General features: G+C 74.5%; 53 protein-coding genes, 1 tRNA gene and 1 pseudogene (1 of these 55 running past the window's edge). 36 read left to right on the forward strand and 19 right to left on the reverse strand.

The genetic code is table 11. The features are described 5' to 3' along the window. Window positions 1-224: 224 nt before the first annotated feature. A complete protein-coding gene (locus tag WCD74_RS06480; RefSeq protein WP_507237333.1) occupies window positions 225-1,736 on the reverse strand; it encodes a heparin lyase I family protein in 1,512 nt (503 codons plus the stop codon). After that, a complete protein-coding gene (locus WCD74_RS06485; RefSeq protein WP_337694012.1) occupies window positions 1,720-2,979 on the reverse strand; it encodes a DUF8814 domain-containing protein in 1,260 nt (419 codons plus the stop codon). The genes WCD74_RS06480 and WCD74_RS06485 overlap by 17 nt, the downstream gene beginning before the upstream one ends. Before the next feature lie 170 nt (window positions 2,980-3,149). Between WCD74_RS06485 and WCD74_RS06490 the strand changes: the two genes are divergently transcribed. Beyond that, on the forward strand, window positions 3,150-3,782 hold the full coding sequence (locus WCD74_RS06490; protein ID WP_337694013.1) for a LuxR family transcriptional regulator: 633 nt from the start codon (window positions 3,150-3,152) through the stop codon (window positions 3,780-3,782). Here the strand turns inward: WCD74_RS06490 and WCD74_RS06495 are convergent. Then, window positions 3,766-4,983: an acyl-CoA dehydrogenase family protein gene (locus WCD74_RS06495; RefSeq protein ID WP_337694014.1), complete on the reverse strand. Its 1,218-nt coding sequence runs from the start codon at window positions 4,981-4,983 to the stop codon at window positions 3,766-3,768. The two genes, WCD74_RS06490 and WCD74_RS06495, sit on opposite strands and share 17 nt — an antisense overlap. Window positions 4,984-5,120: 137 nt before the next feature. On the opposite strand from WCD74_RS06495, the gene WCD74_RS06500 reads away from it, so the two are divergent. Genes WCD74_RS06500 through WCD74_RS06515 form a run of 4 tightly spaced genes read left to right on the forward strand, consistent with a single transcriptional unit; the run spans window position 5,121 to window position 8,203 of the window. Then, window positions 5,121-5,525: a TOBE domain-containing protein gene (locus tag WCD74_RS06500; RefSeq protein WP_337694015.1), complete on the forward strand. Its 405-nt coding sequence runs from the start codon at window positions 5,121-5,123 to the stop codon at window positions 5,523-5,525. 23 nt (window positions 5,526-5,548) lie between these two features. Continuing rightward, complete coding sequence (modA, locus tag WCD74_RS06505; RefSeq protein WP_373696045.1) at window positions 5,549-6,328, forward strand: molybdate ABC transporter substrate-binding protein; 780 nt, start codon at window positions 5,549-5,551, stop codon at window positions 6,326-6,328. Window positions 6,329-6,356: 28 nt separating this feature from the next. Beyond that, window positions 6,357-7,130, forward strand: a complete 774-nt coding sequence (locus WCD74_RS06510) for an ABC transporter permease (protein ID WP_337694017.1) — start codon at window positions 6,357-6,359, stop codon at window positions 7,128-7,130. Beyond that, window positions 7,127-8,203 (forward strand): sulfate/molybdate ABC transporter ATP-binding protein, encoded by a 1,077-nt coding sequence (locus tag WCD74_RS06515; protein WP_337694018.1) that lies wholly within the window; start codon window positions 7,127-7,129, stop codon window positions 8,201-8,203. Before WCD74_RS06510 ends, WCD74_RS06515 begins: the two co-directional genes overlap by 4 nt. A gap of 91 nt (window positions 8,204-8,294) precedes the next feature. On the opposite strand, the gene WCD74_RS06520 is transcribed toward WCD74_RS06515, so the two are convergent. Together WCD74_RS06520 and WCD74_RS06525 are read right to left on the reverse strand one after the other, a co-directional pair. Further along, window positions 8,295-8,699, reverse strand: a complete 405-nt coding sequence (locus WCD74_RS06520; protein WP_337694019.1) for a hypothetical protein — start codon at window positions 8,697-8,699, stop codon at window positions 8,295-8,297. Between the two features lie 75 nt (window positions 8,700-8,774). Then, on the reverse strand, window positions 8,775-9,965 hold the full coding sequence (locus WCD74_RS06525) for a phosphorylase family protein (protein ID WP_337694020.1): 1,191 nt from the start codon (window positions 9,963-9,965) through the stop codon (window positions 8,775-8,777). A gap of 116 nt (window positions 9,966-10,081) precedes the next feature. Here WCD74_RS06525 and WCD74_RS06530 point away from each other — a divergent pair, with 116 nt between their 5' ends. After that, window positions 10,082-11,731 (forward strand): AMP-binding protein, encoded by a 1,650-nt coding sequence (locus WCD74_RS06530; protein ID WP_337694021.1) that lies wholly within the window; start codon window positions 10,082-10,084, stop codon window positions 11,729-11,731. A gap of 133 nt (window positions 11,732-11,864) precedes the next feature. Here the strand turns inward: WCD74_RS06530 and WCD74_RS06535 are convergent, their stop codons facing one another. Next, window positions 11,865-12,281 (reverse strand): cupin domain-containing protein, encoded by a 417-nt coding sequence (locus WCD74_RS06535; protein WP_337694022.1) that lies wholly within the window; start codon window positions 12,279-12,281, stop codon window positions 11,865-11,867. A 96-nt stretch (window positions 12,282-12,377) separates the two neighbouring features. Here WCD74_RS06535 and WCD74_RS06540 point away from each other — a divergent pair, with 96 nt between their 5' ends. Both WCD74_RS06540 and WCD74_RS06545 read left to right on the forward strand, forming a co-directional pair. Then, window positions 12,378-13,382, forward strand: coding sequence for a helix-turn-helix transcriptional regulator (locus WCD74_RS06540; RefSeq protein ID WP_337694023.1), 1,005 nt, complete (start codon window positions 12,378-12,380; stop codon window positions 13,380-13,382). 339 nt (window positions 13,383-13,721) lie between these two features. Then, entirely contained in the window at window positions 13,722-14,108 is a 387-nt protein-coding gene (locus WCD74_RS06545) for a cold-shock protein (protein ID WP_169182663.1), read from the forward strand. A gap of 16 nt (window positions 14,109-14,124) precedes the next feature. Here the strand turns inward: WCD74_RS06545 and WCD74_RS06550 are convergent, their stop codons facing one another. Continuing rightward, window positions 14,125-14,634 (reverse strand): CGNR zinc finger domain-containing protein, encoded by a 510-nt coding sequence (locus tag WCD74_RS06550; RefSeq protein ID WP_337694024.1) that lies wholly within the window; start codon window positions 14,632-14,634, stop codon window positions 14,125-14,127. Window positions 14,635-14,726: 92 nt separating this feature from the next. On the opposite strand from WCD74_RS06550, the gene WCD74_RS06555 reads away from it, so the two are divergent. Beyond that, window positions 14,727-15,611, forward strand: coding sequence for an alpha/beta fold hydrolase (locus WCD74_RS06555; protein ID WP_337694025.1), 885 nt, complete (start codon window positions 14,727-14,729; stop codon window positions 15,609-15,611). A gap of 3 nt (window positions 15,612-15,614) precedes the next feature. Here the strand turns inward: WCD74_RS06555 and WCD74_RS06560 are convergent, their stop codons facing one another. Both WCD74_RS06560 and WCD74_RS06565 read right to left on the reverse strand, forming a co-directional pair. After that, window positions 15,615-16,127 (reverse strand): DUF2771 family protein, encoded by a 513-nt coding sequence (locus tag WCD74_RS06560; protein ID WP_337694026.1) that lies wholly within the window; start codon window positions 16,125-16,127, stop codon window positions 15,615-15,617. After that, entirely contained in the window at window positions 16,127-17,653 is a 1,527-nt protein-coding gene (locus WCD74_RS06565) for an MFS transporter (protein ID WP_337694027.1), read from the reverse strand. The genes WCD74_RS06560 and WCD74_RS06565 overlap by 1 nt, the downstream gene beginning before the upstream one ends. 103 nt (window positions 17,654-17,756) lie before the next feature. Between WCD74_RS06565 and mfd the strand changes: the two genes are divergently transcribed. Further along, window positions 17,757-21,440: a transcription-repair coupling factor gene (mfd, locus tag WCD74_RS06570; protein WP_337694028.1), complete on the forward strand. Its 3,684-nt coding sequence runs from the start codon at window positions 17,757-17,759 to the stop codon at window positions 21,438-21,440. 95 nt (window positions 21,441-21,535) lie between these two features. Here the strand turns inward: mfd and WCD74_RS06575 are convergent, their stop codons facing one another. Beyond that, window positions 21,536-21,772 (reverse strand): hypothetical protein, encoded by a 237-nt coding sequence (locus tag WCD74_RS06575; protein ID WP_337694029.1) that lies wholly within the window; start codon window positions 21,770-21,772, stop codon window positions 21,536-21,538. Between the two features lie 61 nt (window positions 21,773-21,833). On the opposite strand from WCD74_RS06575, the gene WCD74_RS06580 reads away from it, so the two are divergent. From WCD74_RS06580 to WCD74_RS06610, 7 genes are all read left to right on the forward strand, one after another. Beyond that, on the forward strand, window positions 21,834-22,790 hold the full coding sequence (locus WCD74_RS06580) for an asparaginase (RefSeq protein WP_337694030.1): 957 nt from the start codon (window positions 21,834-21,836) through the stop codon (window positions 22,788-22,790). Between the two features lie 19 nt (window positions 22,791-22,809). Further along, window positions 22,810-23,820 (forward strand): hypothetical protein, encoded by a 1,011-nt coding sequence (locus WCD74_RS06585; RefSeq protein ID WP_337694031.1) that lies wholly within the window; start codon window positions 22,810-22,812, stop codon window positions 23,818-23,820. After that, entirely contained in the window at window positions 23,817-24,749 is a 933-nt protein-coding gene (locus WCD74_RS06590) for a nucleoside triphosphate pyrophosphohydrolase (protein WP_337694032.1), read from the forward strand. The genes WCD74_RS06585 and WCD74_RS06590 overlap by 4 nt, the downstream gene beginning before the upstream one ends. 72 nt (window positions 24,750-24,821) lie before the next feature. Then, window positions 24,822-25,670 carry an iron uptake transporter permease EfeU gene (efeU, locus tag WCD74_RS06595; protein WP_337694033.1) on the forward strand — a complete coding sequence of 283 codons (849 nt, stop codon included), beginning with the start codon at window positions 24,822-24,824 and terminating at the stop codon, window positions 25,668-25,670. A gap of 41 nt (window positions 25,671-25,711) precedes the next feature. After that, window positions 25,712-26,854, forward strand: a complete 1,143-nt coding sequence (gene efeO / locus WCD74_RS06600) for an iron uptake system protein EfeO (protein ID WP_337694034.1) — start codon at window positions 25,712-25,714, stop codon at window positions 26,852-26,854. Continuing rightward, window positions 26,851-28,086, forward strand: a complete 1,236-nt coding sequence (gene efeB, locus WCD74_RS06605) for an iron uptake transporter deferrochelatase/peroxidase subunit (protein WP_337694035.1) — start codon at window positions 26,851-26,853, stop codon at window positions 28,084-28,086. Before efeO ends, efeB begins: the two co-directional genes overlap by 4 nt. Before the next feature lie 774 nt (window positions 28,087-28,860). Then, the gene (locus WCD74_RS06610; protein WP_337694036.1) at window positions 28,861-29,637 is read left to right on the forward strand and encodes a lytic transglycosylase domain-containing protein; all 777 of its coding nucleotides are present in this window, start codon (window positions 28,861-28,863) and stop codon (window positions 29,635-29,637) included. Here the strand turns inward: WCD74_RS06610 and WCD74_RS06615 are convergent, their stop codons facing one another. Further along, on the reverse strand, window positions 29,638-30,033 hold the full coding sequence (locus WCD74_RS06615) for a tetratricopeptide repeat protein (protein ID WP_337694037.1): 396 nt from the start codon (window positions 30,031-30,033) through the stop codon (window positions 29,638-29,640). It lies immediately after the preceding gene. Between the two features lie 156 nt (window positions 30,034-30,189). Here WCD74_RS06615 and eno point away from each other — a divergent pair, with 156 nt between their 5' ends. The 8 genes from eno (at window position 30,190) to WCD74_RS06655 (ending at window position 38,251) form a co-directional block, all read left to right on the forward strand. Then, window positions 30,190-31,476, forward strand: coding sequence for a phosphopyruvate hydratase (gene eno, locus WCD74_RS06620; RefSeq protein ID WP_337694038.1), 1,287 nt, complete (start codon window positions 30,190-30,192; stop codon window positions 31,474-31,476). A gap of 7 nt (window positions 31,477-31,483) precedes the next feature. Continuing rightward, entirely contained in the window at window positions 31,484-32,095 is a 612-nt protein-coding gene (locus tag WCD74_RS06625) for an FtsB family cell division protein (protein ID WP_337694039.1), read from the forward strand. Then, window positions 32,095-32,592, forward strand: coding sequence for a DUF501 domain-containing protein (locus WCD74_RS06630; RefSeq protein WP_337694040.1), 498 nt, complete (start codon window positions 32,095-32,097; stop codon window positions 32,590-32,592). The genes WCD74_RS06625 and WCD74_RS06630 overlap by 1 nt, the downstream gene beginning before the upstream one ends. Window positions 32,593-32,947: 355 nt before the next feature. Continuing rightward, on the forward strand, window positions 32,948-33,919 hold the full coding sequence (locus WCD74_RS06635) for a Ppx/GppA phosphatase family protein (RefSeq protein ID WP_337694041.1): 972 nt from the start codon (window positions 32,948-32,950) through the stop codon (window positions 33,917-33,919). Continuing rightward, entirely contained in the window at window positions 33,916-34,626 is a 711-nt protein-coding gene (locus tag WCD74_RS06640) for a uracil-DNA glycosylase (RefSeq protein ID WP_337694042.1), read from the forward strand. Before WCD74_RS06635 ends, WCD74_RS06640 begins: the two co-directional genes overlap by 4 nt. Before the next feature lie 12 nt (window positions 34,627-34,638). After that, window positions 34,639-34,712: transfer RNA gene (locus tag WCD74_RS06645), tRNA-Leu, on the forward strand. Between the two features lie 271 nt (window positions 34,713-34,983). Continuing rightward, complete coding sequence (locus WCD74_RS06650) at window positions 34,984-35,841, forward strand: PIG-L deacetylase family protein (protein WP_337694043.1); 858 nt, start codon at window positions 34,984-34,986, stop codon at window positions 35,839-35,841. A 94-nt stretch (window positions 35,842-35,935) separates the two neighbouring features. Continuing rightward, complete coding sequence (locus tag WCD74_RS06655) at window positions 35,936-38,251, forward strand: SpoIIE family protein phosphatase (RefSeq protein ID WP_337694044.1); 2,316 nt, start codon at window positions 35,936-35,938, stop codon at window positions 38,249-38,251. 67 nt (window positions 38,252-38,318) lie between these two features. Here WCD74_RS06655 and WCD74_RS06660 read toward each other — a convergent pair whose 3' ends face one another. After that, window positions 38,319-38,558, reverse strand: coding sequence for an antitoxin (locus WCD74_RS06660; RefSeq protein ID WP_337694045.1), 240 nt, complete (start codon window positions 38,556-38,558; stop codon window positions 38,319-38,321). A 263-nt stretch (window positions 38,559-38,821) separates the two neighbouring features. On the opposite strand from WCD74_RS06660, the gene WCD74_RS06665 reads away from it, so the two are divergent. Further along, window positions 38,822-39,625: a Bax inhibitor-1/YccA family protein gene (locus WCD74_RS06665; RefSeq protein WP_337694046.1), complete on the forward strand. Its 804-nt coding sequence runs from the start codon at window positions 38,822-38,824 to the stop codon at window positions 39,623-39,625. Window positions 39,626-39,853: 228 nt separating this feature from the next. On the opposite strand, the gene WCD74_RS06670 is transcribed toward WCD74_RS06665, so the two are convergent. After that, window positions 39,854-41,092: an acetyl-CoA C-acetyltransferase gene (locus WCD74_RS06670; protein ID WP_337694047.1), complete on the reverse strand. Its 1,239-nt coding sequence runs from the start codon at window positions 41,090-41,092 to the stop codon at window positions 39,854-39,856. A 92-nt stretch (window positions 41,093-41,184) separates the two neighbouring features. On the opposite strand from WCD74_RS06670, the gene WCD74_RS06675 reads away from it, so the two are divergent. Next, window positions 41,185-42,561, forward strand: coding sequence for a cystathionine beta-synthase (locus WCD74_RS06675; protein WP_337694048.1), 1,377 nt, complete (start codon window positions 41,185-41,187; stop codon window positions 42,559-42,561). A 16-nt stretch (window positions 42,562-42,577) separates the two neighbouring features. After that, window positions 42,578-43,720, forward strand: a complete 1,143-nt coding sequence (locus WCD74_RS06680; RefSeq protein ID WP_337694049.1) for a cystathionine gamma-synthase — start codon at window positions 42,578-42,580, stop codon at window positions 43,718-43,720. Here WCD74_RS06680 and WCD74_RS06685 read toward each other — a convergent pair. Then, window positions 43,717-43,959 carry a hypothetical protein gene (locus WCD74_RS06685; protein ID WP_337694050.1) on the reverse strand — a complete coding sequence of 81 codons (243 nt, stop codon included), beginning with the start codon at window positions 43,957-43,959 and terminating at the stop codon, window positions 43,717-43,719. The genes WCD74_RS06680 and WCD74_RS06685 overlap by 4 nt on opposite strands. Before the next feature lie 218 nt (window positions 43,960-44,177). On the opposite strand from WCD74_RS06685, the pseudogene WCD74_RS06690 reads away from it, so the two are divergent. Further along, window positions 44,178-45,406, forward strand: a pseudogene (locus WCD74_RS06690) (threonine ammonia-lyase). Between the two features lie 7 nt (window positions 45,407-45,413). On the opposite strand, the gene greA reads toward WCD74_RS06690, so the two are convergent. Further along, window positions 45,414-45,908, reverse strand: a complete 495-nt coding sequence (greA, locus tag WCD74_RS06695) for a transcription elongation factor GreA (protein ID WP_230734079.1) — start codon at window positions 45,906-45,908, stop codon at window positions 45,414-45,416. A 299-nt stretch (window positions 45,909-46,207) separates the two neighbouring features. Between greA and mca the strand changes: the two genes are divergently transcribed. From mca to abmR, 4 genes are all read left to right on the forward strand, one after another. Beyond that, on the forward strand, window positions 46,208-47,119 hold the full coding sequence (gene mca / locus WCD74_RS06700) for a mycothiol conjugate amidase Mca (RefSeq protein ID WP_337694265.1): 912 nt from the start codon (window positions 46,208-46,210) through the stop codon (window positions 47,117-47,119). Continuing rightward, window positions 47,116-47,427, forward strand: a complete 312-nt coding sequence (locus WCD74_RS06705; RefSeq protein ID WP_337694051.1) for a hypothetical protein — start codon at window positions 47,116-47,118, stop codon at window positions 47,425-47,427. The genes mca and WCD74_RS06705 overlap by 4 nt, the downstream gene beginning before the upstream one ends. Window positions 47,428-47,473: 46 nt before the next feature. Next, window positions 47,474-49,483 (forward strand): thioredoxin domain-containing protein, encoded by a 2,010-nt coding sequence (locus WCD74_RS06710; protein ID WP_337694052.1) that lies wholly within the window; start codon window positions 47,474-47,476, stop codon window positions 49,481-49,483. Window positions 49,484-49,575: 92 nt separating this feature from the next. Further along, window positions 49,576-50,229 carry an ATP-binding transcription factor AbmR gene (gene abmR / locus WCD74_RS06715; RefSeq protein ID WP_337694266.1) on the forward strand — a complete coding sequence of 218 codons (654 nt, stop codon included), beginning with the start codon at window positions 49,576-49,578 and terminating at the stop codon, window positions 50,227-50,229. Here abmR and trhA read toward each other — a convergent pair. Continuing rightward, window positions 50,220-50,897 (reverse strand): PAQR family membrane homeostasis protein TrhA, encoded by a 678-nt coding sequence (gene trhA, locus WCD74_RS06720; protein ID WP_337694053.1) that lies wholly within the window; start codon window positions 50,895-50,897, stop codon window positions 50,220-50,222. The two genes, abmR and trhA, sit on opposite strands and share 10 nt — an antisense overlap. Before the next feature lie 104 nt (window positions 50,898-51,001). Between trhA and WCD74_RS06725 the strand changes: the two genes are divergently transcribed. Continuing rightward, window positions 51,002-51,781 (forward strand): isoprenyl transferase, encoded by a 780-nt coding sequence (locus tag WCD74_RS06725; RefSeq protein WP_337694055.1) that lies wholly within the window; start codon window positions 51,002-51,004, stop codon window positions 51,779-51,781. Window positions 51,782-51,915: 134 nt separating this feature from the next. Here WCD74_RS06725 and WCD74_RS06730 read toward each other — a convergent pair whose 3' ends face one another. Beyond that, on the reverse strand, window positions 51,916-52,257 hold the full coding sequence (locus WCD74_RS06730) for a hypothetical protein (RefSeq protein WP_337694056.1): 342 nt from the start codon (window positions 52,255-52,257) through the stop codon (window positions 51,916-51,918). Between the two features lie 336 nt (window positions 52,258-52,593). Between WCD74_RS06730 and WCD74_RS06735 the strand changes: the two genes are divergently transcribed. Together WCD74_RS06735 and phoH2 are read left to right on the forward strand one after the other, a co-directional pair. Next, complete coding sequence (locus WCD74_RS06735; RefSeq protein WP_337694057.1) at window positions 52,594-53,883, forward strand: DUF885 domain-containing protein; 1,290 nt, start codon at window positions 52,594-52,596, stop codon at window positions 53,881-53,883. Window positions 53,884-54,232: 349 nt separating this feature from the next. Further along, window positions 54,233-55,576, forward strand: a complete 1,344-nt coding sequence (gene phoH2, locus WCD74_RS06740; RefSeq protein WP_337694058.1) for an RNA 5'-3' helicase PhoH2 — start codon at window positions 54,233-54,235, stop codon at window positions 55,574-55,576. 146 nt (window positions 55,577-55,722) lie between these two features. Here phoH2 and WCD74_RS06745 read toward each other — a convergent pair whose 3' ends face one another. Beyond that, a complete protein-coding gene (locus WCD74_RS06745; RefSeq protein WP_337694059.1) occupies window positions 55,723-57,162 on the reverse strand; it encodes a GuaB1 family IMP dehydrogenase-related protein in 1,440 nt (479 codons plus the stop codon). A gap of 11 nt (window positions 57,163-57,173) precedes the next feature. Beyond that, window positions 57,174-57,207: the 3' portion of a glycosyltransferase gene (locus WCD74_RS06750; RefSeq protein WP_337694060.1), read on the reverse strand. It continues 1,133 nt past the right edge of the window; the window shows 34 of its 1,167 coding nt (coding positions 1,134-1,167); its start codon lies off the right edge, out of view; it ends in the stop codon at window positions 57,174-57,176.

The following is a 57,207-nucleotide window of genomic DNA, read 5'->3' on the forward strand; positions in this document are numbered from 1 at the left end:
ACCGCCCGGCGGCGCGGCGAGGTCGTGGCGGTCGCGCCCGCGCCCGGTCCCGACGGGCGCTACGCGGTGTCGATCGCGGCGCCGCTCCCGGACTCGGCGCGGATCGGGCTGCCCGTCGACGTCGACGTGGTGCTGGCCCGGCGGGACGGGGTCCTGGTGCTGCCACCCGAGGCGGTGCGGCCGGGACCGGCGCCGGGCACGGCGACGGTCGTGGTCCAGCGCGGTCAGGGACCGGCCGGGGCCGTCGCCACGACGGTCGGCGTCGGGCTCGTCGGCGACGGCGGGGTGGAGGTGCTCGACGGGCTCGACGAGGGCGACGTCGTGGTGCTCGGCGCCGGTCCGGCCCCCGCCACGGCCTCGTAGGTCTCGCCGAGCCGGGCCACCCCGAGGTCGGCGGTGGCGGTCCCGGAGTTCCCGCTGTCGCGGTACAGGCCGACCTTCCAGTAGCTGCGCCGCCCCTCGTACAGCGTGCCGCCCGGCGGACGGAACCCGGCCAGGCGCTGCGTGCCGTCGAGCCAGACGTCGACGCGGCCCTTCGCGGGGTCCGAGGAGAAGACGATCCCGACGACGATGTCCGCCGGCCGGCCGGTGACCGCGGGCGCGATGTCGGTGGCGAACAGCTCCGACCCTCCCGGACGGCCGAACCCGCCCCCGAGCCGGAACTCGCCGTCCTCGATGCGCAGCTCCAGCGGTGGGGAGCCGGTGCCGTCGTTCTTCCACTGGGTGGCGAGCTGGAAGCCGCCGGGATCGGTCGGGAACGACGGGGGCAGCGTGTAGGTCAGGCGGAAGAAGCGGGTGTCGCCCTCGTCGAACTCGTCGACGTCGGGCTCGACCTCCGCGCGCTCCGAGCCGCTGGGGACGGTGAACCGGATCGTCTTCGCCGGGCCGTCGACGACCTCCACCTCGGCGTCGTCGGTGATGTTCCACGGCGTGTCCTTGAACCCGCCGAGGCCCTTCGTGGCGATCGCGCCGTCCCAGATCAGGCCGGTGGCCGAGCCCGGTGTGGGCGGGGCCGCCGCGAACCGCTGCGCCTCGGGACGGGGGCGGTCCGTCGGGATGGTGAGCGGCTGCACGCACACCGAGGGCACCGGCAGCGGGACCGGCAGGGCGGTCGGCAGCGGCAAACACGACGGCTCGTCCGGACGGGTCGTGGTGGTGGTCGTCGTGGCCGATGTGGTGGTCGAGGACGTGCTGGAGGAGCCGGAGCTCGACGGCGGCGGGTCCGCCGGCGACGCGACCGCGGTGAGCCAGGCGCCGCGGGCGGCCGGGACGGCGGAGCCGTCGGCGGCGCCGCGGAGCACCAGCCGGACCTGGACCTCCGAGGTGGGGTCGGCGAAGCGCGCGGGAGCGCGGTCGCGGACGGCCTGCCACGGTCCCCACCGGCCGTCGCGGTCGAGGCCGCGGGCCTCGAGGTCGACCTCGGTGCCGGACGGCCGGTCGGCGGTGACGGTGCCGGCGAGCTCGCGGGCCGGGCGCAGGAGGCGGCGGGGCGCGACCGTGAGCACACCCTCGGGCCGGCTGCCGGAGCCCGGGAGCGGCCGGACCGCGCCGTCGGCGAGCACCACCCCGGTGTCGTCGCCGCCCTCGATCGCGAGCTCCGCGGCCCAGCTCTCGCCGGGCTCGGTGGTCACGATCGACGGTGCCGCCAGGGCGGTCCCGGCCGTGACCGCGCCGGAGAGCAGCAGGCCGGCGGCGCACACCAGGCACCGCCGACGGCGGTCAGCACGCGGGGACATCGGGCACCTCCAGGGCCTCGGCGGGGACGTAGCGGTCGGCCGCGAGCCGCACCCAGCGCCCGCCGTCGGGAGCCGCGGGGAGACGGAGCGCAGCGGAGCTCGACCATTCGGACCGGGCGAGGGCCTGCGTGGCGGGCCCGGTCGTGGCGCACTCGACCGGGAGGCGGGAGCGCGGGGCGACGGTGCCGACGTCGGGGGCGTCCGGCCGGGGGGCGGCGCGGACGGTCAGGACGTCCTCGCCGGCGGTGCCCGTGGGGCCGGTGCCGGTCCAGAGGTAGGCCACGTCGACCCACGCGTTGTCCTCGAGGCGGAGGTCGCGGCGGAAGGTGCCGTCGGCGAGGTCGATGCCCGCCGGGTTCGCGACCCGGCGGCCGAGACCGTCGCGGCCGTCGGCGTAGCCGTCCCGCGCGGCCTGCGCCTGCGGGAGGCCGCGGGGGAGGTCGCGGAAGGACTCGCGCTCGGCGTTCCAGTGGTCGTCGCGGACGTTCCAGGGCCCGACGTCCCAGGCCGGCGCCCACGTGCAGCGACCGTTGTCCGCGCAGACCCGGACCGTGTAGTCGCCGGTCCCCTCGGGCGCCAGGCCGCGGCGGGAGGGCAGGGCGACGAAGCGGTCGTCGTCGACGATGCGGTGGCCGTTGGCGGTGGTGTTGCCGACGAGGCCGATGCGCGTCGCGAACACGCGCGCACCGAACGGGGCGGCGGGTGTGGTGCGAGCCAGCCGTCGGGGGGTCGGGGTCGCGTCCGCCGTGAGCCAGAGTCGTCGCAGGGAGGGTCCCTGCCCGCCGTCGCCGGCGACGAGGGTCACGCGGACCTGGACCTGCAGGGTCGGGGCCGGGAGCTGCGCGGGGCCCTCCCGACCGGTCGGGAACCACTCCGACCACGACCCGTCGTCGCGCAGGCCGCGCACCGCGACCAGCACCTGCGAGCTGCCCGGCGCGTCCGCCGTGACCGCGGCCGACACCCGGTCGGCGACCGCCCCGAGTCGGCGCGGCGCGAGCAGCAGCGTGCCCTCGGCGGGGGCAGGACCCGACGTGGTCGCGCGCGGGCCGGTGTCCGCGAGGGCGATCGCGTCCTCGCCGGCCACGACGTCCACGTCGTCCCCATCGGCCACGGCCAGCTCGGCGCCCCAGGTCTCGCCGGTGGGCACCCCCTGCGCCGGGGCGGGGACGAGGGGAAGGGCCAGGAGTACCGAGGCCACCGCCACGACCACCGCGACCCGCTTCGCACCACGCACGACGATCATGAGAACGAGGCGGTGCGTTGTGTGCAATACGTGCACGGCGTGACGCACGTGAGTGATGACCGAGCGGGTGAATTACACCGATGTCGTGATCGTCGGTGCGGCAACCGGCCGGTTCACGCGTCGCCCGGTAGAGGTACTGCGACGACACGATCGTGTGAAGGAGCCGCGCGATGGGGGGCACCTGCGTGGTGCACGACGAGCGGGAGCAGGCGCGCCACCGGCTCGAACTGCTGCTGCGGGCCTCGGGGGAGGCCGAGGTCGTCGTGGCCGCCGACCTGGACGACGTCCTCGCGCGCGCTGCGGCCGGTACGGCCGACGTCGTCGTGCTCGGGGTCGGTCGGGGAGCCGCGGCCGGGCAGGCGGTCACCGACGTGCGGTCGGCCGCGCCCGCCGTCCCGGTCCTGGTCGCGGGGCCGTCGGACGCCCCGGCCGTGGTCGCGGACGCGCTGGCGGCCGGAGCCGTCGGCTACCTGCGCTGGGACGCGCCGCGGGCGATGACGCGCACGCTCGCGGCGGTCGCGGCCGGCACCGCCCCCGCCCGGGACCTGCTGACCCCCGCCGACGAGGGCGTCCTGGTGGACCTCCCGGCCCAGCGGTCGCTGGACCTCTCGGTCCGGGAGGTCCAGGTCCTCATCGGCGTGAGCCGCGGACTGACCAACGCCGACATCGGCCGACGGCTCTACCTGTCCGCGGCCACGGTGAAGTCGCACGCGGCGCGGCTGTTCCGCAAGCTCGGCGCGACCGACCGCGCGGAGGCGGTCGGCCGGGCCTGGGCGCTGGGGGTGTTCAGGCTCGGGCCTTGATCTCCACCCGGGCCACCGAGCGCAGGTGGACCTCGTCCGGGCCGTCGGCCAGGCGCAGCGCGCGCGCCCACGCGTAGGCCGAGGCCAGCGGGAAGTCGTCGGACACGCCGCCGCCGCCGTGCACCTGGATCGCGCGGTCGATCACGCCGCACGCCATCCGCGGGCAGACCACCTTGATCGCCGCGATCTCGCTCGCCGCGCCCCGCGACCCGACCTTGTCGATGAGGTCCGCGGCCTTCTGCACGTAGAGCCGCGCCTGGTCGATCTCGATCCGGCTCTCGGCGATCTGCTGCTGGACCACGCCCTGGTCGGCCAGCGGCTTGCCGAACGCGACCCGCTCGTTGGCCCGGCGCACCATCGCGTCGAGGGCGCGCTCGGCCATCCCGATCAGGCGCATGCAGTGGTGGATGCGGCCGGGGCCGAGGCGGGCCTGGGAGATGGCGAACCCGCCGCCCTCCTCGCCGAGCAGGTTCGACACCGGCACCCGCACGTCGTGGAACTCGATCTCGCAGTGCCCGTGCTGGTCCTGGTAGCCGAACACCGGCAGGGCGCGGGTGATGTGCACGCCCGGCGTGTCGCGCGGGACCAGCACCATCGACTGCTGGCGGTGCTTGGCCGCCTCCGGGTCCGTCTTGCCCATGACGATGAAGATCGCGCAGCGGCTGTCGGCGGCGCCGGAGCACCACCACTTCTTGCCGTTGACGACGTACTCCGCGTCATCCCCACTGCCCTCGCGGCGGATCTCGGTGGTGATGTTCGTGGCGTCCGAGGACGCGACCGCCGGCTCGGTCATCGCGAACGCCGAGCGGATCTCGCCCGCGAGCAGCGGGGCCAGCCAGTCCTGCTTCTGGTCGGCGGTGCCGAACAGGTGCAGCGTCTCCATGTTGCCGGTGTCCGGGGCCTGGCAGTTGATCGCCTCGGGGGCGATCACCGGCGACCAGCCGGTCACCTCGGCCACCGCGGCGTACTCGAGGTTGGTCAGCCCCGACTCCGAGGGCAGGAACAGGTTCCACAGCCCGCGGTCGCGGGCCTCGGCCTTGAGGGTCTCGACGACGGGCGGGAGCTCGTGCTCGGCGGGCGTGCCCCGGCGCTCGTCGCGGAACGCGTCGTACTCGGCCTCGGCCGGGAGGATCGACTCCTCGAGGAAGGCGCGCATCCGCTTCGTGTAGTCGGCCGCCGCGGCACTGGGTGCGAAGTCCACGATCCGACTCTCCCACCGCCGGACCCCGATCGCGAGAGTGGTGATCGCCTGCTCACGGCGTGGTCCGGTGCGCGACTCGTGAGATGCACCCCGATCGGGTAAGCGCAGCCGTAGCTGCGGTCCTACACTGCCGCTCCGTGACGCACTTCCGGATCGCCGAGGCCGCCCGGCTGCTCGGTGTCAGCGACGACACCGTGCGCCGGTGGACCGACAGCGGGTCCCTCCCGGTCGACACCGACTCCAGCGGCCGCAAGGTCATCGCCGGAGCCGACCTGGCGTCCTTCGCGCGGGCCTCGGCCCACGCCACCCCCGACCCCTCGGGGGTCGGGCGCTCGGCCCGGAACCGCTTCGTCGGGCTCGTGACCGACATCCAGAGCGACAAGGTCATGTCGCAGGTGGAGATCCAGTGCGGGCCGCACCGGGTCGTGTCGCTCATGAGCACCGAGGCCGTGCACGAGCTGTCCCTCGAGGTCGGCTCGCTCGCGGTGGCCGTCGTGAAGGCCACCCACATCATCGTCGAGACCCCTGGAGGGACCGCGTGAGCACCCGATTCCGTTCCGCGCTCATGGCCGGCGCCGCTGCCGTGCTCGGGCTGGCCCTGACGGCGTGCGGGGGATCCGATGCGGGGTCCGGGCAGCAGGCCGGTGGTCAGGCCGGGGCGCCGGCCCGCACCCTCACGGTGTCCGCGGCCGCGTCGCTCACCAGCGTCTACCAGCAGCTCGGCACCGAGTTCCAGAACGCGAACCCGGGCACCACCGTGACGTTCAACTTCGGCGGCTCGGACTCGCTGGCCCAGCAGGTCGTGCAGGGCGCTCCGGCCGACGTCCTCGCCACGGCGAGCTCGCGGACGATGCAGACCGCGGTGCAGGCCGGGAAGATCCAGGGCGAGCCGGTGGTCTACGCGACGAACTCGCTGCAGATCGCGGTCGCGCCGAACAACCCCAAGCAGATCACCGACCTCGCCGCCATGGCACGGCCCGGCGTCATCTCCGTGGTGTGCGCGCCCGCGGTGCCGTGCGGTGCCGCCGCCGAGGCGGCCGAGAAGGCCGCCGGCGTCACCCTGACCCCGGCCAGCGAGGAACAGGACGTCAAGGGCGTGCTCAACCGCGTCCAGACCGGCAACGCGGACGCGGGCCTCGTCTACGTCACGGACGTGCGTTCCGCGCAGGGCAAGGTGCAGGGCGTCGACTTCCCGCAGGCGAGCGCCCAGGGAGCCGTGCAGTCCTACCCGATCGGCGTGGTGACCGGCTCGCAGAACGCCGACCTCGCGCAGAACTGGGTGAACTTCGTCCGCGGCCCGGAGGGCACCGCGGCGTTGCAGCAGGCGGGCTTCGTCACGAAGTGACCGGTCCGGGGCGAGCGGAGCGACGGGGATGACCGCGGTCCCGCGCCTCCTGTGGGCGCCGGCGGCCCTGGGGTGGCTCCTGGTCGCGATCCCCGTGGCGGGGCTCGTCGTCCGGGTGGACTGGCCGAACTTCCTCGGCCTCGTCACGACGCCGTCGGCGCTCGCGGCCCTGCGCCTCTCGCTGGAGACCGGGCTCGCGACGATGGTGCTCTGCCTCGTCCTGGGCGGGCCGCTCGCGGTGGTGCTGGCGCGGTCGTCCCTGCCCGGGCTGCCGTTCATCCGCTCGGTCGTGCTGCTGCCGCTGGTGCTCCCACCCGTCGTCGGGGGCCTCACGTTGCTGTTCCTGTTCGGCCGGACCGGTCCGGTCGGCGGCTGGCTCGACCGCGAGTTCGGGGTGACGATCCCGTTCTCGACGCCGGCCGTCGTGCTGGCCCAGACCTTCGTCGCGATGCCGTTCCTCGTGGTGTCGCTCGAAGGGGCGCTGCGCACGGCGGGGGAGCGCTACGAGGCGGTGGCCGCGACGCTCGGCGCCTCGCCGATCACGACGCTGTGGCGGGTGACGGTGCCCGTCGTGCTCCCGGGTCTGATGTCGGGCAGCGTGCTGGCCTTCGCCCGCGCGCTCGGCGAGTTCGGCGCGACGATCACGTTCGCCGGCTCGCTCGAGGGCACCACGCGGACCCTGCCGCTCTACATCTACCTGGAGTCCGAGAGCGATCTCGACGGCGCCGTCGCGATGTCGCTGGTGCTGGTCGTCGTCGCCATCCTGGTGATCGTCGTGAGCCGCACGCGGGATCTGCGGTGAGCCGGCTCGAGGCGGACGTCGGGGTGCGGCGCGGGTCGTTCGTCCTCGACGTGGCGGTCACGGTGGAGCCGGGGGAGGTCGTCGCGGTCCTGGGGTCCAACGGGGCCGGGAAGTCCACGCTGCTGGGCGCGCTGGCCGGCCTGTACCCGCCCGACCGGGGGTCGGTGGTGCTCGGCGGGCGGGCGTTGGACGGGGTGCCGGTGCACCGGCGGCGGGTCGGCCTGCTGAGCCAGCAGGCACTGCTCTTCCCGCACCTGAGCGCGCGCGACAACGTCGCCTTCGGACCACGGTCGTCCGGCGCCGGACGACGGGCGGCGCGCGAGACCGCCGACCGGTGGCTCGCGATGGTCGACGCGACCGCGCTCGCCGACCGCCGGCCGTCCGAGCTCTCCGGCGGGCAGGCGCAGCGGATCGCGATCGCGCGGGCGCTGGCGTGCGAGCCGGACCTGCTCCTGCTCGACGAGCCGTTCGCGGCGCTCGACGTCGACGTGACTCCCGCCGTGCGCTCCCTGCTGCGCCGGGTGGTCCGGGTCGCCGGGGTGACCACGCTGATGGTCACCCACGACGTGCTCGACGCCGTCGTGCTGGCCGATCGCCTCGTCGTCCTCGACACGGGCCGGGTCGTCGAGTCGGGCCCCACCGCCGAGGTCCTGCGTCGGCCCCGCTCCGCGTTCGCCGCCCGCATCGCCGGGCTCGACCTCGTGCCGGGCCGCTCGTGCAGCGAGGGCCTGCGGACCGCCGAGGGCAGGGTGATCGGCGGGACGCACCCGGAGCCGGTCGACGACGGCGAGCCCGCGGTGGCGCTCTTCGCCCCGGCCTCCGTCGCGGTGTTCGCCGACCCGCCCAAGGGCTCGCCGCGGACGGTGCTGCCGGTGCGCCTGGCCGCGATGGAACCCCACGGCGAGCTGGTGCGGCTGCGGGCCGGGGTCCCCGACGGCGGGCCGGACTGGGTCGACGGCCTCGCCGCCGACGTCACCCCGGCGGCCGTCGCCGAGCTCGGCGTCGAACCCGGCGACGACGTCTGGTTCGCGGTGAAGGCGGCCGAGGTCGAGGTACACCCGGCCGGGCGGTAGGTGACCCCACCCCGATCGGCACCAACGGGCCGTTCGTCACCTTCTTGCGTGACGAACGACCCGTTCGTTCCGTTCCGGCCGGGCCCGCGGCTCAGAGCTGCCGCACGAACAGCACGACGAACCCGACGGCGAGGACCAGCAGGAGGACGGCGACGGGTACCGACCACACCCGACGTCGGGAACCCGCGAGGTGCTCGACGACCGCCGCGTGCAGCCGGGCGAGGCACCACCACATCGCCAGCGCGGCGACCAGCACCCCGACCCACACCAGGGCGTGGACGGTCCAGGCGCCGGCGAGCGTCGGGCCGCCCCAGGCGTCGTCGTAGGGACCGGGGACGACGAACCCGTAGAGCGGTCCGCGCAGGAAGCCCAGGACGACGAGGAACGCGACGAACCAGGCCCAGAGGCCCAGGCCGACCCCGAGCACGGACGCCGCCACCGTGCGGCCGCGGACGAGGTCGGCGGCACTGCGGGGCAGGAGCAGCAGTGCGGTCACGACGACGATGCTGGTCGCCCCGGACCCGGTCCGCGACCCTCCGTCGTCGGGACGGGGACCGACGTTCGTCGGATCCTAGGCGTCCGACGGGCCGCCGAACAGCGGCTCGTCGACCGAGCGGATCTCCTGGCCGGGCAGCCCGCCCGGGTGCTCGCGGCGCACGCGGTCGAGGGCGGCGAGCGCGATCCCGAGGTGCTGGCGCTTGGAGGTCTCGTAGAACGACTGGGCGTCCACGGACAGCTTCGGCGAGCCGTGCAGTGGCTTGTCCGAGACGCAGAGCAGCGTCGCGTTCGGGACGCGGTAGCGGAAACCGTTCGCCGCGATCGTCGCCGACTCCATGTCGACGGCGACGCTGCGACTGGCCTGCATCGCCGCCAGCGTCAGTTTCTGGTTGAGCTCCCAGTTGCGGTTGTCCGTGGTGTGCACCGTGCCGATCCGGTACTCCGCGCCCGCGTCCTCCAGGGCCTCGAGCAGGAACGTGTTGAGCCGGTGGTTCGGGATCACCGGGACGTTCAGCGGCAGCACCTCGTCGAGCACGTGGTCGAAGCGCTGGTAGCCGGTCGCGAGGACGAAGTCGCCCTTCTGCTGGTGGTTCCGCAGGCCGCCGCAGTGCCCGATCATGATCATCGTGTCCGGGCGCAGGACGGACACGTGGTCGGTCGCGGTCTTCGCGTTCGCGGGGCCGACCCCGATGTTGACCAACGAGACGCCGTCGCCCTCGGGGCGGGTGTGGTGGTAGGCGGGCATCTGGACGTCGTGGTCCGGCCGGATCGCGTCCGGCCAGCGCTCCAGGAACGCCTCGACGTGCATCGCGTAGTTGGTGAACAGCACGTGCCGCTGGAAGGCCTCGGCGGAGGTGCCGGTGTAGTGGCCCAGCCGGTCGACGGAGAGCTGCATGCGCTCCGGGCCGAACAGGAACAGCTTCTTCGAGCGGGCGTCGACGCGGTCCTCGTCGAGGGCGTCGAAGAACGCCGGATCGTCGAAGGCGAGCGCGGGCCGCGCCGGGCGCACCGTGATGCGCGCGCCGGCCCGCAGCAGCGCCGCGAGCTCGCGGCAGAGATAGCGCCGGATCGCGGTGGTGCGGGAGAACTCGCCGGTCAGCCGCGGGTTCACCGACGACCACGGGCGCACGACCTCGATCGTCGAGTACCAGCCGTCGTCGTCGATCGCCGCGAGCGTGTCCACCAGGTGGGTCACGGCCCCGTCGTACTCGTCCAGGGTCGCGCCGTCGGCGCTCGCCGTCGTCTGCGGGTGGGTGGCGGTCACGGTCGCCGATGGTCCCAGCGGGTTCCCGACGGCGGGCGGTGAGGGTTCCCGCGATCGGGTGCGGGGTGCGATCGTGAGGCGGACCACGATCGAACCCGTCATGGAGGTCACCCCCGGTGAGCGCCCCCGCCGTCCCCACCGTGCCGTCGTACGCGTCCGGCATCTCCGACGAGCCCCTGCTCGGCGACACCATCGGCGACAACCTGGACCGCACGGCCGCCCGCGTCCCCGACGGCGAGGCGCTGGTCGATCGCGCGCAGGGGCTGCGCTACACGTGGGCGGAGTTCGTCGCCGAGGTCGACTCCCTGGCGCTGGGGCTGCTGGACCTCGGGATCGCGATCGGCGACCGGGTCGGCATCTGGGCGCCGAACTGCGCGCAGTGGACGCTGCTGCAGTACGCGACGGCCAAGGTCGGCGCGATCCTGGTCAACATCAACCCGGCGTACCGGACCCACGAGCTGGAGTTCGTGCTGAACCAGTCCGGGGTGCGGATGCTGGTGGCCGCGCGGTCGTTCAAGACCTCGCAGTACGCCGAGATGATCGAGACGGTCCGCCCGAACTGCGCCGGGCTGGAGACGGTGGTCATCACCGACTCGCCCGAGTGGACCGCGCTGTTCGTCTCCGGTGACGTCGAGCGGGTGCGGGCGCGGCAGGCGGAGCTCTCGGCCGACGACCCGATCAACATCCAGTACACGTCGGGGACCACGGGCTTCCCGAAGGGCGCGACGCTCTCGCACCACAACATCCTCAACAACGGCTACTTCGTCGGCCGGCTGTGCGGCTACACCGAGGTCGACCGTGTCTGCATCCCGGTGCCCTTCTACCACTGCTTCGGCATGGTGATGGGCAACCTCGCGTGCACCAGCTCGGGCGCGACGATGGTGATCCCGGCGCCGGGCTTCGACCCGAAGCTGACCCTCGAGGCGGCGGCCGAGGAGAAGTGCACCTCCCTCTACGGCGTCCCGACGATGTTCATCGCCGAGCTCGCGCTGCCCGACGCCGACTCCTACGACCTCTCCGCCCTGCGCACCGGGATCATGGCCGGCTCGCCGTGCCCGGTGGAGGTGATGAAGCAGGTCGTGGAGCGCTTCGGGATGACCGAGGTGACCATCTGCTACGGCATGACCGAGACCTCCCCGGTGTCCACCCAGACCCGCGCGGACGACTCCCTGGATCGCCGCGTGTCCACCGTCGGCCGGGTCGGGCCGCACCTCGAGTCGAAGATCGTCGACCCGGAGACCGGGCTGACGGTGCCGCGCGGGACACCGGGCGAGCTGTGCACCCGGGGCTACTCGGTGATGCTGGGCTACTGGGAGCAGCCGGAGAAGACCGCCGAGGTGATCGACCGCGCCCGGTGGATGCACACCGGCGACCTCGGGGTGATGGACGACGAGGGCTACATCAACATCACCGGCCGGATCAAGGACATGGTGATCCGCGGCGGCGAGAACGTGTACCCCCGCGAGATCGAGGAGTTCCTCTACACCCACCCCGACATCCTCGACGCGCAGGTGATCGGCGTCCCCGACGAGCGCTACGGCGAGGAGCTCATGGCGTGGGTGCGCCTGCGCGACGGGGTCTCCGAGCTGACCGTCGAGGCCGTCCGTGAGTTCGCCACCGGCAAGCTCGCCCACTACAAGATCCCGCGCTACGTGCACGTGGTCGACGAGTTCCCGATGACCGTCACCGGCAAGGTCCGCAAGGTCGAGATGCGGGAGACCTCCGTCAAGCTGCTCGGCCTGCGGAACGTGAGCCCGACGGCGTAGCTTGCGACCGGCCCGTACTGAGCGAAGGGCCCCATCGGTCGGGTAGATCGAGCGATGGGGCCCTTCGCTCATTCGCGCGCCGGTTGGCGGTGGGCGCCCACGGCCCGTCCATCCGACCGAAGGGGCCCTTCGCTCAGGACGACGGAGGCAGCAGCGTCACCCCGTGCGCGGCGGTGTGCTCGGCGAGGGCGGCGGGGTCCGGCGGGCCGTCCGCGGTGAGCCGGCTCATCCCGCGCAGGAAGTCGATCTGCCCACGGCCGGTCACGGTGACCACCATGCGGGCGTCCTCGCCGGAGTCGTTGCGGTAGCAGTGCGCGGTGCCGGCAGGGACGAACGCCGGTCCGTCGCTCACGGACCGCTCCTGCTCGCCCACGAGGACCGTGACGGTGCCGTCGACGACGTGGAAGAGCTTGTCCGCGGCGATCGTGTGGCGGGGTGATCGGGCCCCGGGTCCGAGGCGGAGCTCGAACTGCTCCCAGGCGCCGTGCGTCTCGTCGGCGGTGGCGAGGACGACGGCGCGGGCGCCCATGAGAGGAAAGGTCTCGGACATCGTGTACTCCGTGTGATTCGTGGTGTGTCGCTGACCTCTCGAACGTAGTAAGAACGAGGTCGGGGAGCCCATCCCCAGTCTCAGGGGGGACGCACCGTGACGACCTTCGATCCCGCGGCGGGCCACGTGGCCGTCCGCGACCACGCGGCGGCGGCCCTGTCGCGGATCGTCGGCCACGACCTCGCGGTGTGGGCCACGGTCGACCCGGCGACCGTCATGACGACCTCCTGCCGGCTCTACGGCGCCGACCGCGACCCGGTCTTCGAGGGCGAGGTGCTGGCGTCCGAGTTCGCGGACGACCGGGAGGTCCTGCGCTACACCGACCTCGCCGACGGGGCGCTGGTCGGCACGGTCCACGACGCCACCGGCGGCGACCCCGCCCGCAGCCGGCGGCACCGCGAGGTCCTCGCGCCGCGGGGCTTCACCGATCACCTCCGGCTGGTGCTGCACGACGGGCGCACCGCGTGGGGTGTGGTGGACCTCCTGCGCGCCGGCGGGGTCTTCACCGGCGACGAGGTGGCCGCAGCCTCCCGGCTCGGGCGTCCCGCGGCCCTGGCCCTGCGCGTCGCGATGACCCGGGCCCGCGCGCAGGGTGACGACGACGCGGTGGTCGCCGCGCACGACGTCGAGGGGTCGGGACTGGTGCTGTGCGGCCCCGACGGCACGGTCTCGGAGGTGAGCCCGGAGGCCCGCGTCCTGCTGGAGGGGGCCGAGCTTCCGGCCGCGGTGACCGCCCTGCTCGCGGCGCGCCGGGGAGCCGGTCGCGCGGGCCCGGTCTCGGCCCCGACGCCGTCGGGCCGCTGGCTGACCTTCGCCCCGACCGACCTCGGGACGATGACGGCGGTCGTCGTCGACCCGATCCGGCCGTCCCGGCTCGCGGACGTCGTCGCGCGGGCCCGCGGCCTGTCCGCCCGCGAGCAGGACGTGCTGGGCGAACTCGCCCGGGGACGCTCGAACAAGCAGATCGCCCGACGGCTGGCGCTCTCCGAGTGGACGGTGCAGGACCACGTGAAGGCCGTGCTCGCGAAGTTCGGCGCGTCCGGCCGCGGGGAGCTGCAGGCCGCGTTGTTCTCCGGGCACTACGCCCCGCTGCACGGCTGACCCGGACCCGCCGTCGGGAAGGCGAAGATCTCGTTCCGCCGCGCGAAGTGGGGCGGGGACCGATCGGTCCGCGCTCCGGCTCGGGATCTTGGTGACCCGTGTTGAGCGAAGGGCCCCATGGGTCGGGTAGATCGAGCGATGGGGCCCTTCGCTCGCTCGTGCGCCGATTGGCGGTGGGCGCCCACGGCCCGTCTACCCGACCGGAGGGCCCCGTCGCTCGGAACGACGGGCCGCTCCTGATCTCCGGCGACCCGATCACCCGTGCGGGATACGATGGTGTGACGCGCTCCGGCACGCTGCCGGGGCGCGTTCTCGTCGACGAGAGAACGGGTGAGCGCGGTGCCGACCGGCAAGGTCAAGTGGTACGACGCCGAGAAGGGGTTCGGGTTCCTCTCCCAGGAGGAGGGGGCCGACGTCTACGTCCCCAAGGGGTCGTTGCCGCGTGAGGTGGAGGCCCTGAAGTCGGGGCAGCGCGTGGAGTTCGGGATCGCCGAGGGGCGCCGCGGGCCCCAGGCCCTGCAGGTCCGCCTGGTCGACCCGCTGCCCAGCGTGGCCGAGGCCAAGCGCCGTTCGCCCGACGAGCTGCACGGGCTCATCGACGACATGATCAAGCTGCTCGAGGCGAAGGTGCAGCCCGACCTCCGGCGCGGCCGCTACCCCGACCGCCGGAACACGAAGCGGCTCGCCGAGGTCGTGCGCGCGGTCGCTCGGGAGCTCGAGGGCTGACCGGGTCGGAGCCGCCTCAGTGCGTCCGTTCGTGGTGCCGACGGGCCTTGAGGCGGTTCCCGCAGGTCCGCATGGAGCACCACCGGGCGTTGCCCGGTCGGCTGCGGTCGAGCAGGTAGAGCCGACACTCGTCGTTCGCGCACGGCCGCAGGCGTCCCGGCCACCGGTGCGCGGCGTCGCTCCACGCCAGGACGAGCCGCACGACCGGTGACGTGGTGTCCAGCCGCCACGTCACCGCGCCGTCGGCGACGGCGGGCGAGGCGGTGACCCCCGCGAGGTGCCGGTCCAGCACGTCCGCGGGCCGGGAACCCGACACCACGGCCTGCAGGTCCGCGCGCACGACCCGCAGCCGGTCGAGCTCGTCGGGTGCCCCGGACCCGCCGTGCTGCCGTGACCAGCCGGCCAGCACCGCGTCGTCGGCCCAGCGATCGGTCGCCGCGCCGTCGACGATCGGGGTGCTGTTCAGCGCCTCGAGCAGCGCGTCCTCCCCGATCTGCGCCCCGTCGGCCATCAGGTCGACGTCCACCGCCACCTCCTCACCACCAAAGCCTCCTTGACAGGTTAGCGCGGACGGGCTTGTCTGGAGCAACCGGCAAAACGTTCGATGGAGGTTAGGTCATGGTCGAGGTCCACCACCGGTACGCCACGGTCGACGGGCACCAGATCTTCTACCGGGAGTCCGGCCCGGTCGGCGCGCCCGCGCTCGTCCTGCTGCACGGCTACCCGACGAGCTCGCGGATGTTCCGCCACCTCGTCCCGGCCCTGGCCGACCGCTTCCACGTCGTCGCGCCCGACATGCTCGGGTTCGGACGCTCGGCCGCCCCCTCGGCCGACGGGTTCCGCTGGTCGTTCGACGCGCTGGCCGACGTCACCGCCGGGCTGCTCGACCAGCTCGGTCTGCGCCGCTACGCGATCTACGTGCAGGACTACGGCGCGCCCGTCGGCTGGCGGCTCGCCCTCCGCGACCCGGCTGCCGTCGAGGCCGTGATCAGCCAGAACGGCAACGCCTACGACGACGGGTTCGTCCCCGGATTCTGGGCCCCGGTGTGGGCCTACGCCGACGACCCGACGCCGGACCACGAGGCCGCCGTCCGCGCCGCCCTCGGCCTCGACGCCATCCGCTGGCAGTACCTGCACGGGGTCGCCGAGCCCGACCGCGTCGACCCGGACACGTGGACGCAAGACCACGCCGAGGTCTCCCGGCCCGGCCAGGAGCGAATCCAGCTGGCCCTGTTCCGCGACTACGCCACGAACCCGCCCCTGTACCCCGACCTGCACGCGTGGTTCCGGGCCACGCAGGTCCCCCTGCTCGCCGTGTGGGGCGCCGGCGACGACATCTTCGGTCCGGCCGGCGCCCGGGCGTTCGCGCGGGACCTCCCGGACGCCGAGATCCACCTGGTGCCCGGCGGTGGGCACTTCCTGCTGGAGAGCCACCTCGACACGGTGGTCGGGGACGTCCGCGGATTCCTCACCCGGGTCCACGACCGCCCGGCGGCGGCCTGACCCCTAAGGAGTCGCGGCGAGGACCCACGTCGAGCGGGTGGAGAACAGGCTGCCCTGCGGCGTCTGCACCTCGCTCGCCCCGAACTGCTGGACCTCGACGCGCTCGAGGCGCCACCGGGTGTCGGGGAGTTCCAGCCGGAACGAGGGGCGGGCGTTCGGCGCGAACACCTGGCTGCGCCCGCTCTGCTGGGCGCCGTTCTCGTCGAGATAGGTGAACGCGACCTGCCACGGCGTCGCGAGTACCGCGTCCGGCACCGTGAGGTCCACCGCGACCCCGGCCGGCAACGGCAGGGTCGCGACGGCGGACGGGTCGGTCTCGCAGTCGGTGACCAGCAGGTCGCAGTACACCGTCGGCTCGGCGTCCACCGCGACGCCGGCCGCGGTGAAGGTCACGTCACCGGGGTCGTCGGGCCCCGAGGTGAGCACCAGCACCGTCACGACGGCGGCCACCACCACGACGATCGCCACCACGGCCACCCACACCCAGCGGGGCACGGCCCGCAGCCGGGTCACCATCAGGCGGACCGGCGGGGCAGGAGCGAGCGGCCGCGCGAGATGAGCACGGTCTGCACGGTACCGATCGCGATCACCACGCTGATCACGGTGAAGCCGATCCACCACGTGGGCGGCAGCAGCACCCCGAGCGCGCCGCCGAAGACCCACGTGAGCTGCAGGATCGTCTCCGACCGCCCGAACGCCGACGCCCGGGCCGCCTCGGGCATGTCGCGCTGCACCACCGCGTCCAGGCACACCTTGAGCAGGGCGGAGGCGGTGGCCCCGACCAGGCCGACCACGGCCGCCGTCACGAGCCCGACGAGGATCGCGGCGGTCACGGTCGCGGCGAGGGCGGCGCACAGCGCGGTGACCAGCAGCACGTCCGGCCGGTCGAAGCGACGCCGCGCCCCGAGCGCGTTCCCCAGGAACCCGCCCGCCCCGGCGGCCGCGCCGACCACACCGAGCAGGAGCAGCTGACGACCCGGCGTCCCCTCCGTCTCGGCCTTCACGACGAAGGCCGCGAAGAGCGTCAGGAACCCGGTCAGCGCCCGGATGGTCCCGTTGGCCCACAGCGCGGTGACGACGTGGCCGCTCATCCGGGCCTTCGGGTGACGACTCTCAGGACGGTCTCGACGGCCCGGCTCCGCTCCGCTCCGCGGGCGGGGGATGAGCACCGTCTCCATCTCGCCCTCGGTCACCTCGACCCACCGCGGGATGCGCAGGCACAGCCACACCCCGACCCCGCAGATCCCCGCCGTCAGCCACGCCGCCCCCGGCGAGCCGAAGAGGTACGACACCCCGGCCGCGAGCGCCCCGAACACCCCGGAGGCCACCAGCCCGAACACCGTCAGCCGCGAGTTCGTCGTCACCAGCGTGATCCCCGGCGGCAGCACCCGCGGGGTCACGGCCGCCTTGAGCACGCCGAACGACTTCGACAGCACGAGGATCCCGAGTGCGGCCGGATAGAGCGCCCACGTGTCCATGAACAGGGCGAGGACGACGGCGAGCGCCCCCTGGCCCGCCGTCGAGATGGCCAGGGCCCAGCGGCGGCCGCGCTGGATGCGGTCGAGCAGTGGGCCGATCACCGGGGCGATCAGCGCGAACGGGGCCACCGTGATCAGCAGGTAGAGCGCGACCTTGTCCTTGGACTCGGCACTGGCCGCGGAGAAGAACAGCGTGTTCGCGAGCGCGACCGCGAGCGTGGCGTCCGAGGCGTAGTTGGCCATCCACGCGTAGGTCAGCGCGGTGAGCCCGGAGCGGTCGGCCCCGTCGGCGGACGCGGCGCGGTGGAAGGCCCGCACCCCGGCGCGGGTCAGGTTCCGCGTCCGCCACGCGGCGACCCGGGTGACGGTGATCTTGCGGGGGCCGGGATCGTCGTCGTCCTGCCCGGTCAGGCGGCGGGTGGGCGGCGGCTCCTCCCGCGTGTCGTCCGGGCCTTCCCGACGACGGGTGTCCCGGTCGCGGCCCCGCCGACGCTGCCCGGCCGACCACCCGGCACGGCCGGTGTCGGGGTCCGGGGCGGGATCGGAGCGGGCCACGGGTCCCATCGTCGCCCACGTCTCGTCCGCCCGGGGAACGCCGGTGATCGTCGGGGTGTTCTCGTAGACTGGTCGTCGGTCCTCCCCGCCTGGTCTGGAGTTGGGTTCCCGGGTGTCTTCTCCCGCTGTGCTGTCCGGTCTCGCCACCGCCGTCCTCGCCGATCCCGGTCTGCGTGAGGTCGTCGACGCCGCCGCACGCGACGCCGCCGTCGAGGGCCCGACGGCGCTGCGCCCCCTGCTCGCCGCGGCGCTGGCCGACCCGGAGCGCGGCGCCGGGCGGACGGCCCTCGTCGTCTGCGCCACCGAGCGCGAGGCGGACGACCTGGCGACCGCGATCGGCGAGCTGCTCGGTCCGGACACCGTCGCCTACCTCCCCAGCTGGGAGACGCTGCCCCACGAGCGGCTCTCGCCTCGGGCCGACACCGTGGGCCGCCGCGTCGACGTCCTGCGCCGGCTGGCGCACCCCGGCGAGGCGCCGCTGCGCGTGGTCACCACCGCCACCCGCAGCCTGATCCAGCCGCTGGTGCCGGGCCTGGGCGACCTCGAGCCGGTCGTGCTGGCCGAGGGCGTCGAGATCGAGCTGGGCGACCTTGCGGAGCGCCTGGTCGGCCTCGCGTACGCGCGCGTGGAGATGGTGGAGAAGCGCGGCGAGTTCGCGGTGCGCGGCGGCATCGTCGACCTCTTCCCGCCGACCGCCGAGTCGCCGGTGCGCATCGAGTTCTGGGGCGACGAGGTCTCCGAGATGCGCTGCTTCTCGGTGGCCGACCAGCGCTCGCTCCCGGACTCGCACGCCCGGCCCACCGAGGTCGTCGCGCCGCCGTGCCGCGAGCTGCTGCTGACCCCGGAGGTCCGGGAGCGCGCCGCCGAGCTGCACGCGGTCCACGGGAACGACGCGGCGCTGGGCGAGCTGCTCGGCAAGGTCGCGGCGGGCATCCCCACCGAGGGCATGGAGTCGCTGATCCCGGCGCTGCTGCCCGGTGAGCTGCGGCTGCTGCCGGAGTTCCTCCCCGACGGCGGGTCCGTCGTGGTCTGCCACCCGGAGCGGGTGGCCCGGCGCGCCGCCGACCTCGTGCGCACCGGGCAGGAGTTCCTCGAGGCCAGCTGGCTGGTCGCCGCCGACTCGACCGACGGCCGCGCCCCGATCGACCTCGGCGGGTCGGCCTACCGCGACCTCGGCGCGGTCCGTGCGACCACCGCCGCCGCGGGCGTCCCGTGGTGGACGCTCTCCAGCCTCGCCACCGACCCCGACCTCGAGGACGACACCCGCACATTACGCGAATGGGGCCAGCACGCCGATAGGGTCCGGGTCGTGCGCACCGGGATCGCGGGCGTCGACTCCTACCGCGGCGACTGGGAGAAGGCCGCGGTCGACCTGCGCGCCCACGCCGCCAGCGGGGGAGCGGCGCTCGTCGTCGTGCCGGCGGCCGGCACCGCGGAGCGCACGGTCGAGCAGCTGCGGGAGTTCGTCGGCGAGGAGGTGCCCGTGGTGTCGGGCACCGCCGAGCCGCGGCCCGGCAGCATCGTCGTCACCCGCGGCCGGCTCGGCGACGGGTTCGTGGCCGAGGCGAGCCGGCTCGTCGTCGTCACCGAGGCCGACCTCACGGGCGCCCGCAGCACCGGCGGCGACGCGCCGACCAAGCGGGCCGCGGTCAAGCGCCGCAACGCGGTCGACCCGCTGACGCTGCAGCCGGGCGACTTCGTCGTCCACGCGCAGCACGGCATCGGCAAGTTCGTCGAGATGACGCAGCGGACCACCGGCACCGGCAAGGCCGCGACCACCCGCGAGTACCTCGTGGTGGAGTACGCGAGCTCCAAGCGCGGGCAGGCGTCCGACCGGCTGTTCGTGCCGACCGACCAGCTCGACCAGATCAGCCGCTACGTCGGCGGGGAGCTGCCGACGCTGAACAAGCTGGGCGGCTCGGACTGGTCCAAGACGAAGTCCAAGGCCCGTAAGGCCGTCCGCGACATCGCCGCGAGCCTGGTCCAGCTCTACGCCGCGCGGCAGGCGGCGCCCGGTCACGCGTTCGCGCAGGACACGCCGTGGCAGCGGGAGATGGAGGACGCGTTCCCCTTCACCGAGACGCCCGACCAGGCGGTCGCGATCGACGAGGTGAAGGCCGACATGGAGAAGGCGGTCCCGATGGACCGCGTCATCTCCGGCGACGTCGGCTACGGCAAGACCGAGATCGCGGTGCGGGCGGCGTTCAAGGCGGTGCAGGACGGCAAGCAGGTCGCGGTCCTCGTCCCGACGACGCTGCTGGCCCAGCAGCACCTGCAGACGTTCACCGACCGGATGCGCAACTTCCCGGTGACGGTGAAGGGCCTGTCGCGGTTCACGCCGAACAAGGAGGCCGACGCGACGATCAAGGGCCTGGCCGACGGGGCCGTCGACGTCGTCGTCGGGACCCACCGGCTGCTGCAGACCGGCATCACGTGGAAGGACCTCGGGCTCGTCGTCATCGACGAGGAGCAGCGCTTCGGCGTCGAGCACAAGGAGCACATCACCGGGCTCCGGGCCCACGTCGACATGCTGTCGATGTCCGCGACGCCGATCCCGCGCACCCTGGAGATGAGCCTGGCCGGCATCCGGGAGATGTCGACGATCCTCACCCCGCCCGAGGAGCGGCACCCGACGCTGACCTACGTCGGCTCCTACGACGACAAGCAGGTCGCGGCCGCGATCCGGCGCGAGCTGCTGCGCGACGGGCAGGTCTTCTACATCCACAACCGGGTGCAGTCGATCGACGACACCGCTGCGAAGCTGCGCCGGCTCGTCCCCGAGGCCCGCATCGCGACGGCCCACGGACAGATGGCCGAGGAGCGCCTGGAGCGCACGGTCAACGAGTTCTGGGAGCGCGAGCACGACGTCCTGGTCTGCACGACGATCGTCGAGAACGGCCTGGACATCTCGAACGCCAACACCCTGATCGTGGAGCGCTCGGACACGCTGGGCCTCTCGCAGCTCCACCAGCTGCGCGGGCGCGTCGGCCGCGGCCGGGAGCGGGGCTACGCGTACTTCCTGTACCCCACCGACAAACCGCTGACCGAGACCTCGCACGAGCGGCTGGCGACGATCGCGCAGCACTCCGAGCTGGGCGCGGGCACCGCCGTTGCGATGAAGGACCTCGAGATCCGCGGGGCCGGCAACATCCTGGGCGCCGAGCAGTCCGGGCACATCGCGGGCGTCGGGTTCGACCTCTACGTGCGGCTGGTCGGCGAGGCCGTCGAGGCGTTCAAGGCGCACACCGACGCGGGCTCCGACGCCGACGAGCCGCTGGCCGAGGTGCGCGTCGACCTGCCCATCGACGCCCACGTGCCGCACGACTACGTCGATACCGAGCGCCTGCGCCTCGACGTCTACCGCAAGATCGCGGAGGCGGCCGACGCCGCGGCGCTCGACGCGGTCAAGGAGGAGCTGGTCGACCGGTACGGCGAGCCGCCGGTGCCGGTGACGAACCTGCTCGCGGTGGCCGCGTTCCGGCAGGCGTGCCGGCGGTACGGGATCACCGAGGTCGCCGGGCAGGGCAACCTGATCCGCTTCGCCCCGGTCGACCTGCCCGAGTCCGCGCAGATGCGGCTCAAGCGCCTGCACCCGCGGGCGCAGCTCAAGGCCGCGTCTCAGACCCTGTCGCTGCCGAAGCCGACCGAGGGCCAGTCAGGGGCGGGCGGCCAGAAGGGCCCGGTCAAGATGGGTGCGGCGCCGCTGCGCGACCTGGAGCTGCTGGCGTGGTGCGAGCAGCTGTTCGTCGCGCTGTACGGCGAGCGGCCGGCCGCGGCGGTCCCGGCGACCGTCTAGAGGAGCCCGGGCACATCGCGAGTGCGACGTGGAGCAGGTTCCCGGGGCGTGGGACCTGTCTGGTGTAGCCCTCGGCGCGGGGAGGGGGTCGCGATTCAGAGGCTCGCGACCAGCAGCAGGATCGTCCCGGTCGTCTGCCCGTTCCCGCCCCCGCCGGCGCCGCACGAGGCGCCGACGAAGAGGATCACCCCGAGGACCACGAGCAGGGCGAGGAAGCCCCCGAGGATCGCGCCGGTGGGCACCCGCGACCGACCACCCGTGGTCTTGCCCTGGTCCCCGGCGGGACGCTTCTCGAACGGAGTCTGGCCGGAACGCTCGTCGTCGGACGTCACCAGGCTGGCTTCCCGGCTGCCGCGGCCCTGACGCGCCCATCGCCCGCCTAGGGTGCCGGGCGTGACGCGACTCGCTCTGCTCGCCACCGGCGGCACCATCGCCACCCGCGCCACCGCCGAGGGGCGCGCCGTCGGGGCCACGGCGCAGGACCTGCTCGCCACGGCCGCCACCGACGCCGACGTCACGCCGGTCGACGCCGCCGGGCGACTGAGCTTCGCCGCGACCCTCGACGAGCTCGCCGCCCTCGCGCGGACGGTCCGGGAGACCTGCGCGGACCACGACGGCGTCGTCCTCACCCACGGCACCGACACCCTGGAGGAGACCGCCGTCCTCCTGGCGCTCACCCACGACGGCGTCACGCCCGTGACGATCACCGGGGCCCAACGGCCGTTCGACGACCCGGCCCCCGACGGTCCGGGCAACCTCACGGCCGCCCTGCGCTGGGCCGCCCACGGCCGTCCCGGCGTCACCGTCACGTTCGCCGGCGAGGTGCTCCCTGCCGTCGGGGCCCGCAAGGTCCACGCCGAGGCGCTCGCCGCCTTCGCCGCGCCCGGTCGCGGCCCGCTCGCGAGCGTCGACGCCGACCACGTCCGCGAGCACGCGATCGCCCCGGCGACCGGACTCGCCACACCCCCGGACACCCTGCCCCGCGTCGACGTCGTCGCCCAGTACGTCGGCGCCGACGACCACGCGATCAGCGCGGCAGCCGATGCCGGGGCGCGCGGCGTCGTCATCGCCGCCTTCGGCGCGGGCAACGCGACCCCGCCCGTCGTCGCGAAGGCCCGGGAGCTGCTGGAGCGGGGCGTGCCGGTGGCGGTCGCGAGCCGCACCGGGGCGGGCGCGGTGGAGGGGCTCTACGCCGGCGGCGGGGCGGAGCTGGCCCGGGCGGGCGCCCTGTTCTGCGGGGACCTCTCGCCCTGGCAGGCGCGGCTGCTGCTGGCCGTGGCGCTGGCCGCGCACCCGGACGACCCGATCGGGGCCGCCCACGGGTGGATGGCGCGCGTCCGGGTCGCGTGACCATGAGAAGGTGTCGGCCGTGCTGCGCCGGATCCTCATCGCCGTGGTCGCGCTGAGCGCCCTGACCGCCTGCTCCACCGCGACCGGCCCCCGGGTGGGCGCCGGGACGGCGGCCGTCGTCGGGACCGCGACGATCCCGTCCGACCTGGTGGACCGGCGGCTGGCGACGGCGGCGCCGACGCTCGCGGAGGCCCTCGCCCAGCAGGCGCAGCAGCAGGGCCGACCGAGCTCCGGCCTCGACGCGAACACCCTCGCCGACCAGAGCCGCGACCTGCTGACCACCGCGATCCTGCACCAGGTGGTCCTCGAGGCCGCCCGCCGCGAGGGGATCGTCGTCGACCCCGCGCAGGTGGAGCAGCGGGTGCAGGCGTCGGGCGGCGCGCAGGTCGCGGCGTCCTCGGGGTACGACCTCGAGACGGTGCGCGAGCTGATCTTCGACCAGATCGCGGTCGCCGAGATCGGACGCCGGCAGTTCGACCGGCTCGCGGTCACCGTCGACGTCGGGACGTTCCCGGACAAGGCCACCGCGCAGCGCGCCGCCGACCGGCTCGCCGTCGACCCCGGGCTCGGCCCGCTCGCGACCCTGCCCGACGAGGCGCGCATCGTCGCCACGCCGCTGCGGCCGGGCACGACCCAGCCCGGCGAGCAGGTCCGCACGGCCTCGTCGCTGCTGTTCGGCCTGCCCGGACGCACCGTGAGCGTCTCGGCGCCGCAGCAGGAGACCACGCCCGGCGCCCCGAAGCCGGACCCGACCACGCAGCCCTGGACGGTCGTCCGTGTGCGGGACCGGTCGCTGTCCGCGCCGCCGCCGAGCGGCAACACGGTGCCGGCCGCGCTGGTCGACACCCGGACCATGACCCAGTTCGGCCTGCGCGCGATCCAGCCGGTGGCCGCCGAGATCGGGGTGCAGGTCGACCCCCGCTACGGCACCTGGGACCCGACGCAGGTCCGCGTGGTCGCCCCGCCGGCCGCGGCCGGCTCGATCACGCCGCTCGCACCCACCGTGACGTTCCCCCCGACCGCGCCGTGACCCTCCCGCCCGACCGCCCCCTGAGCACGGTCCCCGTCGACCCCCGGCTCGGCGCGGTCCTCCCCGCGAGCGCGGTGCGGACGGTGGCGGCCGCGACCGCGGTGCTGCTGGACCCGTCGCTGCCGGCGCCGGTGGCGGCCCGCTTCGCCGCGGAGCTGGGAGCCCGTCCCCGTCCCGACGACGGGTCGGTGCCGGACGGGGCCGTCGTCCTCGTCGCGGCCCGCGACCCGCAGGCCCCGGCCGGTGCGGAACTACTCGAGGCGGTCGCGGTCATGGACCGGCTGCGTTCGCCCGGCGGCTGCCCGTGGGACGCCGAGCAGACCCACGAGAGCCTGCTGCGCTACCTCGTCGAGGAGACCTACGAGCTCTACGACGCCCTGGCGGCGGGGGACGTCGAGGCGTCCCGCGAGGAGCTCGGCGACGTGCTGCTCCAGGTGCTGTTCCACGCCCGGGTGGCGGCCGAGCACGAGGGGTACGACGTCGACGCGGTGGCGGCCGAGCTCGTCGCCAAGCTCGTCGGGCGGCACCCACATGTGTTCGCCGACGGGGAGACCGTCGCGACCGCCTCCGACCAGGACCGCCGGTGGGAGGAGCTCAAGGCCGCCGAGAAGCGCCGCGCGTCGGTGCTGGACGGCGTCGCGCAGGCCCAGCCCGCGGCGGCCCTGCTGGCCAAGTACGTCAGCCGCGCACGGCGGGCGGGGGTCCCGGACGACGTCCTGGCGGCCCTCGCGGCGACCGACTCGGAGGTCGCCGCGGCGGTCGTCTCGGCTGCCGGCCCGGGGGGCGACCCGGAGGGCGAGCTGCGTGCCGCGGCGGTGGCGTTCGCCACCCGGGTCCGCGAGCTGGAGGCCGTCGCGCCCGGTTCGTCCCGCGATGTCGAGCTCTGGCGTCGCGCTGCGCAACAGGTCGGTCTCGTGAAGTCACGGTGAACCCTGGCGCTTCCGCCGCCTGACGACGAAGGCTAGCCTCGCCTCACCTTCGAGGGTGAGGACGGACGGAACATGCTGGGCAACGCCCTGATCGGTCTGCGTGAGGGGCTGGAGGCCTCGCTCGTCGTCAGCATCCTGGTGGCGTTCCTCGTTCAGACCGACCGCCGGCGCGAACTGCCCCGGGTGTGGCTCGGTGTCGCTGCCGCGATCGCGGTCAGCATCGGTGTCGTCCTCGTGCTCACGCTCACCGAGCAGGCGCTGACCTTCGAGGCCCAGGAGGCGTTCGGGGGCGGCCTGTCGATCGTGGCGGTCGGGTTCGTCACCTGGATGATCTTCTGGATGCGCCGGGCCGCCCGCTCGATCTCGACCGAGCTGCGCAGCGGCCTGGAGAAGGCCATCGCGATGGGGCCGGCGGCGGTCGTCGTGATGGCCGCGCTCGCCGTCGGCCGCGAGGGGCTGGAGACGGCGATCTTCTTCTTCGCCGCCGTCCAGGCGGCCGGCTCGACGACGGGCCCGCTGGTCGGCTTCCTCATCGGGATCGCGATCGCGGTCGCCATCGCGTACCTGATCTACCGCGGGGCGCTGAGCCTGAACCTGGGACGGTTCTTCACCGTCACCGGGGTGCTGCTGGTCTTCGTCGCGGCGGGCATCCTCGCCTACGGCGTCCACGACCTGCAGGAGGCCGGCATCCTGCCCGGCCTGTACACCCTCGCCTTCGACGTGAGCACCGCGGTCCCCGCGGACTCCTGGTACGGGACGCTCCTCAAGGGCGTCTTCAACTTCTCCCCGCAGACCACGGTGCTCGAGGCGGTCGTCTGGGTCGCCTACGTGGCCGTCGTCCTGACGCTGTTCCTCCTCCCCGCCCGGCGTGCGACCCCGCCGCCGGCGGCGGACGAGGCCGCGGCCTCGAGCGCCGCCTGACTCCCCTCCCCGATCGATCCGCTGTCCCCGACAGGAGAACCGTGTCCGCACGCCCCGCCCTCGCCGCGCTCGCCGCGACCCTCGCCGCCGTCGTCGTCGGCGGCTGCACCAGCACCGCCGCCCCGGAGACCGCGCCCGGTCAGCCCGGCCCGATCCAGGTCACCGCGAGCGACACCGCCTGCGGCCTCTCGGCCACGTCCGCACCCGCGGGCACCCTCGCGTTCAGCATCCGCAACACGGGCGCGAAGGTCACCGAGTTCTACGTCTACGGCGCCGGCGACCGCATCATCGGCGAGGTCGAGAACATCGGACCGGGCCTCACCCGCCCGCTCACCGTCGAGGTCCCGCAGGGCGGCACCTACACCACCGCCTGCAAGCCCGGCATGGTCGGCGACGGCATCCGCGCCCCGTTCACCGTCACCGGCAACGCGGCCGCGGCGGTGGAGGGCGACGCGGCCCTGGCGGCCGCCGTCGCGGGCTACCAGCGCTACACGACGTCCCAGACCGAGGCGCTGGTGACGAAGACCGGCGAGTTCACCGAGGCCGTCAAGCGCGGCGACGTGCCCGCGGCGCAGGCGCTGTTCCCGGTCAGCCGCACCTACTGGGAGCGGATCGAGCCGGTCGCCGAGTCCTTCGGCGACATCGACCCGCGCATCGACGGCCGCGAGGACGACGAGCGCGACCCGGGCGTCGAGTTCACCGGGTACCACCGCCTCGAGAAGGACCTGTGGGTCACCGGCCTGCAGCCCGACTCGGCCGCCATGGCCGACCGCCTGATGGCCGACGTGCGCGACCTGCAGTCCCGCGTCGGCACCGTGCAGCTCACCCCGCTGCAGCTGGCGAACGGCGCGAAGGAACTCCTCGACGAGGTCGCCACGGGCAAGATCACCGGCGAGGAGGACCGGTACTCGCACACCGACCTCTGGGACTTCCGCGCCAACGTCGACGGCTCCCAGGCCGCCGTGTCCGCGCTGCGCCCGGTGATCGACCAGCGCGACCCGGTCCTGGGCCAGACCCTCGACCAGCGGTTCGCGGCCCTGGACGCGCTGCTGGAGAACTACCGCGCCGGGGACGGCTTCAAGCTCTACACCGAGCTCACACCCGACGACACGCGGAAGATGACCGAGGCCGTGGACGCCGTCGGCGAGCCCGTCAGCCAGGTCGCGGGGATCATCGCGGCATGAGTCTGCGCGGTTTCTCCCGGCGCCGGCTGCTCGGTGCGGCCGGCGCCGGGACCGCGCTCGTGGGGGCGGGGGTCGCGGGCGGCTACCTGGCCGGGAGCTCGGGCGCCGAGGACCCGGCCCCCGGTCAGGCGACCGTGCCGTTCCGCGGCGTCCACCAGGCCGGGATCGTCACGCCCGCACAGGACCGCCTGCACTTCGTCGCGCTGGACGTCACCGCCACCGGCCCGATCCTGCGCCCCGCCGTCGTCGCCCTGCTCAAGCGGTGGACGACGGCGGCGGAGCGCATGACGGCGGGTGCCGAGGCTGCTCCGGGCGGGGCGGTCAACCGCAACCCGGCGGCCCCGCCGTCGGACACCGGCGAGGCGCTGGACCTGCCCGCCGCGTCGCTGACCCTGACGTTCGGGATCGGCGGGTCGCTGCTCGACAAGCTCGGCCTCCCGCGTCCCGCCGCCCTCGCGGAGCTGCCGCCGTTCCAGCGCGACCAGCTCGACCCGGCGCTCTCCGGTGGCGACCTCTGCATCCAGGCGTGCGCGGACGACCCGCAGGTGGCCGTGCACGCCGTGCGCAACCTCGTCCGGACCGGCTTCGGGACGACCGCCGTGCGCTGGTCGCAGCTCGGATTCGGCCGGACGTCGTCCACCTCGACCGTCCAGCAGACCCACCGCAACCTGTTCGGGTTCAAGGACGGCACCAACAACCTCAAGGCCGAGGACAAAGCCGCGCTCGACGAGCACGTCTGGGTGCCCGCCTCCGAGGGGCCGCCCTGGATGACCGGGGGCACCTACCTCGTCGCCCGCCGCATCCGGATGCACGTGGAGACCTGGGACCGCACGTCGCTCACCGAACAGGAGTCCCTCACCGGCCGCACCAAGGGCACCGGGGCGCCGATCGGCGCGACCGAGGAGTTCGCGCCGATCGACCTCACGTCGCCGCTGATCGCCGACGACGCGCACATCCGGCTGGCCTCCGCCTCGTCGCTCGGCGGGGTCCGGATCCTGCGGCGCGGCTACAACTTCGTGGACGGCAGCGACGGGGCCGGGCACCTCAACGCCGGCCTGTTCTTCCTCGCGTTCATGCGCGACCCGCAACGCCAGTTCGTGCCGATGCAGAGCGCGCTGGCCCGCCACGACCGGATGATGGAGTACATCGAGCACACCGGGTCGGCGGTGTTCGCCTGTCCGCCGGGCCTCGCCGACGGCGCTTACTGGGGCCAGCCCCTGCTGGAGGCCTGAGACCGGGCCGTAACCTTCCCCGCGATGAGCACGAGCGTCGACTCCCACCGCGGAGCGGGCCCGTCCGGCGAGGACGGCGAGCCCGACGACGTGACCACACCGATGCGTCGTCCGGAGCCGGAGGACACGGCGACCGACCGCTTCCCCGTTCCCGACGACAGGTCGGGCGGCGGCTGGTTCGACCTCGGCCCGGCGCCCCGGGTCGACGAGGCGCCGCCTCCCGACGCCGCGGGTGCGACCGTCGCCGGTGCTGCGGGCCCTCGCCCCGAGCGTGCGGCCGGAACGGGTGCGGCGGACGAGCACACCGGGGACCCGGCGGACAGCGGCACGACGGCCGCGGCCAGGCCCCGTCGCCGTTCCCGCGGGCTGCGGGTGCCGACCGCGGCGGCCGGCGCCGGGACCGCGCAGCAGCATCCACGCGATGGAGCGGATCCGAGGGCTCCGCGGCCGGATCCGCGAGATCTGACGGGCTCCGGCGTCCAAGATCGCCGGAACGACGAGGATCCGGGTGCTCAGGCCTCGGATCCTCCCGGTTCCGGTGATCATGGACCGACGGGCGGCCGGACCGCCGGCCCTGCCCCCGGCACCGGCACGACGGCCACCGCCACCTCCACCGGTGCCGCGCGCCCCACGCCGAGCCCGCGCCCGCGGCCTAAGCCGGCCGAGGCATCCGACCTGCCGTCGGGAAGGCCTCCGACGAGCGGGCCGCCCGCGCCGAGCACGCCGAAGGAGCCGCCGAGGAAGCACACCGCGGCGCTGGGGCGGCTCGCCCTGGTGCTGGTGCTGGTGGCGGCGGTCGTCGGGACGGTCGTCGTCCTGCAGCAGCGCAGCCAGTTCGGCCGGACGGACGCGGGCGCCGAGGAGATCCCGGCGCTCGAAGTGGCTCCTGCGCAGGTCGACCTGGACACCGTCGGGCAGCCGAATGCGGTGGCCCCGCCGTCGGCCCTGCTCCCGGGGGTCGAGGCCGCCCCCGCACCCGGACGTGCCCCCACGATCTCGGCGTGGGCCACCGGGCTCGCCCCGCGCACGAACATCCCGCCGACGGCGCTGCAGGCCTACGGGATGGCCGACGTGTCGATGAAGAAGCTCGACCCGGGCTGCCGCCTGAGCTGGGTGACGATCGCGGGTCTCGCGCGCATCGAGTCCAACCACGGCCGCTACCGGGGCGCGCAGGTGGCGCCCAGCGGCGACGTCACCCCGCGGATCATCGGCGTCCCGCTGGACGGCACGAGCGGCAACCGGACGATCACCGACACCGACGGCGGCCTGCTCGACGGCGACCCCACCCTCGACCGCGCCGTCGGCCCGCTCCAGTTCATCCCCTCGACGTGGTCGCGGTGGCGCTCGGACGGCAACGGCGACGGGCGGGCGGACCCGAACAACGTGTTCGACGCCGCTCTCGCCGCGGGCCGGTACCTCTGCGCGGGCGGCCGGGACCTGGCGACCGGCTCCGGCTGGCGCGATGCCGTGCTGTCCTACAACTACTCCGACGAGTACGGCCGCCGGGTCTACGCGGCCGCCCAGGCGTACGCGAACAGCACCGCGCCGTAGCTACGCCCCGCGGCGGTACGCGATCGACGCGCTGACCTCGCCCAGGGCCTCCTGGTACTCCGGGCGCGGGTCCATGGCCGCCGCCATCCGCAGCTGCGTGCGGGCCTCCTCCAGGCGCGACTGGCGCTGCAGGCACCGGCCGAGGGCGAAGCGGGCGTAGTGGTCGGCCGGGTCGAGCTCGAGGACGCGCAGGAACCCCGCCTCGGCCCGCCGCAGCTGCGCCGAGGCCAGGTAGGCACGGGCGGCCAGCAGCTGCACCGAGGCGGCCTCGGACTCGGTCTCGGGCAGGGTGCCGAGCGCCTTGAGCGCATCCAGGGGTCGTCGGCGCTCGAGGAGGTCCTCCGCCCGGCGGAAGGCACCGACTCCGGACTCCGGGTACGAGCTCGGCGACGACATTCCCGCACGGTAGGACCCGATCGCGCCCGGCGCGAGAGCGGACACCCGGACCGCCGCCCACCGTGACGCTGCGTGGCGCACCTCGATCACGCTCGCGGAGCGGTTAGCATCGGCGCCCGGCCACCGACCCAACCGACATCCTGGAGGCGGACACCCGTGGCGGTCATCGAGCAGGTCGGCGCTCGGGAGATCCTCGACTCCCGCGGAACCCCGACGGTGGAGGTGGAGGTCGCGCTGGACGACGGCACGCTCACGCGCGCGGCCGTCCCCAGCGGGGCGAGCACCGGGGAGCACGAGGCCGTCGAGCTGCGCGACGGCGACAAGGGCCGGTACCTGGGCAAGGGCGTCGAGAAGGCCGTCGCGGGCGTGCTCGACGAGCTCGGCCCCGGGATCGTCGGGATGGACGCCACCGAGCAGCGGGTCGTCGACCAGAAGCTGATCGACCTCGACGGCACCCCGGACAAGTCCCGCCTGGGCGCGAACGCGATCCTCGGCGTGAGCCTGGCGGTCGCCCGGGCGGCGGCCGAGTCCGCCGAGCTGGACCTGTTCCGCTACGTCGGCGGACCGAACGCGCACGTGCTGCCGGTGCCGATGATGAACATCCTCAACGGCGGCGCCCACGCCGACTCCGGCGTGGACATCCAGGAGTTCATGGTCGCGCCGATCGGGGCCGAGACCTTCCGCGAGGCCCTGCGCTGGGGCGCCGAGGTCTACCAGGCGCTGAAGTCGGTGCTGAAGCGCAATGGGCTCTCGACCGGGCTGGGCGACGAGGGCGGGTTCGCGCCGTCGCTGCCGAACAACCGCGAGGCGCTGGACCTGATCCTGACCGCGATCGGCCAGGCCGGGCTGACCGCGGGCCGGGACGTCGTGCTCGCCCTCGACGTCGCCGCCAGCGAGTTCTTCGCCGACGGCACCTACACCTTCGAGGGCCAGAAGCGCTCCGCCGCGCAGATGAGCTCCTACTACCACGAGCTGCTGGACGCCTACCCGCTCGTCTCGATCGAGGACCCCCTCGGCGAGAACGACTGGGAGGGCTGGGCGCGGATGACCGCCGACGTAGGCGACCGCGTCCAGATCGTCGGCGACGACCTGTTCGTGACGAACATCGAGCGGCTCGAGGAGGGCATCGAGCGCCGGGCGGCGAACGCGCTGTTGGTCAAGGTCAACCAGATCGGCACGCTCTCGGAGACCCTGGACGCGATGAGCCTGGCCGGGCAGTACGGCTACCGCTCGATGATGAGCCACCGCTCGGGCGAGACCGAGGACACCACGATCGCCGACCTCGCGGTCGCCACCAACTGCGGCCAGATCAAGACCGGTGCCCCGGCGCGCTCGGAGCGGGTCGCGAAGTACAACCAGCTCCTGCGCATCGAGGAGAACCTCGGCGACGCCGCCCGCTACGCCGGCGACCTCGCCTTCCCGCGCTTCGACCCGGAGGCCTGAGCAGCGCATGGCCGCCCCCGCACCCGAGGAGTCGTCGACGGGTTCCGTCCCGACGACGACGGGTGCGGGTGCGTCCCGTGCGCGGGGCCGGCAGCGGGCCCGGCAGGGACCGCGCCGGGACCCGCAGCGGGCGGCCCTGCGCCGCCACCCGCTGTCCGGACGCCGCGCGGGCACCCCGGCCGCCGCGCAGGCCGCCGCCCGGGCCGTCCACGCGACCCGGGGCGCACTCGGCCTGTCGACGGCACGGCGGGCGGCGCTGCTCGCCGTCGTCGTGTGTGCGCTCGCGCTGACGGTGGCCGTGCCGCTGCGCAACTACGTCTCGCAGCGCCACGAGATCGCCGCGGTGGCCGTGCAGCAGGAACGCCTCGACGCCGAGGCCGCGCAGCTGCGGGCCGAGCGCGCGGCCATGGACGACCCCGCCCACGTCGAGGCCCTCGCCCGCGCCCGGCTGGGGTACGCGCGGCCGGGGGAGACGCCCTACCGGGTCGAGCTGCCCGGCGACGCGGACCGCGCGCCGGCGGAGTCCGACGCCGCGCTGGCCCCGTCCGAGGCCGAGCTGCCCTGGTACACCCGCGTCGCCCGCGGCACGCTGGGGACGGGAGCGGGCGTCCCGGAGTGATGGAACCCGTGCAGGAGGGCGACCGCGAGGCGATCGCCGCCCAGATCGGCCGGGCGCCACGCGGCCTGCGCGCGATCGCGCACCGCTGTCCGTGCGGCCTCCCGTCGACGGTGCAGACCGCGCCGCGCCTGGAGAACGGCACCCCGTTCCCGACGCTGTACTACGCGACCTGTCCCCGCCTGACGTCGCGGATCGGCACGCTCGAGGCCGACGGGGTGATGCGCGAGCAGACCGAGCGCCTCGGGACCGACCCCGGCTTCGCGGCCGCCTACCGGGCCGCCCACGAGGCCTATCTGGCGGAGCGGGACGCGATCGAACCGCTGGGCACCGACGTCAGCGCCGGCGGCATGCCGGACCGGGTGAAGTGCCTGCACGTGCACGTCGCGCACACGCTGGCCCACGGTCCGGGCGTCAACCCGGTCGGCGACGAGACCCTCGCGATGCTGCCGGAGTGGTGGGCGTCGGGGCGGTGCGTGGAGATCCCGGAGTCACCGTGACCGGTCCGTGGTTTCCGACACCTCGGTCGGACACCGCGGGCCGCACTCAGGGTCGCGGCGGCGCACGACACGGGTGATCCCGCGACACGGCCCGGTGTCGGAACCGGTTCCGGATTGCTCCGACCCTGCTCCAGGGGCCACGATGGGCACATCGCCGCACGACGGCGACCCGGTTCCCCGGTGGTGCGGACGGCCCACCGGCCCGCGAGGTTCTCCGCCGGACCTCGTGGCGCGAAGGACCGGCTACCGGGCGGCGACACCCGCCGTCCGCCGCCCGGTAGCCGGTCCCACGCCCCGCCCGTACCGGGCCCGGCCGGTAACCTCCCGCGCGAGTCCACCGCCGGAGGGAGCGCCCATGCCGCGCGTCGCGGCCATCGACTGCGGGACCAACTCGATCCGCCTGCTCGTCGCCGACGTCACCGTCCGCGAGGACGGGTCGCAGTGGCTGACCGACGTCCACCGGGAGATGCGGGTCAACCGCCTCGGGCAGGGCGTCGACGCCACGCGCCGGATCGCCCCGGAGTCGCTCGCGCGCACGAAGGAGGCGCTGCTCGCCTACGGCGAGATGCTGCGCCGCACGTCCACCCCCACCGTGCGGCTGTGCGCCACCTCCGCCACGCGCGACGCGGAGAACCGCGACGAGTTCTTCTCGATGGTGCGCGACCTCCTGGGGGTCGAGGCCGAGGTGATCACGGGGGAGGAGGAGGCCCGGCTGTCGTTCTCCGGCGCCGTCGCCGACCTCGATCCCGACGAGGGCCCGGCCGTGGTCGCGGACGTCGGCGGCGGGTCGACCGAACTGGTCGCGGGCACGTGGGACGCGGTCGCGGCCGAGGTGGCGGCCGCGTACTCGGCGAACGTCGGGTGCGTGCGGCTGACCGAGAAGCACCTGCACGACGACCCGCCGTCGGCCGCGCAGGTCGCCGAGGCCGAGGCCTTCGCGCGCGAGACGCTCGCGCCGGCGTTCGAGGCGGTGGCGGTCTCCGACGCGCAGACGTGGGTGGCGGTGGCCGGCACCGCGACGACGATCGCCGCGGTCGCGATGGGGCTGCGCACGTACGCGCCGGAGAAGATCCACCTGGCCCGGCTCGGGCTGGACGAGGTGCGCGACACCTGTCTGCGCCTGGAGGCCATGCCGCGCTCCGAGCGGGCCGCGCTCGGGCCGATGCACCCGGGGCGGGTCGACGTCATCGGCGGCGGCTCGCTGGTGGTGCGGGTGCTCGCCGAGGAGCTGGCCGAGCGGGCCGGCATCACCGAGCTGGTGGTCTCCGAGCACGACATCCTCGACGGGATCGCGCGGGAGTGCGCCCGGGCGAGCCGGGCAGGGTGAGCACGGCGGGCGCGCTCCTCGACCTCGACGCGGAGATCAGCGACTGCCGGGCCTGCCCGCGCCTGGTGGCGTGGCGGGAGCAGGTCGCCCGCGAGAAACGTGCGGCGTTCCGCGACCAGACCTACTGGGGTCGGCCGGTCCCCGGGTTCGGGCCCGCCGACGCCCGCCTGGCGGTGGTCGGGCTCGCCCCGGCCGCGCACGGCGCGAACCGCACCGGCCGGATGTTCACCGGCGACCGTTCCGGCGACGTGCTCTACGCCGCGCTGCACGCGGTCGGGCTCGCGTCCCAGCCGACCGCGGTGTGGCCCGGGGACGGGCTGGAGCTCGCGGGGGTGCGCATCGTCGCGCCGGTCCGCTGCGCGCCCCCGGCGAACAAGCCGACCCCGGCCGAGCGCGACACCTGTCGGCCGTTCCTCGAGCGCGAGCTGGCCCTGCTGACCGGGGTGCGGGCGGTCGTCGTCCTCGGGGCGTTCGGGTGGCAGGCGCTGCTGCCCGTGCTCGACGCCGGGTGGGTCGTCCCCCGGCCCCGGCCGCGGTTCGGCCACGGGGTGGCGGTGACGCTTCGGCCCCGGGACGCGAGGAGGCCGCTGGAGCTGTTCGGCTGCTACCACGTCAGCCAGCAGAACACCTTCACCGGCCGCCTCACCCCGGCCATGCTCGAGGAGGTCCTGGCCGGTGCCGCCCGCGCGGCCGGCCTCGCGCAGTAGGGTCGCCGCACAGCCCCTGTGGCCCAATCGGCAGAGGCAGGCGACTTAAAATCGCTGCGGTGTGGGTTCGAGTCCCACCGGGGGCACGAGCAGGGTCCGGGGTCTTCGGTCGTTCATCCGTCGATGACCCCGTGTCGGACGAGTCGACATCCTCCCGTCACCGCGTGGTCGCTCCCCGGTGAGATCGCCGTCGGCCCGACCTCACCCGGCCGCGCCATCCTGGACGGAGGACGGGGGAGGAACCGATGCGCGCCGTGACCGCTCGCATCCCGGGCCGGACCGCTCGGCGTTGCGCCGGGCTGCTGCTCCGAACGGGCGAGATCCTTGCGTCAGACTTCGGGCGGGGAGGTGAGCGACGTGGCTGACTCCGACACGGATTCCGACGCTGCGACGGCGGGCGCCGGTCGCGTGCGCGCCCCGTGGTCGGCGCTCGAGGCGCTCCGGCCGCTCACCCTGCGGTCCTGCCGCCGCATCGTCGTCGTCGCACCGCACCCACGCGACGAGATCCGCGCCGCGGGCGGGCTCCTGCGGCGCCTCGGGTCGCGGCACGCCGAGGTCGACGTGCTGAGCCTCACCGAACGCCCGACGCGGACGTGCACCCCGGCCCCCGTCGGCGAGCCGGCCCCCGACCCCGCCCCGGCGTTCACCCTGGCCGACCTCATGGCCGGGGCCCTGGACGACGTGGGCGGCGCAGGCGGCGCGAGTGGGGACGACCCCGACGACTCCGACACCGACCCGGACGAGGCGGCCGCGGAGGCCGCGTACCGGGCTCTCGGGCTCTCGGTGGTGCGCCGGCACCGCCTCGGGCTGCCGGACGGCGGGGTCGCCGAGGCCGAGTCCGACGTGGTGGCCGCGATCAGCGAGATCGTCGGGTTCTCCGACGACCCCGGCGGGCTCTGCGTGCTCGCGCCCTGGTCGGGCGACGGCGACGACGACCACGAGGCCGCCGGGCGGGCTGCCGAGGTGGTCACCGCGGCGTACCGGGTCCGCCTCGTGCGCTGGCTGGACCGGGCCTGGACGTGGGCCGGCCCGGACTCGGCGGAGGTGCCCTGGCGCCGTGCCCGGCAGGTCCTGCTGACCGACACCGTGATCGCCCGCAAGCACGCGGCGAGCGCCGCGTTCCTCTCCGCGCTCGGCGCCGGACGGGACGCCGCGCACGACGCCGAGCTGCCCGACGGGTGGGCTCCGGGCCCGCGCGAGGTCTTCCTCGTCTGATGCCGTCCGCCCCGGCGACCGGTCCTCGCCGATCCGGGAGGGTGGACCCGGCCGTGTCGGGCCGGAACACCCACGGGTGGCTAGGCTGCCCGGGGTGACGGGCAGGTCGAACGGCGACGGCTACTCCGAGGACGGAGCAGTGGCCTCGCCGCGCCCTGCGGGGGCCGGGACGACGGGAGGGGTCGGCATCGAGGACATCGAGACCGGGATGAACCCGTCCCGGCGGCCGGACGGGAGCGGCGACGGCGTCGCCGACCCGGGGATGGCCGACGAGGCCGCGCGCGTCCGGGACAGCCTCGCCGTCGACGCCGGCGGGGACCTGCCGCAGGTCCTGCACACGGCGCCCGCGGCGGTCGCGCTCATCGACCTCGACGCCGGCACGGTCACCTACGCGAACGGCTCGGCCCAGGACCTCACCGGCGGCAAGGCCAGCCTGCCGTTGGACATCGACGCCTGGAGCGAGGCCGCGGGCCTGACCGACCTGTCCGGTCGCCCGATGCGCGACACCGCGTCCCCGCTCTCCCGGGTGGCCCAGGGCATCCCGGTCTCGGGAGAGCCGGTCGCGGTCGCCGACGCGGCCCGCCGCGGCTCGGAGGCCACGCCCGAGGAGCGCGAGGAGGCCGAGGGCCGCCTGCTCTGGGTGACCGGGTTCCCGCTCTCCGAGGCCGAGGACGACGAGCGGCGTCGCCTCGCCCTCGTGGTCTTCCTGCAGCTCTCCGGGGCCGGCGCCCAGCGCCACCTCGAGATGATGCGCGACCGCGCCGTCGTCGCCACCGAGCTGTCGTTCACGATCTCCGACCCCGACCGCGCGCAGAACCCGCTGGTGTGGGTCAACCCGGCGTTCACCCGGCTCACGGGGTACGACCTCGACGAGGTCCTCGGGCGAAACTGCCGCTTCCTGCAGGGCCCCAACACCGACCCGACGTCGATCTCGCGGATCCGCAGCGCGCTCGCCGACGAGCGGCCGATCACCGAGGTGCTGCTGAACTACCGCCGCGACGGCACCGCCTTCTGGAACCAGGTGTCGATCTCGCCGGTGTTCGACGGCGGCGGCCGGGTGGTCAACTTCGTCGGTGTGCAGGCCGACGTCACCGAGCGGGTGATGGTCGAGAACGAGCGCCGCGCCGCGCTCGCCGCCGCGGAGGAGACCCGCGAGCAGCTGCGCCTGCTCACCGACTCCACGGCGGCCATGACCGCGTCGCTGGACTCCGGGGGAGCCGCCCGGGCCCTCGCCCGCATCGTCGTGCCCGCGCTCGCGGACTACTGCTGCGTCGACCTGCTCGAGGAGGTCGGCGTCCCGTCGTCGGCGCACCGGGTGGCGGTCAACCACCGCGACGACGCGAAGACCGACATCGTCGGCGCCCTCGGCCGGTGGATCACGCCCACCGAGGACGGCGACGACCCGGTCGACCGCGTGCTCGCCGGCGGGGCACCCTCGCTGCTGCCGGAGCTGCCGGTCCGCCCGGACGGGCTGCGTGCCGACGGCGACCTGCTCGCCCGCTACGAGCAGCTGCGGCCGCGCTCGGCGATCGTCGTGCCGCTGCGCGCCCGGGGACAGGTCCTCGGGGCCCTGACGCTGGGGACCGAGCTGCCGTACGGGCGGCGCTACTCCCAGCGCGACCTGTACCTGGCCAGCGACCTCGCCGCCCGCGCCGGTCTCGCCGTCGACAACGCGCGGCTCTACGCGCGCGAGCACGGCGCCGCGGAGACCCTGCAGCGCAGCCTGCTGCCCGCGGTGCCGGAGGTCCCGGGCCTGACGGTGGCCTCGCGCTACCTGGCGGCGACCGACGGCGCGCAGGTCGGCGGCGACTGGTACGACCTGCTGCCGCTGCCCGACGGCGCCGTGGGCATCGCGGTGGGCGACGTGGTCGGCCACGACCTGCGGGCGGCGGCCGCCATGGGCGAGCTGCGCGGTGTGCTGCGCTCGTACGCCTGGGAGGGCCTCGGCCCGGACGCCGTCATCGACCGCTGCAACGACCTCGTGCAGGGCATGCACATGGCCGCGATGGCGACGGCGGTGTTCGGCCGCCTGGAGCAGCCGTCGTCGGGGGAGGGCTGGGTCCTCGGCTACTGCAACGCCGGGCACCCGCCGCCGCTGCTGCGGCGGGGCGACGGGTCGGTCGAACTGCTGACCGGGAACCTCTCGCCGCTGATCGGCGCGACGCGGGCGGCGGAGCGGGACTGCACCGAGGTGCACCTGCACGCCGGCGACCTGCTGGTCCTGCACACCGACGGGCTCATCGAGGGCCCGGGCATGGACTCCGACGAGCGGACCGACCTGCTGGCCCGGACGCTGGCCGAGGCGCCGGACGTGGACGACGTCGGCGCGCTGTGCGACCGCGTGCTCGAGGTGCTGGGCGCGGACGGGCTGCGCGACGACGCGGTGCTGCTCGCGGTGCGCCTGGGCTAGGGACGACCCCACGCACGACGACGGCCGACGCCCCGGGTGGGGGCGCCGGCCGTCGGTGTCGGTGGGCCTACTGCTGCGGCGGGGGCGGCGGCTGCCCGCCCTCCGGCGGCGGGGGCGGGGCCTGCTCGCCCTGTGGCCCGTGCAGGTAGTCCTTGGCCTTCTGCGAGGCCTGGTCGATCTGCTGGTCGTGACCGGCGAACTTGCCCTTGACGGCGTCGGAACCCTTGTCGACGTAGCCGTCGGCCTTGTCGGGGTTCTGCCCGGCCCATTCCTTGGCCTTGTTCACCATGTCGCCGAGGCCTGCCACGACGAACCTCCCGGTGCTCTCGGGTGTGCGGTCACCGGCAGAGTGACCCGCGTCGCGAGGTTCCATGCCTGCGCGGGCCGATCGGGGTGTCCGGATTCCCCCGTATGCTGGACACCGTCACGCAGCGCGCCGCCCGGTCTGTCCGGATCGCCGAGTTCAGTGCAAAGATTCGTTTACCCGCGCGGGAACCCGGGGCCCGGGTCGCGCGTTGATGAGGACGAGAGCGGTCGAGTGACCGCCTCGACGCACGTGGAGGAGGACGAGTGCGCACCAGCAGCAACCCGGCGTTCAAGAACCTGCCGACGTCACCCGGTGGGTACGCGCGGTTCGGTGACGCGCCGGCGGGCCTGGGCGGTGGCTTCGGGGGAGGTCCCGCGGGGCAGCCCCCGGTCACGGGAGCCTCGGACCGGCCGCTGACCGTCGACGACGTCGTCCAGAAGACCGCGCTGAACGCGGTCATCACCATCGCGGTGGGCATCGGCGCCGCGATGCTGCTCAGCCCGATCCTCGGGATCGCGGGCTTCGTGGTGGGTCTGGTCGTCGCCCTGATCATCATCTTCAAGCAGAGCGCCAACCCGGCGCTCGTCCTGACCTACTCGGTCTCCCAGGGTCTGGCCCTGGGCACGATCACCGGGTTCCTCGAGACGTCGAGCAGCAGCTACGCCGGCATCGGCTTCCAGGCCATCGTCGGCGTGGTGGGCGTCTTCATCGGGATGCTGGTGGTCTACAAGACCGGGGCCATCCGGGTCACGCCCCGCCTGACCAAGATGGTCATCGGCGCCGCCATCGGCGTCGTCGTGCTCATGCTGGTCAACCTCGTGGTGTCGTTCTTCACCACCGGTGGCATCGGCCTGCGCGACGGCGGTCCGCTCGCGATCATCTTCTCGCTCGTCTGCATCGCGGTCGGCGCGTTCATGCTGCTGCTCGACTTCGACCAGGCCGACCAGGCCGTCAAGGCCGGGGTCCCGGCGAAGTTCGCCTGGTACCTCGCGTTCGGCTTCATGACGACGCTGGTCTGGCTCTACATCGAGATCCTCCGGCTGCTGAGCTACTTCCGCGGCGAGTAGTCGCGGCGCGCACGACGGGCCGTCCCGGATCGTCCGGGGCGGCCCTTCGTCGTGCGTGGGGGCGGCACCACCTCGTGGCAGCAATGGACCGTTCCTGACGTCAGGTGTGCGAACGGCGCCACTCGCGCGACGGCGGGACCTCGGCCGCGATGCGCGAGTGGCGCCGTTCTGACGTCAGGTGTCAGCGATGGGCCATTGCTGACACCGGAGGGGAGCAGGCACCCGGCGTCAGGACAGCCGCTCGAGGACCATCGCCATGCCCTGGCCCCCGCCGACGCACATCGTCTCGAGCCCGATCGTGGCGTCCTTCGTGCGCAGGCCGTTGAGCAGGGTGGTCGCGATGCGGGCGCCGGTCATGCCGAACGGGTGCCCGACCGCGATCGACCCGCCGTGGACGTTGAGCTTCGCCTCCATCGCGGAGTCCGAGAGCCCGATGCCGTGGGCGGAGGGGATGACCTGCGCGGCGAAGGCCTCGTTGATCTCGACGAGGTCGACGTCGTCGATCGTGAGCCCCGCGCGGCCGAGCGCCTGCTGCGACGCCCCGATCGGGCCGAGGCCCATGATCTCGGGCGACAGCCCCGTGACGCCGGTGGAGACCACCCGGGCGAGCGGGGTGATGCCGAGGTCGGCGGCGCGGGTCGACGACATCACCACGAGCGCGGCGGCGCCGTCGTTGAGCGGGCACGCGTTGCCGGCGGTGATGCGTCCGTCGGGGCGGAAGACCGGCTTGAGGTCCGCGACCGCCTCGTAGGTGGTGCCGGCGCGCGGGGAGTCGTCCGCGGCGACGACGGACCCGTCGGGCAGCGTCACCGGGGTGATCTCGCGGGCCCAGAACCCGTCGGCGTTCGACTGCTCGGCGAGGTTCTGCGAGCGCACCGCGAACCGGTCCATCGCCTCGCGGGAGACGCCCTCGGCCAGCGCGACGTTCTCCGCGGTCTGGCCCATCGCGATGTAGGCGTCGGGCAGCAGGCCGTCGGCGCGCGGGTCGTGCCACCCGGAGGCACCCTCGGCGGCCGCCTGCGCGGTCCGGGCCTGCGCCTCGTCGAACAGCGGGTTCTGCGTGTTCGGCAGGCCGTCCGAGGAGCCCTTCTCGAAGCGCGAGACGGCCTCCACCCCGGCCGCGACGAAGACGTCGCCCTCCCCGGCGCGGATCGCGTGCGCGGCCATGCGCACGGTCTGCAGCGACGACGAGCAGTAGCGGGTGATGGTCGTGCCCGGGACGGTGTCCAGGCCCAGCTGCACCGCCACGATGCGGCCCATGTTGTAGCCCTGCTCGCCCCCGGGCAGGCCGCACCCGAGCATCAGATCCTCGACCTCGCCCGGCGGCAGCGACGGTACCGCGTCCAGGGCGGCGCGCACCATCTGCGCGGCGAGGTCGTCGGGGCGCATGCCGGCGAGCGTGCCCTTGCGGGCGCGGCCGATGGGGGAACGGACGGCGGACACGATCACGGCGTCGGGAGTGGCCATGAGCTGCACCCTAGGCACGGTGTCGCACCCCGGTCGGCGGTGATTCCCCGTACAGCCACGTCCGGGTCGCCCGTGTTCGGCAGGATGGGGCCATGCAGTACGCCGAGCACATCGCCGACCTCGTCGGCCACACCCCGCTGGTGAAGCTCAACAAGGTCGTGCCGACGGGGCCGGACGCGCCGCTGGTGCTCGCGAAGGTCGAGTACTTCAACCCCGGCGGCAGCGTCAAGGACCGCATCGCGGAGAAGATGATCGACGCGGCGGAGGCCTCGGGCGAGCTGAAGCCGGGCGGCACGATCGTCGAGCCGACGTCGGGCAACACCGGCATCGGGCTCGCGATCGTCGCCCAGCAGCGCGGCTACCACTGCATCTTCGTCTGCCCGGACAAGGTCTCGCCCGCCAAGCGCGACGCCCTGCGCGCGTACGGCGCGGAGGTCGTGGTCTGCCCCGCGGCCGTGGAGCCCGACCACCCCGAGTCGTACTACTCGGTGTCCGACCGGCTGGCCCGGGAGACCGAGGGCGGGTGGAAGCCCAACCAGTACGCGAACCCGGCCAACCCGGCGTCGCACCTGGCGTCGACCGGCCCGGAGATCTGGGAGCAGACCGAGGGACGGATCACGCACTTCGTCGCGGGCGTCGGCACCGGCGGCACGATCTCCGGGACCGGGCGGTACCTCAAGGAGGCCTCGGACGGACGGGTGCAGATCGTCGGCGCCGACCCGCTCGGCTCGGTGTACTCCGGCGGCGACGGCCGGCCCTACCTCGTCGAGGGGGTCGGCGAGGACTTCTGGCCGGCCACATACGACCGCGGGGTCCCGGACCGCATCATCGCCGTCTCGGACGCGGACTCCTTCCACATGACCCGGCGCCTCGGCCGGGAGGAGGCGCTCCTCGTGGGCGGCTCGTGCGGGATGGCGACGGTCGCCGCGGCGCGCCTGGCGGAGGAGCTCGGGCCCGACGACGTCGTCGTCGTCCTCCTGCCCGACGGCGGGCGCGGGTACCTGAGCACGGTCTTCAACGACCAGTGGATGCAGTCCTACGGCTTCCTGGGCGCGGACACGACGGAGTACACCGTCGGCGACGTGCTGCGGGGCAAGGACGGGTCCATCCCGGACCTGGTGCACGGGCACCCGAACGAGACGGTCTCGGACATCGTCTCGATCATGCGCGAGTTCAGCGTGTCCCAGATGCCGATCGTGCAGGCCGAGCCGCCGGTGATGATGGCCGAGGTGCGCGGGGCGGTGACCGAACGGGACCTGCTGGACAAGCTGTTCACCGGGAAGGCCCAGCTCACCGACAAGGTCTCCGACCACCTGGCGCCGGCGCTCCCGACCGTCGGCATCTCCGAGGCGCTGTCGAACGCGATGGACAAGCTGCAGGGCGGCGACGGCCTGCTGGTCATCTCGGACGGGCGCCCGGCGGGCATCGTCAGCCGGGCGGACGTGCTCGCGTTCCTCGCGGGCCGGTAGAGGACACTCGGGAACCGTGACTGGTTTCGCCACCCGCGCCATCCACGCCGGCCAGGAGCCGGACCCGACGACCGGCTCGGTCGTCGTCCCGGTGCACGCCACGTCGACGTTCGCGCAGGACGGGGTCGGCGGGCTGCGCTCGGGCTACGAGTACGCCCGCACCGGCAACCCGACGCGCACGGCGCTGGAGACCCAGCTGGCCGCGCTCGAGGATGGCCGCTTCTGCCGCGCGTTCGCCTCCGGGATGGCGGCCGAGGATACCCTCTTCCGGGCCGCGCTGCGTCCGGGCGACCACGTGATCATCCCGATCGACGCCTACGGCGGGACGTTCCGGCTGGTGTCGACCGTCCTCGTCGACTGGGGCGTCCGGTTCAGCGCGGTGGATCTCTCCGACGTCGACGCGGTGCGGGCGGCGATCCTGCCCGAGACCCGGATGCTGTGGTGCGAGACGCCCACCAACCCGCTGCTGTCCATCGCCGACATCCCGGCGCTGGCCTCCGTCGCGGACGGCGCCGGCATCCGCCTCGTCGTCGACAACACCTTCGCCTCGCCCTACCTGCAGCAGCCGCTGGCCCTGGGCGCGCACGTGGTGGTGCACTCCACGACCAAGTACCTGGGCGGGCACTCCGACGTGGTCGGGGGTGCGGTGATCACCTCCGACGAGGAGCTCGCGGCCGACCTCGCGCGGCTGCAGAACGGCATGGGGGCGGTGCCCTCGCCGTTCGACTGCTTCCTGACGACGCGCGGCATCAAGACCCTCGCCGTCCGCATGGACCGGCACTGCGACAACGCCGAGCGGGTCGTCGAGGCCCTCGGCGCGCACGAGGCGGTCTCCGAGGTGCTCTACGCGGGCCTGCCCACGCACGCGAACCACGAGGTGGCGGCGAAGCAGATGCGCCGCTTCGGCGGCATGGTGTCGATCCGGATGGCGGGCGGCGAGGAGGCGGCGCGGAAGCTCTGCGCTGCGACCACGGTGTTCACCCTCGCGGAGTCGCTGGGCGGCGTGGAGTCGCTGATCGAGCACCCGGGCGCGATGACGCACGCGTCGACGGCCGGGTCCCCGCTCGAGGTCCCGGCGGACCTGGTGCGGCTCTCGGTGGGCATCGAGGAGGCCGACGACCTCGTCGAGGACCTCCTGACGGCCCTGGGCACGCTCTAGCCGCGGCGGGCGTCCGCCTCGTCCTCCGCGGTGCCGTGGGGGACGGGGTGGCCGGGCGTCACCAGCGCGGGCACCCCGCAGCCGCCGACGAACACGGGGCCGTGCAGGGTGGGGACGAGCCGACCGGGATCATCACAGCCGGCGCCCTCGACGGTGAGCACGGCCGCGCCGGTGAGGGCCGCGGCGACGACGAGGGGCGCGATCAGCCCCAGCCGGGCGGCGCGACGTCGCGTCTCCATCGGGCGCCCTCCCCCTGAATCTCACGCTGTCACCACAGGCTACCCACGACGTCCGTCGGCGGGACGGCGTCGGTTCGGCCGGGTCCGCCGGCGTCGACGACCGCGCGGCGACCGGCCGTCCGGGCGGCCCGGACACGGATCGAGTGCCCGCCGACCGCGGGGCCGAACCGGTCGGCGACGTCACCTCTCCGCCGGGAACTCGCGCGGGGTGGGGCACCATGCACGGCGTGCCGACCCTCGTGACCCGTGCGGACGTGGAGGCGGCCCGCGCCGACCAGCACGGGGTGGTGCGCCGGACCCCGGTCGAGCCGTCGCGGGTGCTGGCCGGTCCCGTCGGGGGACCCGTGCACCTCAAGTGCGAGAACCTCCAGCGCACCGGCAGCTTCAAGCTGCGCGGCGCCTACCGCCGCATCCAGCGCCTCTCCGACGCCGAGCGCGCCCGCGGCGTGGTCGCGGCCAGCGCCGGCAACCACGCGCAGGGTGTCGCCCTCGCCGCGGGCCTGCTGGGCACGGAGGCGACGGTGTTCATGCCCGCCGGTGCGCCGCTGCCGAAGCTCGCGGCCACCCGTGGCTACGGGGCCCGCGTCGAGCTCGTCGACACCTTCGAGGCCACCCCCTCGAGGCGACCGCGTTCGCGGAGCGCACCGGGGCGGTGCTCATCCACCCCTTCGACCATCCCGACATCATCGCCGGCCAGGGCACCGTCGGGCTGGAGATCGCCGAGCAGGTCCCGGACGCGCGGACCGTCGTGGTCTGCACCGGCGGGGGCGGGCTGGTCGCCGGGATCGCGGCCGCCCTGCACGGCTCCGGGGTCCGCGTGGTCGGGGCCCAGGCCGAGGGCCTGGCCGCGTGGCCGCCGTCGCTGAGCGCGGGCGCGCCCACCACCGTCACCGGGTCGACGATCGCCGACGGCATCGCGGTGCCCCGGCCGGGCGAGGTGACCTTCGAGCAGGTCCGGGCGCAGGTCGACGAGGTGGTGACGGTGAGCGAGGAGGCCCTGGCGCGGGCGGTGCTGCAGTGCCTCGAGCGCAGCAAGCTGCTCGTCGAACCGGCCGGGGCCGCCGCCGTCGCGGCGCTCTCGGAGTACCCGGGCCGGTTCGAGCCACCGGTGGTCGCCGTGGTCTCCGGCGGCAACGTCGACCCGTTGATGCTCACCGAGATCGTCCGCCGCGGCATGGTCGCGGCCGGGCGCTACGCAGGGCTGCGGGTGCGCATCCCCGACCGGCCCGGCTACCTCGCGGACCTGCTGGCGCTCGTCGGCCGGCTCGGCGGCAACGTCGTCGACGTCGAGCACCGCCGCATCGACGCGTCCGCCGACCTCGGACCGCTGGTCCTGGGAACGGTCGAGGTCGCGCTGACGCTCGAGGCGCGCGGCGACGACCACCGCGCGACGATCCTCGCGGCCCTCCGCGACGGGGGCTGGGTGGTCGCGGAGGGGGCGGCGTGAGGAGTCGTCAGGGGGAGTAGGGCTCCGCCGAGACCAGCGTGACCTCCATGGACCCGCCGTCGGGGAGGTCGTAGCTCACCGTGTCGCCGGCCTTGGCGCCGATCAGCGCGGAACCCAGCGGGGAGTTCGGCGAGTAGACCTCGAGGTCGCCGTGCGAGCCCTCCTCGCGGGAGCCCAGCAGGAAGGTCTCGGTGTCGTCGTCGCCCTCGAAGCGGACGGTGAGCACGGTGCCCGGGACGGCGGTCCCCGACTCGGTGGGCGTCTCGCCCACCTTCGCGGTGTGCAGCAGCTCCTGGAGGTGGCGGATGCGCGCCTCCATGACGCCCTGCTCCTCGCGGGCGGCGTGGTAGCCGCCGTTCTCCTTGAGGTCGCCCTCCTCGCGGGCGGCGTTGATCTTCTGGGCGATCGCGGGACGCTGCCCCACCAGGTCGTCGAGCTCGGCCTTGAGGCGGTCGTGGGCGTCCTGGGTCAGCCAGGTCACCTGGGTCTGCGTCTCGGTCACGGCGATCAACTCCTCGGAGGTCCGGTCCCGCGGGCACGGGGCGGCGGCCTGCAGGCGCGGCGGCCGGGCGGGTGCCCGGACGAGGACGCCCACAGACGGAAAAACACGACCCGCGGCATGCGGGCCGTGTCGGTGGACACTAACACGGTCGGGGCCGCGCGGGTCCGGTACGAACTTCTCCGCCGGGAGGTTCCCGGATCTCCGGAGAAAGTCACACGGCCTTCGCCACCTGCGGTGATCCCGCATCGCGGGGCCGTTCGGCCCAGCCTGCGGGCAGGCTGTCGGGGGGTGAGGGGATGATGGTCGGTGTGGGAGAGCAGCTGCGTCTGATGACGGTCCACGCGCACCCGGACGACGAGTCGAGCAAGGGCGCGGCGACGTGTGCGCGCTACGTCGCCGAGGGCGTCGAGGTCATGGTCGTGACGTGCACCGGGGGTGAGGCCGGCAGCATCCTGAACCCGGCGATGGACCGCCCCGAGGTGGTCGCCGACATGGTGGGGGTGCGCCGGGCGGAGATGGCCCGGGCGGCCGAGATCCTCGGGGTGGAGCACCGCTGGCTCGGCTTCGTCGACTCGGGGCTGCCCGAGGGCGACCCGAAGCCGCCGCTGCCGGAGGGCTGCTTCGCCCTCGAGCCGCTGGAGGTGCCCACCGAGGCGCTCGTGCGGGTGATGCGCGAGTTCCGGCCGCACGTCGTGGTGACCTACGACGAGAACGGCGGTTACCCGCACCCCGACCACATCCGCTGCCACGAGGTCTCGATCGCGGCGTGGGAGGCGTGCGGCGACCCGGACCGGTTCCCCGAGGCCGGCGAGCCGTGGCAGCCGCTGAAGCTGTACTACTCGCACGGGTTCTCCCGGGCCCGCGTCGTGGCCTTCCACGAGGCGCTGCTGGCGGCCGGTCAGGAGTCGCCGTACGCGGAGTGGCTGGAGAACTGGGACACCTCGTCGCGCCCCGACCCGGGGACGCGGGTGACCACGCGGGTGCGGTGCGCGGAGTACTTCCCGGTGCGCGACCGGGCGCTGCTCGCGCACGCCACGCAGATCGACCCGAACGGGCGCTGGTTCCAGACGCCGATGGAGCTCCAGCAGCGCGTGTGGCCCACCGAGGACTACGAGCTCGCCCGCTCGCTCGTGGGCGACCCGGCGCAGACCGAGTCCTCCGAGGACGGCGACCTGTTCGCCGGCGTGCGCGAGCGGGTGCTGACGCCGTGACCGCGCTGCTCCCCGCCTCGGTGGTGGTGTTCCTCGCGCAGGCGCCGCCGCCCGCCCCGGGGGCCGACCGCGGCGAGGAATTCGGCAAGACCTCGCCGATCGCGCTGGTGGTCATCCTGCTGCTCGGCATCGCGACCGCGCTGCTGATCCGGTCGATGACCAAGCGGCTGCGCAACGTGCCGGAGTCGTTCGACCCACCGGCCCCCGAGGAGACCGACGGGCGGACGCCGACCGACACGACGGATCCGCCCCCGGCGCCGACGGTCGACACCCCGTCACCTCGAGGACGCAGCAGCCCGGAGGGCTGACGCCTCCGGCGGAACCGCCCGGTGACGCCGTGCGACCATCGCGGGCATGGCCAACCGGCTCGCCGACTCGACCAGCCCCTACCTGCGCCAGCACGCCGACAACCCCATCGACTGGCGCCCGTGGGAGCCGGCGGCGTTCGCCGAGGCCCGCGAGCGCGACGTGCCGGTGCTGCTCTCGGTGGGCTACTCGGCCTGCCACTGGTGCCACGTCATGGCACACGAGTCGTTCTCCGACCCGCAGGTCGCGGCGTTCGTCAACGACCGCTTCGTGGCGATCAAGGTCGACCGGGAGGAACGCCCCGACGTCGACGCGGTCTACATGGAGGCCACCCAGGCGATGACCGGCCAGGGCGGCTGGCCGATGACGTGCTTCCTCACCCCGACCGGGGAGCCCTTCCACTGCGGCACCTACTACCCCGCCGAGCCGCGGGGCGGCATGCCGTCGTTCACCCAGCTCCTCGCGGCCGTGGTCCGGGCGTGGGAGACCGACGGCGACACGGTGCGGGATGCCGCCTCCGGCATCGCCGCGCGGCTCGCCGGGGTGGCCCGCTCGCTGCCCGCGGCGCAGGTCGACGCAGAGGTCCTCGCGGGGGCGGTGGCGTCGCTGGAGGCGGAGTTCGACGCGGGCGCGGGCGGCTTCGGCGGGGCGCCCAAGTTCCCGCCGTCCAGCGTCTGCGAGTTCCTGCTGCGCCACCACGAGCGCACCCGCAGCGCCGCGGCGTGGCGCATGGTCACCCGCACCCACGAGCGAATGGCCCGGGGCGGCCTGTTCGACCAGCTGGCGGGTGGCTTCGCGCGGTACTCGGTCGACGCCGGCTGGGTGGTGCCGCACTTCGAGAAGATGCTCTACGACAACGCGCTGCTGCTGCGCAGCTACGCCCACGAGGCGCGGACGGTCGGTGGGCTCGCGCGGCACGTCACGGAGCTGACCGCCGCGTTCCTGCTGCGCGACCTCCGCCTTCCCGACGGCGGGTTCGCCGCGGCCCTCGACGCGGACGCCGCGGGCGAGGAGGGCTCGACCTACGTGTGGTCGCCCGCCGAGCTCGAGGACGTCCTGGGCCCGGAGGACGGCCGGTGGGCGGCGAAGCTGCTCGCGGTCACCCCGGAGGGCACCTTCGAGCACGGCCGCTCGACGCTGCAGATGCCGGCGGACCCGGACGACGTCGCCCGGTGGTCGTCCGTGCGCCGGGCGCTGCTGGCCGCCCGGGCGCAGCGGCCGCAGCCGGCCCGGGACGACAAGGTGGTGGCGGCCTGGAACGGGCTCGCGATCACCGCCCTCGTCGAGGCCGCGGGGGCCCTCGGCCGGCCGGACCTGCTGGCCGCCGCCCGCCGGGCCGGCGGGATGCTGCTCGCGGTGCACCTGGTCGACGGGCGGCTGCGCCGGACCTCGCGTGACGGGGTCGTCGGGGACGCGCCGGGGGTCCTGGAGGACCACGCGGCGCTCGCGGAGGGGCTGCTCGCCCTGCACCAGGCCACCGGCGAGGCACGCTGGCTCGACGAGGCCTGCCGCCTGCTGGACCTGGCGCTGGAGCACTTCGCCGACGCCGACCCCGGGCTGTTCTGGGACACCGCGGACGACGCGGAGGCCCTGGTCACGCGCCCGCGCGAGATCACCGACGGGGCCACGCCGTGCGGGTTGTCGGTGCTGACCTCGGCCCTGCTCACCGCCTCCGTCCTCGTCGGTCCCGAGCCCTCGGCGCGCTACCGGGAGGCCGCGGACGCGGCGCTGACCACCGCGGGGACGCTGCTGGCCCGCCACGCGCGCTTCGCCGGGGGCTGGGCGAGCGCGGCGGAGGCGGCCCTGGCGGGCCCGCTGCAGGTGGCGGTGGTGGGCGCGAGCCCGGAGGAGCGGGAGCCCCTCGTCGCGGTCGCCCGCCGCCGGGCGCCCGGGGGGACGGTCGTCGTGGCCGGGGAGCCCTCCGCGCCCGGCGTGCCGCTGCTCGCGGACCGTCCGCTGGTCGACGGGGCCGCGGCGGCCTACGTGTGCCGGGGCTTCGTCTGCGACCGACCGGCCACGACGCCGGACGAGCTGGCCGGGGCGCTGCACACGGGCTGAGGCGGGTGCGTCCGCTCACCGCGAACCGCCTCGACCGCGGCACTTGCGTAATGCTGTAATCAGCGCATCGCACGATGAAGGAGCCGATGATGATGGTGGGACGAGCACACCGGGGACGACCGGGCGGCGGCGGACGCGTGGGCCGGGGCGGACGCCCCGCGAACGACCTCCCGGGGACCGACGACCTCGAGGCCTGGCTGGCCGGGCGGCTGCCCGACGGCTGGTTCGTCGACGCACCCGAGATCACGGTCGACCGCGAGGAGATCCTGATCGTCGGCCGGCTGACCGCGCCCGAGGTGGAGGGCGACGCCGCGGCGCGGGCCGCCGGCGCGGTCGGTCGCATCAGCCGGTTCCGGGAGGAGACCCGCGAGGACCGGATGGAGATCGCGCGCCAGGCCGAGCACCGCTACGGGCGCAAGGTCGCGTGGGGCGCGCGCATCACCGACGACGACGGCGGGGTCGAGGAGCTGTTCACGACGCTGTCGGTGCCGGTGATGACCCGCCTGCGCCAGCCCGAGCGGCGGGTGCTGGACACGCTGGTCGACGCCGGGGTCGCGCGCTCGCGCTCGGAGGCCCTGGCCTGGGCGGTCGCCCTGGTCGGGGAGCACACCGAGCCGTGGCTCGCGGAGCTGCGCGAGGCGATGAGCACCGTCGACGAGCTACGGACGCGCGGGCCGCGCCTGGATCCGCCGTCGGAGGGCGACGAGGACCCCGACCGGACCGGCGAGCCAGGGGATCAGGCGTAGAGGATCAGCCAGATCGCGATGTGATGGCAGATCGCGGCGACCACCGTCGCCGCGTGGAAGAACTCGTGGTAACCGAAGGTGCGCGGCCAGCCGGTCGGTCGCCGGAAGGCGAAGCCCAGCGCCCCGAGGGTGTAGAAGGCCCCGCCGACCACGAGCAGCACGAACGCCGCCACACCCCCGCGGTGGAGCAGGTCGGGCAGGACGAACACCGCGACCCAGCCCAGGGCGAGGTAGATCGGGACGCCGACCCACCGCGGGGTGTGCGGGCGCGCGAGCTTCAGTGCGGCACCCGCGAGCGCCCCGACCCACACGATCGCCAGGACGACGAGCCCGGTGACCTCGGGCAGGGCGAGCACCGCGAACGGCGTGTACGTCCCCGCGATGAACACGAAGATCATCGCGTGGTCGAGCCGCTTCATCGTGGTCCGCGCACGCGGCGAGGACCACGACCGGCGGTGGTACAGCGCGCTGACGCCGAAGACGCCCAGCACCGTCGCGGAGTAGACCGCGACCGCGGCGGCGGCCTCGCCGGACACGGTGGACCCGGCCAGGGCGATGAGGGTGGCGCCGGCGGCGATGCCGACGGCGAAGGACCACAGGTGCAGCCAGCCCCGCAGACGCGGCTTGACGGGCGTCTCGGGCGGCGGCGCGATCTCGGCGACGCTCACGCGGGTGAGCGTAGGGCAGGGACCTGAGAAACCGACGAACTCTCGCCGTCCGGCGGGTGACGAGGGGGTCGGGGCCCGGGTGTGGCGGCGTAACCTGGCCGCCCGTGAGCGTCCGGGACAACATCCGCGAGGTGGCCGTCTCGCTCTACGAGCGGCGGCTGCGTCGCAAGGTCGCCGCGGCCCACCCGCCCCGGCACGTCGGGGTGATCCTCGACGGCAACCGCCGGTGGGCCAAGGAGGTCGGCCTCACCGACCCGAGCGACGGGCACCGGGTCGGCGCGCGCAAGATCGTCGACATGCTCGACTGGGCCGACGAGGCCGGCGTCGAGGTGGTCACGCTCTTCCTGCTCTCGACCGACAACGTCGGCCGCCCGCCGGAGGAGCTCGAGGCCCTGCTCGAGATCATCGCGACGGCGGTCGAGGGGCTCGCCGCGCCCGACCGGGACTGGCGGCTGCGCATCGTCGGCGCCCCGGACCTCGTGCCGGCGGCGACCGCCACCCGCCTCGCCACCGCCGCGGAGTCCACCGCGGGACGGACCGGGATGCAGGTCAACGCCGCGGTCGGCTACGGGGGCCGGCAGGAGATCGCCGACGCGGTGCGCAAGCTCCTGCTGCGCCACGCGGAGGCGGGGACCTCGATCGAGGAGCTCGCGGAGGTCCTCGACGTCGACCACATCGCCGAGCACCTCTACACGACCGGCCAGCCGGATCCGGACCTGGTGATCCGGACCTCGGGGGAACAGCGGCTGTCGGGATTCCTGATGTGGCAGTCGGTCTATTCGGAGTTCTATTTCACCGAGGCGTTCTGGCCGCAGTTCCGGCGCATCGACTTCCTGCGGGCGCTGCGGGACTACTCGGACCGCAATCGCCGTTTCGGCGGCTGACCGCAGCACGACGCACCGGCGCGTCCGTGCCATCCCCCGATGGGCACGGACGCGCCGGTGCGAGCGCACGTGGAACGCACGACGGCGGGTGCCGGTCCGCTCCCAGGACCTCGGCACCCGCCGTCGTGGGTGAATCAGGCGGTGACGCCGCCGAGGATGTCGACGACGGCGCTGATCGGCGCCTGGACGTTGGTGTTCCCGAGGTTCACCAGGCCGGTCTGGTCACCGAAGAAGCCCTGCTCGTTGCTGGCCGACGGGCTGAAGTCGTCGTCGCTGAAGCGGACGTCGTTGTCGTTGAAGCGGATGTCGCGGTCGCGGTCGTTGTCACGGTCGCCGTGGTGGTGGTCGTGGCCGCGGTCCCAGCTGTGGCCGTGCCCGGTGGAGGCCTGCGCCTCGCCGGCGAAAGCAGTCCCGGAGAGCGCCGCCACACCCGCCGCGGCACCGAGGACGACCATTCCCGCCTTCTTGACCAGCATTCGTTCTCCTCGTGAGTGTGTGGTCCCCGATTCGGTATCGGGGAACCGCGTTCGTGTTTTCCGATCTCACGGACGGTGTGACCGGATGACAAGAACTCTAACGGGGCGACCCCGCCGAGGGATTCGCCGGTTACCCGATCGAGTGGCGCCTACTTCGTTCCGCGACTTGAGTGCTTTGCATGGGTGAGATGCGGTCCGATCGGCATCGCGAAAAGGTCCCGCTAGGTCCATTCAGTTCTCGCTGCGTGATCCACCTCGACACACGTCCGTCGTATTCAGCGACGCGGCGTCCGGTCCGAGGCCGATCGGGGCCACGAGGGGTAACGTCGCTCGGCGGTGGACGGATCGGACCCGGGCGAGACCCTCGAGGGGGTCGCGGAGGCCTACGTGCGGCTCGGGCTGCGCCTCGGACGCGTGGTGCCCGGGCTCGTCGACGCCCACCTCGGTGACCCGCGGACGGCACGCGCCGTGGCCGCGGGACCACCCCCCGATCCGGAGGGCCTGCGCCGGGAGGCGGTCGCGCTGCGCCACCGGCTCGTCGGGGTCCCGGGGCGGCGTGCCGAGTTCCTCGACGCCCAGCTGGCCGCCTGCGCCGTGATCGCGGACCGGGCGCTCGGGCGCGGGCCGGGGTTCGTCGCCGAGGTCCGGGAGTGTCTCGGGGTGGAGGTCGGCCCGGGCGGGACGGACCGGTACGCGGCCGCCCACGACGCACTCGCCGGGCTCCTGGGCGTCCCACGCCGCCGGCTGCCCGCGGCGCTGGCGGCGTTCCGGGCCCGGGACGTGGTGCCGCGGTCGGTCCTGCGCGACGCGACCGGCAGCCTGCTGCGCGGGCTGCGCGCGGCGACCGTGGCCGCCGTCGGGCTCCCGCCCGGGGAGAGTCTCGACCTCGAGATCGTCGACGGGGCGCCGTGGGCGGGATTCAGCCACCGGGTGGCGCCGGGCCGCTCGGTGATGCAGGTCGCCGCCGACGCCGGCCACCGGTGGAGCCACCTGCCCCCGCTCGCGGCCCACGAGGCCTACCCGGGTCACCACACCGAGGCGGTGCGCACGGAGGGGACGTCGCTGCCCGAGCGCACGCTGCTGCTGGCCCGGACGCCCCAGAGCCTCGTGGCCGAGGGCGCGGCGGAGGTCGGCCTCGACGCCGTGGTCGGCAGCGGCTGGGGGCCGTGGGCGGCCCGGTGTCTCGAGGAGGCCGGCGTGCCGGGTCCGGACCCGGCGCACGCCGCCCTGGGCGAGGCGGTCGAGGTCGCGAGCGGCCCGCTCGACGCCGTCCGCCAGGACGCGGCCCTGCTGCTGCACGCCTCCCCGGGGGTCGACCGCGAGCGGAGCGCCCGGGAGCACCTCCGCCGGTGGTTGCTCGTGGACGACGCGCGGGCGGACCGGATGCTCGGGTTCCTGGGCCATCCGCGCTGGCGCATCCACACCACGACCTACGTCGAGGGGACCCGCCTCGTGCGTCCGTGGCTGGACGCCCGCCCGGCCGGGACGGCCGCCGGCACGCGCTTCGCACGGCTGCTCGACGAGTCGTGGACCCCGGCGGCGCTGCGCCGGGAGACCAGGGTGCCGGATCGCGGCGAGCGGTACCCCCGCCACGCCGACGACACACCGATGTCACCCACGGTGTGATGTCAGCCCCGAAATTGTCACGCTCGGCGCGCGACAACGACCGGTCGTCGGCTGTAGCGTCCGCCTCGACGGTGCCGTAGCGGATGCGGCCCGTCCGGGGAGGCCGGAGAACGTGACGGGTCGGTTCGGGACGCGGTGCCGCGGCACCGCCGGGGCATGGGCCCCGGCGGTCGTGGTCCCCGGCCCGGGCGATCCGGCGGGAGGGCCGGCACCCGGTCCTCGCGCACGGCGCCGGAGAGGCAGGTCCCCCGGCGGGGGGCCGCCCCGACGGCGCCGCATCACGACGTAGGTCTTCTCGTCCAGCGAGGACTCCGGTCGTGGGTGTCGCGACCGGCACGAGGGAGTAGCCGTGAGCGCAGAGCACGTCGCACAGCCCCCGTCGGTCACCCCGATCACCAGCCGGATCACATACGTCCTGGACACGTCCGTCCTGCTCAGCGACCCGTGGGCCCCCACCCGCTTCGCCGAGCACGAGGTGGTCGTCCCGCTGGTGGTCATCACCGAGCTCGAGGGCAAGCGCCACCACCCGGAGCTCGGTTGGTTCGCCCGGGAGGCCCTGCGCCTCCTCGACGACCTCCGCATCACCCACGGCCGTCTGGACCAGCCGATCGCCATCACCCCCGAGGGCGGTTCGCTGCGGATCGAGCTCAACCACACCGACCCCTCGGTCCTGCCGGCGGGCTTCCGCACCGGTGAGAACGACTCCCGGATCCTCGCGTGCGCCGCGAACCTCGCGGCCGAGGGCGCGCGGGTCACGCTCGTCACCAAGGACATGCCGCTGCGGGTCAAGGCCGCCGCGGTCGGCCTGCCCGCGGACGAGTACCACGCCCAGGACGTGGTCACCTCCGGCTGGACCGGGATGGCCGAGGTGGCCGCCGACCCGCAGGAGATCACCGACCTGTTCGCCGACGGCCTCACCGACGTCGAGGCGGCCCGCGACCTGCCGTGCCACACCGGCCTGCGCATGCTCGGCGGCGGCTCGTCCGCCCTCGGGCGGGTGACCCCGGACAAGCAGGTGCGCCTCGTCCGCGGCGACCGCGACGTCTTCGGGCTGCACGGCCGCTCCGCCGAGCAGCGGATCGCGATCGACCTGCTGAGCGACCCGGACGTCGGGATCGTCTCGCTCGGCGGCCGCGCCGGGACCGGCAAGTCCGCCGTGGCCCTGTGCGCCGGCCTCGAGGCGGTCCTCGAGCGCCAGCAGCACCGCAAGATCGTCGTGTTCCGCCCGGTGTACGCGGTGGGCGGGCAGGATCTCGGCTACCTGCCCGGCGGCGAGAACGAGAAGATGGCGCCCTGGGCGCAGGCGGTGTTCGACACGCTCGGGGCGCTCGTCTCGACCAACGTCGTCGAGGAGGTCATCGAGCGCGGCATGCTCGAGGTCCTGCCGCTGACCCACATCCGCGGGCGCTCCCTGCACGACGCCTTCGTGATCGTCGACGAGGCCCAGTCCCTGGAGCGCAACGTCCTGCTCACGGTGCTCTCCCGGCTGGGCACCAACTCCCGGGTCGTGCTCACCCACGACGTCGCCCAGCGCGACAACCTGCGGGTCGGCCGCCACGACGGGATCGCCGCGGTGATCGAGAAGCTCAAGGGCCACCCGCTGTTCGCCCACGTCACGCTGACCCGCTCCGAGCGCTCGCCGATCGCGGCACTGGTCACCGAGATGCTCGAGGGCGAGGCCGGCGGCGCCTAGTCCCGTTATCGAGCGAAGGGCCCCTCCGGTCGAGTAGATCGAGCGGAGGGGCCCTTCGGTCAGCGGGGCGCCGGATGGCGGTGGGCGCCCATGGCCCGTCTATCCGACCGATGGTGCCCTTCGCTCATGCGGAGGGGTCGGTCGGCTCACCACCCGGTCGGCAGCGGGCGACCCTCCGCGAACCCGGAGGCCGACTGGATGCCGAGGACGGCCCGGGCGTGGAACTCCTCGAGCGTGGTGGCCCCGGTGTAGGTGCACGCCGAGCGGACGCCGGCGCAGATCGAGTCCAGCAGGTCCTCGACGCCGGGGCGGGCCGGGTCCAGGCGCATCCGCGACGACGAGATGCCCTCCTCGAACAGGCCCTTCCGCGCGCGGTCGAACGCCGAGTCGGTGCGGGTGCGGGCGGTCACGGCGCGCTTGGACGCCATGCCGAACGATTCCTTGTAGGGCGCGCCGTGCTCGTCGCGCAGCAGGTCGCCCGGCGACTCGTAGGTGCCGGCGAACCACGAGCCGACCATCACCGCCGACGCGCCCGCTGCGAGGGCCAGCGCCACGTCGCGCGGGTGGCGCACCCCGCCGTCGGCCCAGATGTGCTTGCCCCGGTCCCGGGCGGCCGCGGCGCACTCGGCGACCGCGGAGAACTGCGGCCGGCCGACGCCGGTCGCCATGCGCGTCGTGCACATCGCGCCCGGGCCGACCCCGACCTTGACGATGTCGGCGCCTGCCTCGATGAGGTCGATCGTCCCCTGCGCGGTGACGACGTTGCCCGCGACGACCACCGCGTCCGGCGCGGCCTCGCGCACGGTCCGCAGGGCGGCGATCGTCTTCTCCTGGTGGCCGTGGGCGGTGTCGACGACGAGCACGTCCACCCCGGCCGCGACGAGCTCCTTGGTGCGGGTCGCGACGTCGCCGTTCACGCCGAGCGCGGCGGCGACGCGCAGCCGGCCGTCGGCGTCCAGCGCGGGCGCGTAGACCTCGGCGCGCAGCGCGCCGGTGCGGGTGAGGACCCCGGCGAGCCGCCCGTCGCCGTCCACCCCGAGCGCGAGGTCGACGGCGCCCGGTGCGGACAGCGCGTCGAACACGGCCCGCGGCTCGGTGCCCACGGAGACCGTCACGGCCGGGACCAGCACGTCGGCGAGCCGGGTGAACCGGTCCACGCCCGTGCAGTCGGCCTCGCGGACCACCCCGAGCGGGCGCCCGCCCTCGTCGGCCACGACCACCGCGCCGTGCGCCCGCTTGCTGACCAGGTTCAGCGCGTCGGCCACCGCCTCACCCGGGTGCAGGACGACGGGGGTGTCCCAGACGGCGTGCCGGGACTTCACCCCGGCGACGATGTCGGCCACGGCGTCGGCGTCGACGTCCTGCGGGATGACGGCCATGCCGCCCCGGCGCGCCAGCGTCTCGGCCATCCGGCGCCCGGAGACCGCCGTCATGTTCGCCGCGACCACCGGGATCGTCGCGCCCGACCCGTCCGCGACCGCGAGGTCGACGTCGAAGCGGGAGGCGACGTCGGAGCGCTCGGGGACGAGGAAGACGTCGTCGTAGGTCAGGTCGTGAGCCGGAACGTGGCCGTCGAGGAACCGCACGTGCGCACAGGTTACCCGTCCCGTGACCACCGGCGGTCCACGACG

The organism is Actinomycetospora aurantiaca (assembly GCF_037401875.1).
Lineage (GTDB): Bacteria > Actinomycetota > Actinomycetes > Mycobacteriales > Pseudonocardiaceae > Actinomycetospora > Actinomycetospora aurantiaca.

What these genes read in the sequence shown, in the direction of transcription:
- WCD74_RS06480 (WP_507237333.1), bottom strand. Translation starts at nt 1,736, where the DNA reads ATGTCCCCGCGTGCTGACCGCCGTCGGCGGTGCCTGGTGTGCGCCGCC.
- WCD74_RS06485 (WP_337694012.1), bottom strand. Translation starts at nt 2,979, where the DNA reads ATGATCGTCGTGCGTGGTGCGAAGCGGGTCGCGGTGGTCGTGGCGGTG.
- WCD74_RS06490 (WP_337694013.1), top strand. Translation starts at nt 3,150, where the DNA reads ATGGGGGGCACCTGCGTGGTGCACGACGAGCGGGAGCAGGCGCGCCAC.
- modA (WP_373696045.1), top strand. Translation starts at nt 5,549, where the DNA reads ATGGCCGGCGCCGCTGCCGTGCTCGGGCTGGCCCTGACGGCGTGCGGG.
- WCD74_RS06510 (WP_337694017.1), top strand. Translation starts at nt 6,357, where the DNA reads ATGACCGCGGTCCCGCGCCTCCTGTGGGCGCCGGCGGCCCTGGGGTGG.
- WCD74_RS06535 (WP_337694022.1), bottom strand. Translation starts at nt 12,281, where the DNA reads ATGTCCGAGACCTTTCCTCTCATGGGCGCCCGCGCCGTCGTCCTCGCC.
- WCD74_RS06555 (WP_337694025.1), top strand. Translation starts at nt 14,727, where the DNA reads ATGGTCGAGGTCCACCACCGGTACGCCACGGTCGACGGGCACCAGATC.
- WCD74_RS06560 (WP_337694026.1), bottom strand. Translation starts at nt 16,127, where the DNA reads ATGGTGACCCGGCTGCGGGCCGTGCCCCGCTGGGTGTGGGTGGCCGTG.
- WCD74_RS06565 (WP_337694027.1), bottom strand. Translation starts at nt 17,653, where the DNA reads ATGGGACCCGTGGCCCGCTCCGATCCCGCCCCGGACCCCGACACCGGC.
- efeU (WP_337694033.1), top strand. Translation starts at nt 24,822, where the DNA reads ATGCTGGGCAACGCCCTGATCGGTCTGCGTGAGGGGCTGGAGGCCTCG.
- efeB (WP_337694035.1), top strand. Translation starts at nt 26,851, where the DNA reads ATGAGTCTGCGCGGTTTCTCCCGGCGCCGGCTGCTCGGTGCGGCCGGC.
- WCD74_RS06615 (WP_337694037.1), bottom strand. Translation starts at nt 30,033, where the DNA reads ATGTCGTCGCCGAGCTCGTACCCGGAGTCCGGAGTCGGTGCCTTCCGC.
- WCD74_RS06625 (WP_337694039.1), top strand. Translation starts at nt 31,484, where the DNA reads ATGGCCGCCCCCGCACCCGAGGAGTCGTCGACGGGTTCCGTCCCGACG.
- WCD74_RS06630 (WP_337694040.1), top strand. Translation starts at nt 32,095, where the DNA reads ATGGAACCCGTGCAGGAGGGCGACCGCGAGGCGATCGCCGCCCAGATC.
- WCD74_RS06635 (WP_337694041.1), top strand. Translation starts at nt 32,948, where the DNA reads ATGCCGCGCGTCGCGGCCATCGACTGCGGGACCAACTCGATCCGCCTG.
- WCD74_RS06670 (WP_337694047.1), bottom strand. Translation starts at nt 41,092, where the DNA reads ATGGCCACTCCCGACGCCGTGATCGTGTCCGCCGTCCGTTCCCCCATC.
- WCD74_RS06675 (WP_337694048.1), top strand. Translation starts at nt 41,185, where the DNA reads ATGCAGTACGCCGAGCACATCGCCGACCTCGTCGGCCACACCCCGCTG.
- WCD74_RS06685 (WP_337694050.1), bottom strand. Translation starts at nt 43,959, where the DNA reads ATGGAGACGCGACGTCGCGCCGCCCGGCTGGGGCTGATCGCGCCCCTC.
- mca (WP_337694265.1), top strand. Translation starts at nt 46,208, where the DNA reads ATGGTCGGTGTGGGAGAGCAGCTGCGTCTGATGACGGTCCACGCGCAC.
- WCD74_RS06710 (WP_337694052.1), top strand. Translation starts at nt 47,474, where the DNA reads ATGGCCAACCGGCTCGCCGACTCGACCAGCCCCTACCTGCGCCAGCAC.
- abmR (WP_337694266.1), top strand. Translation starts at nt 49,576, where the DNA reads ATGGTGGGACGAGCACACCGGGGACGACCGGGCGGCGGCGGACGCGTG.
- WCD74_RS06730 (WP_337694056.1), bottom strand. Translation starts at nt 52,257, where the DNA reads ATGCTGGTCAAGAAGGCGGGAATGGTCGTCCTCGGTGCCGCGGCGGGT.